The 56793-nt window shown below is 70.3% G+C and carries 51 protein-coding genes and 6 pseudogenes (2 of these 57 only partly in view); 20 read left to right on the top strand and 37 right to left on the bottom strand.

Annotation, left to right across the window (positions count from 1 at the left end):
• From ACQEVU_RS51815 to ACQEVU_RS51735, 17 genes and pseudogenes are all read right to left on the bottom strand, one after another.
• Positions 1-561 carry the 5' portion of an IclR family transcriptional regulator gene (locus tag ACQEVU_RS51815; RefSeq protein ID WP_433338046.1) on the bottom strand. 216 nt of this gene lie to the left of the window's left edge, so only the first 561 of its 777 coding nucleotides appear in the window; the start codon lies at positions 559-561; its stop codon lies off the left edge, out of view.
• 448 nt (positions 562-1009) lie between these two features.
• Positions 1010-2032 (bottom strand): polyprenyl synthetase family protein, encoded by a 1023-nt coding sequence (locus ACQEVU_RS51810; RefSeq protein WP_433338044.1) that lies wholly within the window; start codon positions 2030-2032, stop codon positions 1010-1012.
• A gap of 111 nt (positions 2033-2143) precedes the next feature.
• Positions 2144-3679, bottom strand: coding sequence for an NADH-quinone oxidoreductase subunit NuoN (gene nuoN / locus ACQEVU_RS51805; RefSeq protein WP_433338042.1), 1536 nt, complete (start codon positions 3677-3679; stop codon positions 2144-2146).
• Positions 3676-5205, bottom strand: a complete 1530-nt coding sequence (locus tag ACQEVU_RS51800; RefSeq protein WP_433338040.1) for an NADH-quinone oxidoreductase subunit M — start codon at positions 5203-5205, stop codon at positions 3676-3678. Before ACQEVU_RS51800 ends, nuoN begins: the two co-directional genes overlap by 4 nt.
• Positions 5202-7115 (bottom strand): NADH-quinone oxidoreductase subunit L, encoded by a 1914-nt coding sequence (gene nuoL, locus ACQEVU_RS51795; protein WP_433338038.1) that lies wholly within the window; start codon positions 7113-7115, stop codon positions 5202-5204. Before nuoL ends, ACQEVU_RS51800 begins: the two co-directional genes overlap by 4 nt.
• A gap of 8 nt (positions 7116-7123) precedes the next feature.
• Entirely contained in the window at positions 7124-7369 is a 246-nt protein-coding gene (gene nuoK / locus ACQEVU_RS51790; protein WP_433339737.1) for an NADH-quinone oxidoreductase subunit NuoK, read from the bottom strand.
• 50 nt (positions 7370-7419) lie between these two features.
• Positions 7420-8199, bottom strand: a complete 780-nt coding sequence (locus ACQEVU_RS51785; protein ID WP_433338036.1) for an NADH-quinone oxidoreductase subunit J — start codon at positions 8197-8199, stop codon at positions 7420-7422.
• Positions 8196-8744 carry an NADH-quinone oxidoreductase subunit NuoI gene (gene nuoI, locus ACQEVU_RS51780; protein ID WP_433338034.1) on the bottom strand — a complete coding sequence of 183 codons (549 nt, stop codon included), beginning with the start codon at positions 8742-8744 and terminating at the stop codon, positions 8196-8198. Before nuoI ends, ACQEVU_RS51785 begins: the two co-directional genes overlap by 4 nt.
• Position 8745: 1 nt before the next feature.
• Positions 8746-10101, bottom strand: coding sequence for an NADH-quinone oxidoreductase subunit NuoH (nuoH, locus tag ACQEVU_RS51775; RefSeq protein ID WP_433338032.1), 1356 nt, complete (start codon positions 10099-10101; stop codon positions 8746-8748).
• Position 10102: 1 nt separating this feature from the next.
• The gene (locus ACQEVU_RS51770; protein WP_433338030.1) at positions 10103-12583 is read right to left on the bottom strand and encodes an NADH-quinone oxidoreductase subunit G; all 2481 of its coding nucleotides are present in this window, start codon (positions 12581-12583) and stop codon (positions 10103-10105) included.
• Positions 12583-13899 carry an NADH-quinone oxidoreductase subunit NuoF gene (gene nuoF / locus ACQEVU_RS51765; protein ID WP_433338028.1) on the bottom strand — a complete coding sequence of 439 codons (1317 nt, stop codon included), beginning with the start codon at positions 13897-13899 and terminating at the stop codon, positions 12583-12585. The genes ACQEVU_RS51770 and nuoF overlap by 1 nt, the downstream gene beginning before the upstream one ends.
• A 5-nt stretch (positions 13900-13904) precedes the next feature.
• A pseudogene (nuoE, locus tag ACQEVU_RS51760) lies at positions 13905-14594 on the bottom strand (NADH-quinone oxidoreductase subunit NuoE); the annotation flags it as partial.
• A complete protein-coding gene (locus ACQEVU_RS51755) occupies positions 14594-15910 on the bottom strand; it encodes an NADH-quinone oxidoreductase subunit D (RefSeq protein WP_433338026.1) in 1317 nt (438 codons plus the stop codon). The pseudogene nuoE and the gene ACQEVU_RS51755, both read right to left, overlap by 1 nt.
• Positions 15907-16605, bottom strand: coding sequence for an NADH-quinone oxidoreductase subunit C (locus tag ACQEVU_RS51750; RefSeq protein ID WP_433338024.1), 699 nt, complete (start codon positions 16603-16605; stop codon positions 15907-15909). Before ACQEVU_RS51750 ends, ACQEVU_RS51755 begins: the two co-directional genes overlap by 4 nt.
• A complete protein-coding gene (locus ACQEVU_RS51745) occupies positions 16602-17273 on the bottom strand; it encodes a NuoB/complex I 20 kDa subunit family protein (RefSeq protein ID WP_433338022.1) in 672 nt (223 codons plus the stop codon). The genes ACQEVU_RS51750 and ACQEVU_RS51745 overlap by 4 nt, the downstream gene beginning before the upstream one ends.
• A gap of 25 nt (positions 17274-17298) precedes the next feature.
• Positions 17299-17664, bottom strand: coding sequence for an NADH-quinone oxidoreductase subunit A (locus ACQEVU_RS51740; protein ID WP_433338020.1), 366 nt, complete (start codon positions 17662-17664; stop codon positions 17299-17301).
• 143 nt (positions 17665-17807) lie between these two features.
• Positions 17808-19088, bottom strand: coding sequence for a geranylgeranyl reductase family protein (locus tag ACQEVU_RS51735; RefSeq protein WP_433338018.1), 1281 nt, complete (start codon positions 19086-19088; stop codon positions 17808-17810).
• 241 nt (positions 19089-19329) lie between these two features.
• On the opposite strand from ACQEVU_RS51735, the gene ACQEVU_RS51730 reads away from it, so the two are divergent.
• Positions 19330-19650 carry a hypothetical protein gene (locus ACQEVU_RS51730; protein WP_433338016.1) on the top strand — a complete coding sequence of 107 codons (321 nt, stop codon included), beginning with the start codon at positions 19330-19332 and terminating at the stop codon, positions 19648-19650.
• 453 nt (positions 19651-20103) lie between these two features.
• On the opposite strand, the gene ACQEVU_RS51725 is transcribed toward ACQEVU_RS51730, so the two are convergent.
• Positions 20104-20796, bottom strand: coding sequence for a demethylmenaquinone methyltransferase (locus tag ACQEVU_RS51725; RefSeq protein WP_433338014.1), 693 nt, complete (start codon positions 20794-20796; stop codon positions 20104-20106).
• The gene (mqnC, locus tag ACQEVU_RS51720) at positions 20793-22028 is read right to left on the bottom strand and encodes a cyclic dehypoxanthinyl futalosine synthase (protein ID WP_433338012.1); all 1236 of its coding nucleotides are present in this window, start codon (positions 22026-22028) and stop codon (positions 20793-20795) included. Before mqnC ends, ACQEVU_RS51725 begins: the two co-directional genes overlap by 4 nt.
• 49 nt (positions 22029-22077) lie before the next feature.
• On the opposite strand from mqnC, the gene ACQEVU_RS51715 reads away from it, so the two are divergent.
• On the top strand, positions 22078-23034 hold the full coding sequence (locus ACQEVU_RS51715; protein WP_433339736.1) for an aldo/keto reductase: 957 nt from the start codon (positions 22078-22080) through the stop codon (positions 23032-23034).
• Here the strand turns inward: ACQEVU_RS51715 and ACQEVU_RS51710 are convergent.
• Genes ACQEVU_RS51710 through paaA form a run of 7 tightly spaced genes read right to left on the bottom strand, consistent with a single transcriptional unit; the run spans position 23020 to position 27943 of the window.
• Positions 23020-23724, bottom strand: coding sequence for an anti-sigma factor (locus ACQEVU_RS51710; RefSeq protein ID WP_433338010.1), 705 nt, complete (start codon positions 23722-23724; stop codon positions 23020-23022). The two genes, ACQEVU_RS51715 and ACQEVU_RS51710, sit on opposite strands and share 15 nt — an antisense overlap.
• Positions 23721-24332, bottom strand: coding sequence for a sigma-70 family RNA polymerase sigma factor (locus ACQEVU_RS51705; RefSeq protein ID WP_433338008.1), 612 nt, complete (start codon positions 24330-24332; stop codon positions 23721-23723). The genes ACQEVU_RS51710 and ACQEVU_RS51705 overlap by 4 nt, the downstream gene beginning before the upstream one ends.
• 58 nt (positions 24333-24390) lie before the next feature.
• Positions 24391-25503 (bottom strand): 1,2-phenylacetyl-CoA epoxidase subunit PaaE, encoded by a 1113-nt coding sequence (gene paaE / locus ACQEVU_RS51700; RefSeq protein WP_433338006.1) that lies wholly within the window; start codon positions 25501-25503, stop codon positions 24391-24393.
• Positions 25500-25964: a 1,2-phenylacetyl-CoA epoxidase subunit PaaD gene (gene paaD, locus ACQEVU_RS51695; protein ID WP_433338004.1), complete on the bottom strand. Its 465-nt coding sequence runs from the start codon at positions 25962-25964 to the stop codon at positions 25500-25502. Before paaD ends, paaE begins: the two co-directional genes overlap by 4 nt.
• Positions 25958-26665 carry a 1,2-phenylacetyl-CoA epoxidase subunit PaaC gene (gene paaC / locus ACQEVU_RS51690; protein WP_433338002.1) on the bottom strand — a complete coding sequence of 236 codons (708 nt, stop codon included), beginning with the start codon at positions 26663-26665 and terminating at the stop codon, positions 25958-25960. The genes paaD and paaC overlap by 7 nt, the downstream gene beginning before the upstream one ends.
• The gene (gene paaB / locus ACQEVU_RS51685) at positions 26662-26940 is read right to left on the bottom strand and encodes a 1,2-phenylacetyl-CoA epoxidase subunit PaaB (RefSeq protein WP_433338000.1); all 279 of its coding nucleotides are present in this window, start codon (positions 26938-26940) and stop codon (positions 26662-26664) included. The genes paaC and paaB overlap by 4 nt, the downstream gene beginning before the upstream one ends.
• Positions 26933-27943: a 1,2-phenylacetyl-CoA epoxidase subunit PaaA gene (paaA, locus tag ACQEVU_RS51680; protein ID WP_433337998.1), complete on the bottom strand. Its 1011-nt coding sequence runs from the start codon at positions 27941-27943 to the stop codon at positions 26933-26935. The genes paaB and paaA overlap by 8 nt, the downstream gene beginning before the upstream one ends.
• Before the next feature lie 208 nt (positions 27944-28151).
• Here paaA and ACQEVU_RS51675 point away from each other — a divergent pair, with 208 nt between their 5' ends.
• Positions 28152-29039, top strand: a complete 888-nt coding sequence (locus ACQEVU_RS51675; RefSeq protein ID WP_433337996.1) for a serine hydrolase — start codon at positions 28152-28154, stop codon at positions 29037-29039.
• Between the two features lie 525 nt (positions 29040-29564).
• Here ACQEVU_RS51675 and ACQEVU_RS51670 read toward each other — a convergent pair.
• Positions 29565-30422 carry a menaquinone biosynthetic enzyme MqnA/MqnD family protein gene (locus ACQEVU_RS51670; protein WP_433337994.1) on the bottom strand — a complete coding sequence of 286 codons (858 nt, stop codon included), beginning with the start codon at positions 30420-30422 and terminating at the stop codon, positions 29565-29567.
• A gap of 65 nt (positions 30423-30487) precedes the next feature.
• Here ACQEVU_RS51670 and ACQEVU_RS51665 point away from each other — a divergent pair, with 65 nt between their 5' ends.
• The 3 genes from ACQEVU_RS51665 (at position 30488) to ACQEVU_RS51655 (ending at position 33585) form a co-directional block, all read left to right on the top strand.
• Positions 30488-31354: a hypothetical protein gene (locus ACQEVU_RS51665; protein WP_433337992.1), complete on the top strand. Its 867-nt coding sequence runs from the start codon at positions 30488-30490 to the stop codon at positions 31352-31354.
• A 46-nt stretch (positions 31355-31400) separates the two neighbouring features.
• On the top strand, positions 31401-32174 hold the full coding sequence (locus ACQEVU_RS51660) for a VOC family protein (protein WP_433337990.1): 774 nt from the start codon (positions 31401-31403) through the stop codon (positions 32172-32174).
• Between the two features lie 91 nt (positions 32175-32265).
• Positions 32266-33585 carry a hypothetical protein gene (locus ACQEVU_RS51655; protein ID WP_433337988.1) on the top strand — a complete coding sequence of 440 codons (1320 nt, stop codon included), beginning with the start codon at positions 32266-32268 and terminating at the stop codon, positions 33583-33585.
• A gap of 90 nt (positions 33586-33675) precedes the next feature.
• Here ACQEVU_RS51655 and ACQEVU_RS51650 read toward each other — a convergent pair.
• A pseudogene (locus ACQEVU_RS51650) lies at positions 33676-33810 on the bottom strand (TetR family transcriptional regulator C-terminal domain-containing protein); the annotation flags it as partial.
• 216 nt (positions 33811-34026) lie between these two features.
• Between ACQEVU_RS51650 and ACQEVU_RS51645 the strand changes: the two are divergent.
• Positions 34027-34635, top strand: a pseudogene (locus ACQEVU_RS51645) (AAA family ATPase); the annotation flags it as partial.
• Positions 34636-34666: 31 nt separating this feature from the next.
• Here the strand turns inward: ACQEVU_RS51645 and ACQEVU_RS51640 are convergent.
• Positions 34667-35224, bottom strand: a complete 558-nt coding sequence (locus tag ACQEVU_RS51640) for a Uma2 family endonuclease (RefSeq protein WP_433337986.1) — start codon at positions 35222-35224, stop codon at positions 34667-34669.
• 235 nt (positions 35225-35459) lie between these two features.
• On the opposite strand from ACQEVU_RS51640, the pseudogene ACQEVU_RS51635 reads away from it, so the two are divergent.
• The 5 genes and pseudogenes from ACQEVU_RS51635 to ACQEVU_RS51615 all read left to right on the top strand — a co-directional run.
• Positions 35460-36062: pseudogene (locus tag ACQEVU_RS51635) on the top strand (AAA family ATPase); the annotation flags it as partial.
• A gap of 90 nt (positions 36063-36152) precedes the next feature.
• The gene (locus tag ACQEVU_RS51630; protein WP_433337984.1) at positions 36153-37751 is read left to right on the top strand and encodes a TIGR02677 family protein; all 1599 of its coding nucleotides are present in this window, start codon (positions 36153-36155) and stop codon (positions 37749-37751) included.
• Entirely contained in the window at positions 37748-39085 is a 1338-nt protein-coding gene (locus tag ACQEVU_RS51625; protein ID WP_433337982.1) for a DUF2398 family protein, read from the top strand. The genes ACQEVU_RS51630 and ACQEVU_RS51625 overlap by 4 nt, the downstream gene beginning before the upstream one ends.
• A gap of 11 nt (positions 39086-39096) precedes the next feature.
• Positions 39097-43131 (top strand): TIGR02680 family protein, encoded by a 4035-nt coding sequence (locus ACQEVU_RS51620; RefSeq protein ID WP_433337980.1) that lies wholly within the window; start codon positions 39097-39099, stop codon positions 43129-43131.
• Positions 43106-44293: a TIGR02679 domain-containing protein gene (locus ACQEVU_RS51615; protein WP_433337978.1), complete on the top strand. Its 1188-nt coding sequence runs from the start codon at positions 43106-43108 to the stop codon at positions 44291-44293. Before ACQEVU_RS51620 ends, ACQEVU_RS51615 begins: the two co-directional genes overlap by 26 nt.
• A 104-nt stretch (positions 44294-44397) precedes the next feature.
• On the opposite strand, the gene ACQEVU_RS51610 is transcribed toward ACQEVU_RS51615, so the two are convergent.
• A complete protein-coding gene (locus ACQEVU_RS51610) occupies positions 44398-45807 on the bottom strand; it encodes a DUF2786 domain-containing protein (protein WP_433337976.1) in 1410 nt (469 codons plus the stop codon).
• A gap of 284 nt (positions 45808-46091) precedes the next feature.
• Between ACQEVU_RS51610 and ACQEVU_RS51605 the strand changes: the two are divergent.
• From ACQEVU_RS51605 to ACQEVU_RS51595, 3 genes and pseudogenes are all read left to right on the top strand, one after another.
• Positions 46092-46665: pseudogene (locus ACQEVU_RS51605) on the top strand (AAA family ATPase); the annotation flags it as partial.
• A gap of 90 nt (positions 46666-46755) precedes the next feature.
• On the top strand, positions 46756-46971 hold the full coding sequence (locus tag ACQEVU_RS51600) for a ribbon-helix-helix domain-containing protein (RefSeq protein ID WP_433337974.1): 216 nt from the start codon (positions 46756-46758) through the stop codon (positions 46969-46971).
• A gap of 11 nt (positions 46972-46982) precedes the next feature.
• Complete coding sequence (locus ACQEVU_RS51595) at positions 46983-47318, top strand: type II toxin-antitoxin system PemK/MazF family toxin (RefSeq protein ID WP_433337972.1); 336 nt, start codon at positions 46983-46985, stop codon at positions 47316-47318.
• Between the two features lie 258 nt (positions 47319-47576).
• Here ACQEVU_RS51595 and ACQEVU_RS51590 read toward each other — a convergent pair whose 3' ends face one another.
• Together ACQEVU_RS51590 and ACQEVU_RS51585 are read right to left on the bottom strand one after the other, a co-directional pair.
• On the bottom strand, positions 47577-48086 hold the full coding sequence (locus ACQEVU_RS51590; RefSeq protein ID WP_433337970.1) for a MarR family winged helix-turn-helix transcriptional regulator: 510 nt from the start codon (positions 48084-48086) through the stop codon (positions 47577-47579).
• A 42-nt stretch (positions 48087-48128) separates the two neighbouring features.
• A complete protein-coding gene (locus ACQEVU_RS51585; protein ID WP_433337968.1) occupies positions 48129-49253 on the bottom strand; it encodes a TIGR03619 family F420-dependent LLM class oxidoreductase in 1125 nt (374 codons plus the stop codon).
• Between ACQEVU_RS51585 and ACQEVU_RS51580 the strand changes: the two genes are divergently transcribed.
• On the top strand, positions 49134-49415 hold the full coding sequence (locus tag ACQEVU_RS51580; protein ID WP_433337966.1) for an NAD(P)-binding domain-containing protein: 282 nt from the start codon (positions 49134-49136) through the stop codon (positions 49413-49415). The genes ACQEVU_RS51585 and ACQEVU_RS51580 overlap by 120 nt on opposite strands.
• Positions 49348-49817, top strand: a pseudogene (locus ACQEVU_RS51575) (AAA family ATPase); the annotation flags it as partial. The gene ACQEVU_RS51580 and the pseudogene ACQEVU_RS51575, both read left to right, overlap by 68 nt.
• A gap of 25 nt (positions 49818-49842) precedes the next feature.
• On the opposite strand, the gene ACQEVU_RS51570 reads toward ACQEVU_RS51575, so the two are convergent.
• The gene (locus ACQEVU_RS51570; RefSeq protein ID WP_433337964.1) at positions 49843-50163 is read right to left on the bottom strand and encodes a helix-turn-helix domain-containing protein; all 321 of its coding nucleotides are present in this window, start codon (positions 50161-50163) and stop codon (positions 49843-49845) included.
• Entirely contained in the window at positions 50150-50533 is a 384-nt protein-coding gene (locus ACQEVU_RS51565; protein WP_433337962.1) for a type II toxin-antitoxin system RelE/ParE family toxin, read from the bottom strand. The genes ACQEVU_RS51570 and ACQEVU_RS51565 overlap by 14 nt, the downstream gene beginning before the upstream one ends.
• A gap of 200 nt (positions 50534-50733) precedes the next feature.
• Between ACQEVU_RS51565 and ACQEVU_RS51560 the strand changes: the two genes are divergently transcribed.
• Both ACQEVU_RS51560 and ACQEVU_RS51555 read left to right on the top strand, forming a co-directional pair.
• Complete coding sequence (locus ACQEVU_RS51560) at positions 50734-52734, top strand: HelD family protein (RefSeq protein ID WP_433339735.1); 2001 nt, start codon at positions 50734-50736, stop codon at positions 52732-52734.
• A 54-nt stretch (positions 52735-52788) separates the two neighbouring features.
• Entirely contained in the window at positions 52789-53535 is a 747-nt protein-coding gene (locus ACQEVU_RS51555) for a VOC family protein (protein WP_433337960.1), read from the top strand.
• Here the strand turns inward: ACQEVU_RS51555 and ACQEVU_RS51550 are convergent.
• From ACQEVU_RS51550 to mqnE, 3 genes are all read right to left on the bottom strand, one after another.
• Positions 53532-54671 carry a M14 family metallopeptidase gene (locus ACQEVU_RS51550; RefSeq protein ID WP_433337958.1) on the bottom strand — a complete coding sequence of 380 codons (1140 nt, stop codon included), beginning with the start codon at positions 54669-54671 and terminating at the stop codon, positions 53532-53534. The genes ACQEVU_RS51555 and ACQEVU_RS51550 overlap by 4 nt on opposite strands.
• 168 nt (positions 54672-54839) lie before the next feature.
• Complete coding sequence (locus ACQEVU_RS51545) at positions 54840-55109, bottom strand: DUF4229 domain-containing protein (RefSeq protein ID WP_433337956.1); 270 nt, start codon at positions 55107-55109, stop codon at positions 54840-54842.
• Positions 55110-55139: 30 nt separating this feature from the next.
• Positions 55140-56309: an aminofutalosine synthase MqnE gene (mqnE, locus tag ACQEVU_RS51540; protein ID WP_433337954.1), complete on the bottom strand. Its 1170-nt coding sequence runs from the start codon at positions 56307-56309 to the stop codon at positions 55140-55142.
• 261 nt (positions 56310-56570) lie between these two features.
• Between mqnE and ACQEVU_RS51535 the strand changes: the two genes are divergently transcribed.
• On the top strand, positions 56571-56793 hold the beginning of the coding sequence (locus tag ACQEVU_RS51535; protein WP_433337952.1) for an NlpC/P60 family protein. It continues 1319 nt past the right edge of the window; only the first 223 of its 1542 coding nucleotides appear in the window; the start codon lies at positions 56571-56573; its stop codon lies beyond the right edge, outside the window.

Below are 56793 nucleotides of genomic sequence, written 5' to 3'. Positions count from 1 at the left end.
GAGGTCGGAGTCGAGCGCCTCGGCCGACGTGAGCGTCGCCGTGGTGTAGGCGCGCATGCCGTACTCCTTGAGGAACCGCCACCGCTGATCCGGGCTCATCGTGGCCAGCAGCGCCTTGCCGAGCGCGGTCGCGTGCGCCGCCTCGTCGTAGCCGGGCACGAGGTCGTCGAGCGGGGGCGTGCGCGGGCCCTCGGCCATCGCGGTCACCGCCACCCGGCCGCCGACGAACCGGCCGAGGTAGTGGCTGTAACCGGTCTCGGCCGCGGCGCGGCGAAGCCGGTCGATGACGGCGCTCGGGCCGCGGAAGGCGAGCACGAGCTCCCGGTAGCGGTCGGCGATCTCGAGGCCGACCACGTAGGTGCCGTTCTCCCGGCGGATCACGTAGCCCTCATAGGCCAGCGTCCGCACGAGGTGGTACGTCGTGGCGACGGTGAAGTCGCATCGCCGGGCGATCTGCTTCACGGTCAGGCCGCGTGGCGACTGACCGACCGCCTCCAGCACTCGTAGGGCCCTCGAGACGCTCCGGATGAGATCCGAGGGTTCGGCTTGTGGATCGCGCACCGCCGCCCTCCCCAGCCGCAGCAGTAACTGGAGTAACACCATATGAAATCGGAGAGGGTGGAGGGAACATTCTGATCATTTGTGGCGCGAGGTGAGGGGATTTCAGCGGTCAGCACATAGAGATGAATGCACCATACTGGACACCCCGATCGTGACGAACCATGAGCGACACGCCGTTCCAGCTGAGTAATGGCCACATGTATGCGTCATTAGCTGAGTAGGTAATGACGCCTTAAGTGAGTAGTTGACGCCAAACTGTGCAATCGCCGCTCCGGCCCGTCATCGCGTCGTCGCGACTTGTCGTCGGCCCGGGTACCGCGCCAGGTGGCCTTGAGCAACGTGCAGCTCGGGCATCATGTCCGCACATGGCGTACTGAACCATGAAAAAACGGACCGACGCCGGGGGAACGGAACATTGACCGGCGTCGGTCCGAAGGGCCAGAAAGCGTCAGTTGGTCCGATCCGCGATGAAGTCGCAGAGCGACTCGAGCGCCCGGCGGGCCGGCACGTCCGGCAGCGCGGCCAGCGTGCCGCGGGCGGCGTCGGCGTAGCCGCGGACCGTCTCCCGGGCCTGCTTGAGGGCCGCGGAGTCGCGCAGCAGGCCGAGGGCCTCGGTGTGCAGGGCGTCGTCGGTGACGGGGCCGGCGGCGAGGATCTCGCGCAGGCGCACGGCCGCGGCGTCGTCGTCGGAGGAGGCCAGCGCGTAGAGCACCGGCAGGGTCGGCACGCCCTCGCGCAGGTCCGTGCCGGGCGTCTTGCCCGACTGGAGCTCATCACTCGCGATGTCGATGAGGTCGTCGGAGAGCTGGAACGCGATGCCGAACGTCTCGGCGAACGTCGCCAGCGCCTCGACCTGCTCCGGGCTGCAACCGCCGAACATCGCGCCGAAGCGGGCGCTGGTGGAGATCAGCGAGCCGGTCTTGTGCTGCAGGACGCGCAGGTAGTGCTGGATCGCGTCCTCGCCGTCGAGCGGGCCCGCGGTCTCGTCGATCTGGCCGTGGACCAGCCGCGAGAAGGTGGCCGCCTGGATGCGCACCGCATCGACGCCCAGCTCGGCGGCGAGGTCCGCCGCCCGGGAGAACAGGTAGTCGCCGACCAGGATGGCCAGCGCGTTGCCCCAGCGGGAGTTGGCGCTGGGCGCGCCCCGGCGCACCGGGGCCTCGTCCATGACGTCGTCGTGGTACAGGGTGGCGAGGTGGGTGAGCTCCACCACCGCGCCGGCGATGACCACCTCGCGGCCGGTCGGGTCGCCGAACTGGGCGGCCAGGCCGACCAGCATCGGGCGGATGCGCTTGCCGCCCGCGTCGACCAGATGCCGGGCCGCCTCGGTGACCAGCGGGTTGGCGCTGTGCACGGAGTCGATCAGCACCGCCTCGACGTCCCCGAGGATGGCGGCCACGCTGCTCTCCAGCTCCGGGTCGGCAAGGGTCAGCCCGACGGAGGCACTCGACTGCACGGTTCCCGTACTCACCACAGCTCCAACGATGCCATACGAACTTCCAACTCCTGATACAGGGACGTCCCCGCGTGGTATTCCCACGGGGGACGTCACTGTCGGTACGTGCAAAAACCGGCAGGCAGGCTAGCCGAGGAACTGGCCGGCCTTCTGTGTCACCTCGAGCAGCGCGCCCGGCGCCACGCCCAGCACCAGCGTCGCGACCGTGCCGATGACCAGCGCGGCCGCCGTCATGGCGCCCGGGATGGACACGGCCGGCGTGGTCTCGCCCGGCTCGGACAGCCACATCATGACGACGACCCGCAGGTAAGGGAAGGCGAGGATGGCGGAACTCACCACGCCGGCGATCACCAGCCAGGTCTGGTGGCCGTCGATGCCGGCCGCGAACACGCCCACCTTGGCGGTGAAACCGCTGGTCAGCGGGATGCCGGCGAAGGCCAGCAGGATGAAGGTGAACAGGGAGGCGTACAGCGGCGAGCGCCGCCCCAGCCCGGCCCACCGCGACAGGTGCGTCGCCTCGCCGTCCGCGTCGCGCACCAGCGTGACCACGCCGAACGCGGCGAGCACGGTGAAGCCGTACGCCACCAGGTAGAACAGCGAGCTCGACAGGCCCTTGTCGTTCAGCGAGATCACGCCGATGAGCAGGTAGCCCGCGTTCGCGATGGACGAGTAGGCCAGCAGGCGCTTGATGTCGGTCTGCGTGACCGCGAGGATCGCGCCGACGATCATCGTGAGCACCGCGATCGCGCCGAGGACCGGCTGGATCGTGGTCTTGGTGCCCTCGAAGCCGACGTAGGCCAGGCGCAGCAGCCCGCCGAACGCGGCCACCTTCGTGCAGGCCGCCATGAGCGCCGTGATCGGCGTCGGGGCGCCCTGGTACACGTCCGGCGTCCACACGTGGAACGGCACCGCGGCCGCCTTGAACAGCAGGCCGATCGCGAGCATCGCGAGGCCCACGTAGAGCAGGATGTCGTTCTGCTCGTGGGCGTGGATCGCCGTGGCGATCGCCTTGAAGTCGACCTGGCCCGCGTAGCCGTAGACCAGCGCGATGCCGAACAGGAAGAACGCCGAGGCGAACGAGCCGAGCAGGAAGTACTTCATCGCGGCCTCCTGCGACAGCAGTCGCCGGCGGCGAGCCAGCGCGCACAGCAGGTACAGCGGCAGCGAGAAGACCTCGAGCGCGACGAACATCGTCAGCAGGTCGTTGGCGGTGCTGAACAGCAGCATGCCGCCGAGGGCGAACATCGTCAGCGGGAACACCTCGGTCCCGCCGCCGATGCGGGCCGCCTGCTCGCGGTCCCGGTCGGTGTTGGCGGTGACCGCGGCCTGCGCGACGAACGCGCCGCCCGGCTCCAGCGTCCGCTCGCCGATCAGCAGCAGGGCCACGATGCCGAGCACGATGATCGCGCCCGACAGGAACAGCCCCGGCTTGTCGATCGCGACGGCGGTCGAGGCGGTGATCACCGGCTTGTCGCCCTGGCGGATCACCATGACCAGCGCGGCGACGAGGCCGGCGAGCGCCAGCGTGAGCTGGACGCTGTGCCGCACCCGCTTGGGCACGAAGCCCTCGACGAGGACCCCGACGCAGGCGATGCCGAACAGGATCAGCATCGGCGCGAGCGCCGCGTAGTCCAGGTGCGGCAGTTGGAGTGTGTCGTTCACTTGCCGGCCTCCACGGTACCCACGGTGGCTTTCGGGTCGGTCTTGCCGACGTCGTGCATGGTCGCCTGAACCGCCGGGTTGATCACGTCGGTCAGCGGCTTGGGGTAGAAGCCCAGCAGCAGGATCAGCGCGATCAGCGGGGCGACCACCACGGCCTCGCGCACCGACAGGTCGCGACCCATTGCCTTGATCTCGGCCAGCTTCGGGTTCGGGGTGCCCTGCGTCGTGCGCTGGATCATCCAGAGCACGTACCCGGCCGCCAGGATGATGCCGGCGGTGGCGATGATCGCGACCGTCTTGTTCACCGTGAACGTGCCGATGAGGACCAGGAACTCGGAGACGAAGGGCGACGTGCCCGGCAGCGCCAGCGACGCGAGGCCGGCGATGAAGAAGACGCCGGCGAGCACCGGCATGAGCTTGCCCGCGCCGCCGAAGTCGGTCACCAGCGCGCTGCCCCGGCGGGCCACCAGCATGCCGACGACCAGGAACAGCAGGCCGGTCGCGAGGCCGTGGTTGACCATGTAGAGCACCGCGCCGGTTCCCGCCTGGGTGGTGAAGGCGAAGATGCCGATGCCGATGAAGCCGAAGTGCGCGATCGAGGTGTACGACACCAGGCGCTTCAGGTCCTTCTGCCCGATCGCCACCAGCGCGCCGTAGATGATGCCGATGAGCGCGAGCGTGAGCCCGAGCCAGGCGAACTGCTTGGACGCGTTGGGGAAGAGCGGGAGGCAGTACCGCAGGATCCCGAAGGTGCCGACCTTGTCCAGGACGCCGACGAGCAACGCGGCGGCCCCGGCCGGGGCGGCCCCACCGGCGTCGGGCAGCCAGGTGTGGAACGGGAAGAACGGCGCCTTGATCGCGAACGCGAGGAAGAACCCGAGGAACAGCCACCGCTCGGTGTTGGCCGAGAAGTCGGCGTTGACCAGGGTCTGCCAGTCGAACGTCTGGCCGCCCAGCACCCACAGCCCGATCAGCGCGGCCAGCATGAACAGGCCGCCGAGCAGCGAGTAGAGGAAGAACTTCACCGCCGCGTACTGCTTGTGCTGCCCGCCGTAGGAGCCGATCAGGAAGTACATCGGCACGAGCATGACCTCGAAGAACACGTAGAACAGGAACACGTCCTGCGCGGCGAAGACGCCGATCATCGTGCATTCGAGGGCCAGCAGCAGCGAGAAGTACGCCGGGACCGACCGCTTGCTGTGCTCCGCGTCGTGCCAGGAGGCCAGGATGACCAGGGGCACCAGCAGGGCGATCAGCGCGATCATGACGAGCGCTATGCCGTCGACGGCGAAGGTGAACTTGGCGCCCCACTGCGGGATCCAGGTCCAGGAATCGCGCAGCTGGAACCGGTCGCCGTTGGGCTTGAACTGGGTCCAGAGGCCGACGCCGAGCGCCAGGACGAGCACCGACCAGGCCAGCGCGGCGCGCTTGGCGAGTTCGGGCTTGTCCTTCGGCAGCAGCGCGACCCCCACCGCGCCGACGAGCGGCGCGGCCGTGAGGACGGTCAGGTAGGGGAAGTGGCTCATCCGAACTTCACCGCCAGCGTCGCGGCCACCACAAGCACCGCACCTCCGAGGATGGACAGGGCGTACGAACGCACGAACCCGGTCTGGGCCCGGCGCATCCGGCTCGACCCGCCGCCGACGCCCGCGGCCAGGCCGTTGACCAGCCCGTCGATGCCGCGGTTGTCGAGGTAGACCAGGGCGCGGGTCAGGTACCGGCCGGGCGCCTCGAACACGACCTCGTTGAACGCGTCCGTGTAGAGGTTGGCCCGGGCGGCCGTGACGACCGGCCCGGCCGGCTCCTCCTGCAGGGCGGTGCCCTTGTTGAACAGCGCGATCGCGAGGCCCGCGCCGGCGAACGTCAGCACGATCGACAGCACGGTGATCAGCCAGTGGGCGATGACCGGCTCGTGCGCGGCGTGCTCGGGGCCGTACACCGGCGTCAGCCAGTCCGGCACCGAGGTCGACAGCAGCCAGCCGGCGAAGACCGACCCGACCGCCAGCAGGATGAGCGGGATCGTCATCACCGCGGGCGACTCGTGCGGGTGCTTGATGTCGTCCGTCCACCGCTCCGGGCCGTGGAAGGTCAGCCAGAACAGCCGCGTCATGTAGAACGCGGTCAGGCCGGCGCCGAGCAGGGCGGCGCCGCCGAAGAGCCACGCCGTCCAGCCCTCGCGCTCGAAGGCCGCGGCGATGATCGGCTCCTTGGAGAAGAAGCCGGACAGGCCGGGGAAGCCGATGATCGCGAGCCAGCCGAGGCCGAACGTGACCCAGGTGATCGGCATGTACTTGCGCAGGTTGCCGAAGCGGCGGATGTCGGTCTGGTCGTGCATGCCGTGCATGACCGAGCCGGCGCCGAGGAACATGCCGGCCTTGAAGAAGCCGTGCGCGAGCAGGTGGATCAGGGCGAGCGCGTAGGCCGCGCCGCCGAGCCCGACGCCCAGGAACATGTACCCGATCTGGCTCACCGTCGACCAGGCGAGCACCCGCTTGATGTCGTCCTTCGCGCAGCCGATGATGCAGCCGATCAGCAGCGTCAGCGCGCCGACGGCGACCACCACGGTCTGCGCGTCCGGCGAGGCGTCGAAGATCGGGTGGGAGCGGGCGATGAGGTACACGCCCGCGGTCACCATCGTGGCCGCGTGGATGAGGGCGGAGACCGGGGTCGGGCCCTCCATCGCGTCGGGGAGCCACGCCTGCAGCGGGAACTGGCCGGACTTGCCGGCCGCGCCGAGCAGCAGCAGGAGGGCGATGGCCAGCACCGCACCCTTGCCCAGCCCGTGCACGCTGTTGAAGACGTCGGCGTAGTCGACCGTGCCGAAGTACGCGAACATCAGGAAGATCGCGATCGCGAAGCCCGCGTCACCGACGCGGTTCATCAGGAACGCCTTCTTACCGGCGGTCGCCGCGCTCGGGCGCAGGTACCAGAAGGAGATCAGCAGGTAGGAGGCGAGACCGACGCCCTCCCAGCCGAAGTACAGCATCACGTAGTTGTTGCCGAGGACCAGCAACAGCATCGCCGCGATGAAGAGGTTGAAGTACCCGAAGAACCGCCGGCGGCCCGGGTCGTGCTCCATGTAACCCACCGCGTAGAGGTGGATCAGGGAGCCGACGCCGGTAATGAGCAGGACGAACATCGCCGACAGCGGGTCGAACAGCAGGCCCAGGTCGACGTGGAAGCTCCCGACGCCGATGTAGTCCCAGAGCTTGAGCTCCACACCGTTGCGGTTCTCGAGGCCGCGCAGCGTGAAGAAGTACGTCAGCCCGAGCACGAACGACGCGGCGACGCTCAGCACGCCGAGCCAGTGACCCCAGCGGTCGGCCCGCTTGCCGAGCAGCAGCAGCACCGCCGCGCTGGCCAGCGGGATGGTCGGGAGCAGCCAGAAGGAGCCCAGCCAGCCGGTCGCCGTTGAGTAGGCGATTGTTTCCACCACCCGCTCCTTTAGTACTTCAGCAGGTTCGCGTCGTCGACGCTGGCCGAGCGCCGAGTCCGGAAGATCGACATGATGATCGCCAGGCCGACGACGACCTCGGCCGCCGCCACGACCATGACGAAGAACGCCATGATCTGCCCGTCGAGCGTGCCGTTGATCCGGCTGAACGTGACCAGCGCGAGGTTGGCCGAGTTCAGCATCAACTCGATGCACATGAACAGCACGATCGCGTTGCGGCGGATGAGCACGCCCATCGCCCCGATCGTGAAGAGGATCGCCGCGAGGACGATGTAGTACGTCGGAGTCACTTCTCGGTCCCCTTCGGTGCGACGTCCGCGGACGTCAACTCCCGGGTCGGCAGAATCTTGGAGATGCTGCGGTCGGACGGCGTGCCGTCGGGCAGGCGGGCCGGGGTCGCCACCGAGTCGGAGCCGGCGAAGACGCCGGGGCCCGGCTTCGGCGCCGGGTAGTTGCCCGGGCGGAACCGCGCCAGCATGCGCTGCGGCTGGCTGATCTTCTCTTCCTTGCGCTTCTCGACGTGCGCCAGGACCATCGCGCCGACGGCCGCCGTGATCAGCAGCGCCGAGGTGATTTCGAAGACCCAGACGTACTTGGTGAAGAGCAGGCGCGACAGGCCGATGACGTTGCCGGCCGAGTTGGCCTCCGTCAGACCCCTCGGGCTGACGTCGCCGAGCGCCCGGTACAGCCCGATGCCCAGCAGCAGCGCCAGCCCGAGCCCGAGCACGCTGGCCGCCATCCGCTGCCCGCGCAAAGTCTCGATCAGCGAGTCCGAGGAGTCGCGGCCGACCAGCATGAGCACGAACAGGAACAGCATCATGATCGCGCCGGTGTAGACGATGATCTGCACCATGCCGATGAACGGGCCGGCCTGCAGGACGTAGAAGACGCCCAGGCTGAGCATCGTGACGATCAGCGACAGCGCGGAGTGCACGGCGTTGCGGGCCCAGACCATGCCGATGGCGCCGAGCACGGCGAGCGGGCCGAGGATCCAGAAGGTGACGGCCTCGCCGCCCTTCACGTCACCGGCCCCGGCCAGCGTCTGCAGCGCGAGGGTGCTGCTCACGAGTGGCCTCCCTTGTAGCGCTCGGCACCCACCGAGGTGCCGGGGTTCTCCAGCGCGCCCACGTAGTAGTCCTTCTCGGAGTCGCCCAGGCGCATGTCGTGCGGCGGGCGCTCCATCCCGGGCAGCAGCGGCGCGAGCAGCTGCTCCTTGGTGAAGATCAGGTCGCGGCGGTTGTCGCGGGCCAGCTCGTACTCGTTGCTCATCGTCAGCGAGCGGGTCGGGCAGGCCTCGATGCACAGCCCGCAGAAGATGCAGCGGGCGTAGTTGATCTGATAGGTCTGCGCGTAGCGCTCGCCGGGCGAGAACCGCGCGTCCTCGGTGTTGTCCGCGCCCTCGACGTAGATCGCGTCGGCCGGGCAGGCCCAGGCGCACAGCTCACAGCCGATGCACTTCTCGAGCCCGTCCGGCCAGCGGTTGAGAATGTGCCGGCCGTGGTACCGCGGAGCCGGCGGCTTGCGCTGCTCCGGGTACTCCTCGGTGACCACCTTCTTGAACATGTGCGAGAAGGTGACCCCGAACCCCTTGAGGGTTCCACCAATAGACACGTCAGCTCTCCTTGCCGGTCGGGACGGTTTCCCGCTCGACGATCACGCGCTTGGCCCGCGGGCTGGGCGGCACCTCGAGGTTCATCGGCGGCAGCGGGAAGCCCTGCTCGCCGCCGACGCGGCCGCCCGGGTCCACCGGCGTCGCCTCGGCCAGCGGCGCCTTGCGCGCCCGCTGCAGGCCGACCAGCGCCAGGACCAGCACGACCAGGACCACGATGCCCACGATCACCCCGGTGCGCGCGCCCGTGCTCAGCTCGCCGTGCGTCTGGACCAGGCGGATGCCGGACAGCGCGAGGATCCAGACCAGGTTGGCCGGGATCAGCACCTTCCAGCCGAAGCGCATGAACTGGTCGTAGCGCATCCGGGGCAGCGTGCCGCGGAGCCAGACGAAGACGAAGAGCAGCAGCAGCACCTTGATGGTGAACCACAGCACCGGCCACCACCCGTGGTTGGCGCCGTCCCAGAGCGAGATCGGCCACGGGGCGCGCCAGCCGCCCAGGAACAGCGTGGTGCACAGGCCCGAGACGGTGACCATGTTGACGTACTCGGCGAGGAAGAACAGCGCGAACTTCAGCGACGAGTACTCGGTGTGGAAGCCGCCGACGAGCTCGGACTCGGCCTCGGGCAGGTCGAACGGCGCGCGGTTGGTCTCGCCGACCGCCGCCGTGAAGTAGATCAGGAAGCTCGGGATGAGCAGGATGCCGTACCACGCGGGCAGGTGCCAGGTCATGCCGAAGACGTTCGCGGTGCCGTTGCCGGCCTGCGCCTGCACGATCTGCGAGGTCGACATCGTGCCCGACACCAGGAAGACCGAGACGATCGACAGGCCCATCGCGACCTCGTAGGAGATCATCTGGGCGCTCGAGCGCAGGCCGCCGAGCAGCGGGTACGTCGACCCGGAGGCCCAGCCGCCCAGCACCACGCCGTAGATGCCCATCGAGGAGCAGGCGAGCACCAGCAGTACCGCCACCGGGATGTCGGTGAGCTGCAGCGGGGTGTGGGTCCCGAAGATCGACACGCTCGGGCCGAAGGGGATGACCGAGAACGCGGTGAACGCGGTGACGGTCGAGACGACCGGCGCGAAGAAGAACACCACCTTGTCCGCCAGCCGCGGCATGATGTCTTCCTTGAAGGCGAGCTTCAGGCCGTCGGCCAGCGACTGCAGCAGGCCGAACGGGCCGTTGCGGTTCGGGCCGGGGCGGACCTGCATCCGGGCCACGACCCGGCGCTCGTACCAGATGGCGAAGAGCGTCATGACGACCAGGAACGCGAAGATCACGATGACCTTCGCGAGCACCAGCCACCAGGGGTCCTTGCCGAACTGGTCCAGGTTGCCGTACGCGGCGAGAGGCGTCATTTCACTGCTCTCCTCTATTACCGATACCCCTGGTCCCGATCTCAACCAGCGCGCCCTCGGTGACACCGAGCGTGCGGCGCAGGGTCGAGCCCGGTGAGTTCGTCGGGATCCACACGACCCCGTCGACCATGTCGGTGACGAGCGCCGGCAGGGTGATCGCGCCCCGCTCGGTGCCGACCGTCACCGCGTCCCCGTCCACCACGCCCAGGTCGGCCGCGGTGCTCTTGGAGATCCGGACCACGGCGGGGCGGGCGGTGCCGGCCAGGTGGCCGTCGCCGTCCTGCAGCGAGCCGCTGTCGATCAGGTGGTGCCAGGAGGCGAGGATCGCCTGGCCGCCGGCCGGAGCCGCGGCCGTGCCCGGCGCGACGTCCGGCGCCGTGCCCCGCACGATGCTCGGGTTGCCGGCGCCGACGATGCCGGTCGACGCCGTGCCCGGCAGCGGCAGCTGGGCGAGCGCCGCGAGCTGCCGGCGAGCCCCGTCGACGTCGGCCACGCCGAGCTGGACGCCCAGCTCGCGGGCCAGCGTGTCGAGCACGCGGCCGTCGCTCATCGCCTGCGTCTTGAGCACCGTGCCGAACGGGCGGACCCGGCCCTCCCAGTTGACGTACGAGCCGGACTTCTCCGCCGCCGGGGCGATCGGGAAGACCACGTCGGCGCGCTTGGCCACCGCGCTCATCCGCAGCTCGAGGCTGACCAGGAAGCCGACCTTGTCCAGCGCCTCCTCGGCGGCGATCGGGTCGGCCAGGTCGGACGGGTCGACGCCGCCGACGACCAGCGCGCCGAGCCGGCCCTCGCGGGCGGCGGCGATGATGCCGTCGGTGTCGCGGCCCGAGGCGCTGGGCAGCACGCCCGCGTCCAGGCCCCAGGCGACCGCGACCTCGCTGCGCGCGGCCGGGTCGAAGACCTGGCGGCCGCCGGGGAGCAGGGTCGGCACGACGCCGGCCTCGACCGCGCCGCGGTCGCCGGCCCGGCGCGGCACCCAGGCCAGCCGGGCGCCGGTGGACTCGGCCAGGCGGGCCGCGGCGGACAGGCCGCCGGGCACGCTGGCCAGCCGCTCGCCGACGAAGAGGATCGCGCCCTCGCCCGACAGCGCCTCGCGCAGCTGCTCGGACTCGCCGAGCACCTCCGCCTCGGCGCCGGGGGCGGTGAGCAGGACCGTGGCGCCGAGCTTGGAGTACCCGCGGCTCACGAACGGGGCGACCGCGAAGCTGGGCAGGGCCCGCTTGAGGTACGCCTTGCGCGCCCGCAGGAAGATGATCGGGCACTCCTCCTCGGGCTCGAGCCCGACGAAGACGACCGCGGAGGCCCGCTCGATGTCGGCGTACGTGACCTCGGCCCGGCCGACGACGTGGGAGCCGAGGAACTCGGTCTCCTCCGCCGACAGGGGCCGGGCGCGGAAGTCGATGTCGTTGGTGCCGAGCGCCACGCGGGCGAACTTGCTGTACGCGTAGGCGTCCTCGACGGTCAACCGGCCGCCGGCCAGCACGCCGACGCCGCCGTTGTCCTTCGCCGCGGCCAGGCCCGCCGCCGCCACCGTCAGCGCCTCCGGCCAGCTGGCCGTGCGCAGCTCACCGGTCTTCTTGTCGCGCACCAGCGGCGTGGTGAGGCGGTCGGTCGCGGTGACGTACTGGAAGGCGAAGCGACCCTTGTCGCAGTTCCACTCCTCGTTCACCGCCGGGTCGTCGCCGGCGAGGCGGCGCATGACCTTGCCCCGGCGGTGGTCGGCCCGCTGGTCGCAGCCGGCCGCGCAGTGCTCGCAGGCGTTGGGCGTGGACACCAGGTCGAAGGGGCGGGCCCGGAACCGGTACTGCGAGCTGGTCAGCGCGCCGACCGGGCAGATCTGGATCGTGTTGCCGGAGAAGTAGCTGTTGAACGGCGCGTCGCTCTCGGGCGAGTCGGGGTCGCCGCGGAACACGCCGATCTGCTCGTTGGACGAGCGCTCCATCAGGTCGATGAACTTGTCGCCGGCGATCTCGTCGGAGAAGCGGGTGCAGCGCTGGCAGAGCACGCAGCGCTCGCGGTCGAGCAGCACCTGGGTGCTGATCGGCAGCGGCTTGGGGTACTCCCGCTTGTGCTCCACGAACCGGGACTCGGCCTGGCCGTTGCTCATCGCCTGGTTCTGCAGGGGGCACTCGCCGCCCTTGTCGCAGACCGGGCAGTCGAGGGGGTGGTTGATCAGGAGGAACTCCATGATTCCCTCCTGGGCCTTCTTGGCCACGTCGGAGGTCATCTGGGTCCGTACGACCATGCCCTCGGCCACCGGCTGGGTGCACGAGGCGACCGGCTTGCGCTGGCCCTCGATGTCCACCAGGCACTGCCGGCAGGCGCCGGCCGGGGCCAGCAGCGGGTGGTCGCAGAAGCGCGGGATCGAGATGCCGATCTGCTCGGCGGCCCGGATGACCAGCGCCCCCTTGGGCGCCTCCACCTCGATGCCGTCGATCGTCAGCTTCACAGTCTCGGCCTTGGGAACCACGTCAGTCATCAGTGAGCTCCTACCAGCTCGCCGTGGAACATCGGCGCCTTGCGGCCCTCGATGTAGTCCAGGTAGTCCTGCTTGAAGTACTTGATCGAGGACGTCACCGGGCTGGTCGCGCCGTCGCCGAGCGCGCAGAACGAGCGGCCCAGCAGGTTGTCGCAGGCGTCCAGCAGGGTGTCGAGGTCCTGGTGGGTGCCCTGGCCGGCCAGGATGCGGTGCAGGATGCGGACCATCCAGTAGTTGCCCTCGCGGCACGGGGTGCACTTGCCGCAGGACTCGTGGTGGTAGAACGCGATCCAGCGGTAGGTGGCGTAGACGACGTCGTCCTGGTTGGAGAAGACCTGCACCGCCGTGGTGCCGAGCATCGTGCCGGCGCCGGCCATGCCCTCGAAGTCCATCGGCGTGTCGAGGTGCTCGTCGGTGAGCAGCGGCGTCGAGGAGCCGCCCGGCGTCCAGAACTTCAGCTCGTGGCCGGGCAGCATGCCGCCCGCGAGGTCGATGAGCTGGCGCAGCGTGACGCCCAGGCCGCACTCGTACTGCCCGGGGTGGTTCACCCGGCCGGAGATCGAGTAGATCTTCGGGCCCGGCGACTTCTCCGTGCCCATGCTGCGGAACCAGCCGGCGCCGCCGAGCACGATGTACGGGACGCTGGCGATCGTCTCGACGTTGTTGACGACCGTGGGCGAGGCGTAGAGGCCGTGGGTCGCCGGGAACGGCGGGCGCAGCCGGGGCTGGCCGCGGAAGCCCTCCAGCGAGTCCAGCAGCGCGGTCTCCTCGCCGCAGATGTACGCGCCGGCACCGCTGTGCACGACCAGGTCCAGGGAGAAGCCGCTGCCGAGGATGTTCTCGCCGAGGTACCCCTTGGCGTACGCCTGCTGGACCGCCGCCCGCAGCCGCCGGGCCGCGTGCACCGCCTCACCGCGGATGTAGATCGCGGCGAAGTTGGCGCGGATGGCGTACGACGCGATGATGACGCCCTCGACCAGCGCGTGCGGGTCGGCCATCATCAGCGGCAGGTCCTTGCAGGTGCCAGGCTCGCCCTCGTCGGCGTTGACCACCAGGTAGTGGGGCTTGCCGTCGTTCTGCGGGATGAAGCCCCACTTCATGCCCGTCGGGAAGCCGGCGCCGCCGCGCCCGCGCAGGCCCGAGTCCTTGACCAGCTGGATCAGGTCGTCCGGGTGGGCCTTGAACGCCTTGCGCAGGGCCGTGTAGCCGTCGAGCCGCTCGTACACGTCGATCTTCCACGCGTCCGGCGACAGCCAGCGCTTGGTGAGCACCGGCGTGAGCTTCGACAGCGACTCCTGCGAGGGCTGGTACGTCATGACTTCGCCTCGTCCTTCTTGGCGATGGGCGTCTCCGGGTCGAAGCCCGGCACCGCGATCCCGAAGCGCTCCGCGAGCCGGTTGCCGGCGAGCGTCGACTCCCCGGCCGGACCGTCGGCGATGACCTCGTCGCCCCGGTCGTCGGCGAAGCCCGCGAGCTGGACCGCCATCTCCTTGAGCGTGCAGAGCCGGGTGCCGCGGCTGGGCTGCGGGCGCTCGCCGTTCTGCAGCTGCTTGACCAGGTTCAGCGCGGTGTCGGCCTGCACCTGGTCGAAGAACTCGTAATTGACGGTCATGACCGGCGCGTAGTCGCAGGCGGCGAGGCACTCGGCGTGCTCGAGGGTGATCTTGCCGTCGGTCGTCGTCTCGTCGTGGCCAACCCCAAGGTACTCGCTCAGGGCCTGGTACGCCTGGTCGCCGCCGAGCACGCCGCACATGGTGTTGGTGCAGACGCTCACCAGCCAGTCGCCGGTCGGCTTGCGCTTGTACATGGTGTAGAACGTCGCGACCGCGCCCACCTGGGCCTTCGTGATCCCCAGGACCTCGGCGCAGAACGCGATGCCGTCCGGGGAGACGTAGCCCTCCTCCGACTGCACGAGGTGCAGCAGGGGCAGGAGCGCGGAGCGCGAGCGGCCCTCGGGGTAGCGCGCGATGATCTGACGCGCGCGCTCGCGCGTGACCTCACTGAACACCATTAACGATCACACCCACCCATGACGGGGTCGAGCGAGGCGCCGCCCACGATGACGTCGGCGAGCAGGCCGCCCTCCGCCATCGCCGGGATCGCCTGCAGGTTGACGAAGCTGGGCTCGCGGTAGTGCACCCGGAACGGGCGCGTGCCACCGTCGGAGACCGCGTGCACGCCGAGTTCGCCGCGAGGCGCCTCGATCGGCACGTACACCTGGCCGGGCGGGACCCGGAAGCCCTCGGTCACCAGCTTGAAGTGATGGATCAGGGCCTCCATGGACTGGCCCATGATCTTCGCGACGTGTTCGAGCGAGTTGCCCAGGCCGTCGCCGCCCACGGCGAGCTGCGCGGGCCACGCGATCTTCTTGTCGGCGATCATGATCGGGCCCGGCTCCAGCCGGTCCATCGCCTGCTGGACGATCCGCAGCGACTGGCGCATCTCGTTGAGCCGGACCTTGTAGCGGCCCCACGCGTCGCCGGTCGGCTCGGTCGGGACCTCGAAGTCGTAGGTCTCGTAGCCGCCGTACGGCTGCTGCTTGCGGATGTCCCAGCCGAGCCCGGCCGAGCGCAGCACCGGCCCGGTGATGCCCAGGGCCAGGCAGCCGGTCACGTCGAGCACGGCGACGCCCTGCGTGCGCTCGCGCCAGATCGTGTTGCCGGACAGCAGGTCCTCGTACATGTCGATGCGCTCGGGCATCCAGCCGAGGAGCTCGCGGATCTTGGCCAGCGCCTCCTCGGGCACGTCCTGCGAGACGCCGCCCGGGCGTACGTAGGCCATGTTCATCCGCAGGCCGGAGACCATCTCGAAGATGTCGAGGATGTACTCGCGCTCGCGGAACCCGTAGATCATCATCGACAGGGCGCCGAGCTCCATGCCGGTCGTGGCGAGCCAGACCAGGTGGGAGGCGATCCGGTTGAGCTCCATCATGAGGATGCGGATCGTCTTGGCCCGCGGGGTGATCTGGTCCTCGATGCCGAGGAGCTTCTCGACCGCCATGCAGTAGCCGGTCTCGTTGAAGATCGGCGCCAGGTAGTCCATGCGGGTCACGAACGTGGTGCCCTGGGTCCAGTTGCGGAACTCCAGGTTCTTCTCGATGCCCGTGTGGAGGTACCCGATGACGGTCCTCGCCTCGGTGACGGTCTCGCCCTCGAGCTCAAGGACCAGCCGGAGCACCCCGTGCGTGGACGGGTGCTGCGGGCCCATGTTGACGACGATGCGCTCTTCCGAGCCGGCCTCGTTGACGACCGTGTCCCAGTCCCCGCCGGTGACGGTGAAGACCTTGCCCTCGGTCGTCTCGCGGGCGGCGGCGTAATCGGTGGTCACAGGTAACTCCTCCGCTGGTCCGGCGGCGGGATCTCCGCACCCTTGTACTCGACCGGCACGCCGCCGAGCGGGTAGTCCTTCCGCTGCGGGAAGCCCTCCCAGTCGTCCGGCATGAGGATTCGGGTCAGGTTCGGGTGGCCGTCGAAGACGATGCCGAACATGTCGTAGGTCTCCCGCTCCTGCCAGTCGGCGGTCGGGTAGACCTGGGTGACGCTCGGCAGGTGCGGGTCCTCGGCGGTGACCGCGGCCTCGAGGCGGATCCGGCGGCGGTACGTCAGGGACGTCAGGTGATACACCGCGTGCAGCCGGCGGCCGTCGGAGCCGAGGTAGTCCACGCCCGACACCGAGGAGCACAGCTCGAAGCGCAGCGCCGGGTCGTCCCGCATCGCCTGGCAGACCTCGGCGATGCGCTCCGGCACGATGTACAGCGTGAGCTCGCCGCGGTCGACCACGATCCGCTCGATCGCGTCGTCGAAGCCCGGGTAGGCCTCCTCCAGCGCGTCGACGACCTCGTCGAAGTCGCCGCCGAAGGGCCGCGGCGAGTCGAGCTCGACCGCGCGCCGGCGGCGCAGGCCGCCGAACCCGGAGGTGTCACCGCTGCCCTGGACGCCGAACATGCCGCGCCCGGCCGCCGTGGACGGCGGGGTCTGCGCGACGGCGCCGAGCTCGGCGCCGACTGGTTCTGCGTTGGTCACTTTGAACCTCCGGACAGTTGCGCCCGCTCTTCCATCCACTTCTGGATGCGCAGCTGCTCTTCGCGACCCGACTCGGCGGCCTTGATCCACTCGGCCCGCTTGGCCTTGTCGAAGCGGTAGCTCGACGGCATTGCGCCGGGTGCCACCACCGGCGCGCCCTCGCGCTCGACCTTGGCCTCGATCGCGCGGCGGCGCCGGTCACCGAGGGGCTCGGCCATCACCTTGTCGTGCAGGCGCAGGATGGCGTCGATGAGCATCTCCGGCCGCGGCGGACAGCCCGGCAGGTACATGTCCACGGGCACGATGTGGTCCACGCCCTGGACGATCGCGTAGTTGTTGAACATGCCGCCGCTGGAGGCGCAGACGCCCATCGAGAGCACCCACTTGGGCTCCGGCATCTGGTCGTAGATCTGGCGCAGGACCGGGGCCATCTTCTGGCTCACCCGGCCGGCGACGATCATCAGGTCGGCCTGGCGGGGGCTCGCCCGGAAGACCTCCATGCCGAAGCGCGCCAGGTCGTAGCGGGCGGCGCCGGTCGCCATCATCTCGATGGCGCAGCAGGCCAGGCCGAAGGTGGCCGGCCAGAAGCTCGCCTTGCGCGACCAGTTGACCAGTTTCTCGACGGTCGTCAGCAGGACGCCGGTCGGTACCTTTTCCTCGATGCCCACGGTTCAGCCCTCGTTGTCCATTAGCTCAGTCCCAATCCAGCCCACCGCGCCGCCACACATAGGCGAACGCGACGAACACGGTGACGATGAACAGCACCATCTCCACGAACCCGAAGAGGCCGAGCGCGTCGAAGTTCACGGCCCAGGGGTACAGGAAGATGATCTCGATGTCGAAGACGATGAACAGCATCGCGGTCAGGTAGAACTTGACCGGGAAGCGACCGCCACCGACGGGCTGCGGCGTGGGCTCGATACCGCACTCGTAGGCGTCGAGCTTCGCCCTGTTGAAGCGCCGGGGGCCCACGAACGGGGCGACCGCGACCGAGAACAGTGCGAAGGCGGCGGCTAGGGCGAAGAGCCCGAGAATCGGTATGTACGGCGCGAGCGACATCGTGCTGCTCCGTCCTTTCGGCGGCCGGGGCCGCTCAAGTGCTGTAAGCGGTGCGTTTAAACACTATTCGGTGATGCCTGGACGGCTTCGTCCGGGGCACCCCAAATGCGGCTTTGGCCAGCCCCTTTGGGGGTCAACGTGGTCTAGGCGGCTGGCGCGAGCCGGGTCATGGCGTTGATCACGCGGTCCATCGCATCGCCACCTCGCGGATCGGTGAGATTGGCGAGCAGCTTGAGCACGAACCGCATGAGGGTCGGGTGGGGCATGCCGTGCTTGGTGGCGATCCGCATGACCTGCGGATTGCCGATGAGCTTGACGAACACGTTTCCGAGCCGGTAGTAGCCGCCGTAGCGGGCCTTGAGCTCGGTGGGGTAGTTGGCGAGCACCCGCTCGCGCGCGGTGCCCTGCGGGCGGGCCAGCGCCTGGATGGCGATCTCCGCCGCCAGCTCGCCGGACTCCATGGCGTAGGCGATCCCCTCACCGTTGAAGGGGTTGACCATGCCACCGCTGTCACCGACGAGCAGGACGCCCCGGGAGTAGTGCGGCACCCGGTTGAAGCCCATCGGCAGGGCCGCGCCCTGCGCCTTGCCGTCGGCGTTGGCCGGGTCGGACAGGCCCCAGTCGGCCGGGGTGTTGTCCAGCCAGTCGGCGAGCAGCGTCTTGTAGTTGGTCTTGCCGTAGGCGACGCTGCTGTTGAGCACGCCCAGGCCGACGTTGACCCGGCCGTCGCCGAGCCCGAAGATCCAGCCGTAGCCCGGCAGGAGCTTGTCGCCGGACTCCCGGCTGCGCAGCTCCAGCCACGACTCGAGGTAGTCGTCGTCGTGGCGGCTCTCGCTGCGGTAATACTGCCGGACGGCGACGCCCATCGGCCGGTCGTCGCGCTTGGCGATGCCCAGCGCGAGCGCGAACCGCCCGGAGACCCCGTCCGCGGAGATGGTCAGCGGCGCCCGGAACTCCAGCGGCTCCTTGTCGGGCCCGGTCGCGGTCACGCCGACGACCCGCCCGGTGCGGTCGAGGATCGGCCCGGTGACGTTCGTCCCGCTCCGCAGCACGGCGCCGGCGTCGGTCGCGGCGGTGGCGAGCATCTGGTCGAAGTCCATGCGGGTCCGGGTGAGCCCGTAATCCGGGAAGCTGGCGAGGTCGGGCCAGTCGAGCTCGAGGCGCACCCCGCCACCGATGACGCGCAGGCCGCGGTTGCGCAGCCAGCCCTTCTCCTCGGTGGTGTCGATGCCCATCGTGATCAACTGCTTGACCGCGCGCGGCGTGAGCCCGTCGCCGCACACCTTCTCGCGCGGGAACTCGGTCTTCTCCAGCAGCAGAACCCGAAGCCCGTGCCGGGCAAGGTGGAACGCCGTAGCGGATCCGCCCGGCCCGGCGCCGACGACGATGACGTCCGCGTCTTTCCCGGTGTCGGTCACAGCCATCACACCCCCTGCCCGTTCACTTGCCGCTCGTTTCGCGTCTCTTCCGGCGTTCGTGAAAGTCTTCACAAAGTCATCCGTGGAGCAGTCTAGAACCGTGAACAGCCCTCCTGTCGGTAAGGCGACCCTAATTTTTCACCCAGACGGTCACCACGCCGACCGCCTCACCCGACGCGCGCACGGTTGTCCACAGGCATAGCTTGTACGTCGACAGCGGGTGATCGGGCAACAATCCTGAGTAACCGTGGACGTCGCATTGCGCCACCTGGTGCTGGCTTCGCTGCGCCGCGCGGGCCTGTGGTCCTGGGCGGAGGCGGTCCCGATTGCGGACCGCTGGGGCCGGATCATGGTCGCGGACGTGGCGTTCGCCACGGCCCGGCTGGCGGTGGACCTCGGTTCGTCGACGTTCGCTCCGGGCGGGCCGGCTCGCACGCGGCTGCGACTGGCGGCGTCGGGGTGGACGTTGACCTCTTATACACGTGCGGACTTCGAGCATCGGGCGACGGAGATCACGCGGGAACTTCGCGCCCTGCTCGACCACCTCTCGCCGACCCGGTACCCGTGATCGCTGCGAAATGTCGGGCGCTCCGCGCCGCGACATTTCGGATTTATACCCTGACCGGCGAAAAATCCGACAAGTCGTGGCACGAAGTGCCCGACTTGTCGTTGTGCGTGCCCGCCGGGTGCGTCATAGCCCTCCGCCGCCTCGCCGCCGTCGATCGCCAGCCCGAGCATCCTCGTCGCCCTCGAACCGCCAAGCCGGGCGCTTGTCGCCGCCACTGGGGACAACCGGGAGAACCGCATCTCACGCCCCGCCGAGCGCCGGCCGGGGGCCCTCAACAGAGCAGGTGCGCCCGCCTCGTCGTGCCGCCGGAGCCACCTGCGCTCGCCAGGGAGAGAACCGCCCGGCCGGGGCTCCTCCAGGCGTCGAATCCGACTTATCGCCTGTCGGGGCATAAGTCCGATAAGTCGTGGCACGGAGTGCCCGACTTATCGTTTTCGCGGCGAGCGTGCTGGGTTAGATGCGGAAGCCGCGGTGCATAGCCACCACGCCGCCGGTCAGGTTGCGCCAGGCGACCTTGCGCCAGCCGTTGGCGCCGATGCGTGCGGCCAGGCCCGCCTGGTCCGGCCAGGCGCGGATCGACTCCGCCAGGTACTGGTACGCGTCCGGATTGCTCGACACGCGCTTCGCGACCTGGGGCAGGGCGCCGACCAGGTAGCCCTGGTACACCGCGCGGAACGGGCGCCACGTCGGGGTGCTGAACTCGCACACCACCAGGCGGCCGCCGGGCTTGGTGACGCGGGCCATCTCGGCCAGCGCGGCGTCCGTGTCGGCGATGTTGCGCAGGGCGAAGGAGATGGTGACGGCGTCGAAGGTCTCGTCGGCGAACGGCAGGTGCAGGGCGTCGGCGGCCAGGAGGGGGACCTCCGGGCGCTTCTCGCGACCGGCCTGGAGCATGCCGACCGAGATGTCGGCGCCGACCGCGAAGGCGCCCGAGCGGCCCAGCTCCAGGGTCGACACGCCGGTGCCGGCGCCCAGGTCCAGGACCTTCTCGCCGGGCTTGAGGCCCAGCGCCAGCCTGGTCTCGCGGCGCCACATGCGGTCGCGGCCGCCCGAGAGGACGGTGTTGGTCAGGTCATAACGGCGGGCCACGCCGTCGAACATCGCCGCAACCTCGTGCGGCTCCTTGTCCAGTGTCGCGCGCGTCATGAGTTCACCGGGGTCAGCGGGAGCGAGCGGCCCGTGCCGCCGCCGGGGATGGCGATCGACGAGAAGTGCGACTGCACGCGCTCGTCGGTCGGGTCGTCGGCCTCGGTCAGGTGGACCTTGAGGTGACGGTACTGCGTGTCCCGCTGCGCCGGGATGCGGTCGGCGCTGCGGATCATCTGGACCAGCTCGGTCAGGCGGGAGCGGTGCCGGGCGCCGGCGGAGGAGATCACGTTCTCCTCCAGCATGATCGAGCCCAGGTCGTCCACGCCGAGGTGCAGCGACACCTGGCCGACGTCCTTGCCCGTGGTCAGCCAGGACGACTGCAGGTGGGCGATGTTGTCGAAGAACAGCCGGGCGACCGCGACCAGCCGCAGGTACTCCAGGCTGGTGGCCTGCGTGCGGCCCTTCAGGTGGTTGTTCTCCGGCTGGTAGGTCCACGGGATGAAGGAGCGGAACCCGCCGACCGTGCCGGCGAGGTCGGCCTCGACGGAGTAGCCGTTGGCCACCGCCAGGTCCTGCACGTCGCGGATGAGCCGCAGGTGCTCGATGCGCTCGGCGTTGGTCTCGCCGGTGCCCATCATCATCGTGGCCGTCGAGGAGACGCCCTGCCGGTGCGCGGCCGCCATGACCTCCAGCCAGCGGGCGCCGGACTCCTTGAGCGGGGCGATCGCCTGGCGCGGGCGGTCGGGCAGCATCTCGGCGCCGGCGCCGGCGATGGACGCCAGGCCGGCGGCCTTGATCCGGGTGATCGCCTCGTCGATCGAGACGCCGGAGACCTTGGCCATGTGCAGGACCTCGGACGGGCCGATCGAGTGGATGACCAGGTCGGGGAACTGGGCGTGGACGGCGGAGAAGAGCTCCTCGTAGTACTCCACGCCGTAGTCGGGGTGGTGCCCGCCCTGCAGCATCACCTGCGTGGCGCCGAGGTCGACCGCCTCCGCGCAGCGGCGCAGGATCTCCTCGGTGCCGTGCGTCCAGCCCTCGGCGTGCTTCGGCGCCCGGTAGAACGCGCAGAACTTGCACGCCGTCACGCAGACGTTGGTGTAGTTGATGTTGCGATCGATGATGTAGGTGACGATGTTGTCCGGGTAGCGACGCCGGCGGACGGAGTCGGCGGCCTCGCCGAGCTCGTGGAAGGGCGCGTCCGTGTAGAGCAGCAGCGCCTCGTCCGGGCCGATACGGCCGCCGTCGGCGGCACGCTGCAGAATCTCGCTGATCACCGGAGTCGTCACACCCAGAGCGTACCCAGAGCGGCCACGCGGTCGAGCGGGCGTGCCTAGGATCACGGAGGTGACTGACATGCGATACCAGCGTCTCGGGCGCTCGGGTCTCACTGTGTCGGCGGTCGGCATCGGCTGCAACAACTTCGGCGGGCGCATCGACGCGACCCGCGCGGCGGAGGTCGTCGACGCCGCCCTCGAGCACGGGATCACGCTCTTCGACACCGCCGACGTGTACGGCGCCACCGCCGGCGCGTCCGAGGAGGCCCTCGGTGCCGCCCTCGGCAAGCGCCGCGACGGGGCGATCGTGGCCACCAAGTTCGGCATGGACACCCGCGGCGCCTACGGGCCGGACTGGGGCGCGCGCGGCGGACGCCGCTACATCGTGCGCGCCGCCGAGGCCTCCCTGCGCCGGCTCGGCACCGACTACATCGACCTGTACCAGATGCACTGTCCCGACCCGCAGACCCCGCTGGAGGAGACGCTGGCCGCGCTCGACGACCTCGTGCGCTCGGGCAAGGTGCGGTACATCGGCCACTCGAACTTCTCCGGCTGGCAGGCCGCCGACGCCGCCTGGATCGCGCAGACGCGCCACCTGACCCCGTTCGTCAGCGCGCAGAACCGCTACTCGCTGCTGGACCGGACCGTGGAGGCCAATCTGGTACCGGCGCTGGAGCACTTCGGCCTCGGTCTGCTGCCCTTCTTCCCGCTGGAGCTCGGGCTGCTCACCGGCAAGTACCGCCGCGGCGACGCCCCGCCGCCCGGCTCCCGGCTGGCCCGGGAGGGCTTCGAGCGGGTGCTCGCGGACGCGCCCTGGGACCGCATCGAGCGCCTCGCCGCCTTTGCCGAGGAGCGCGGGCTGGACCTGCTGACCGTGGCCATTGGCGGGCTCGCCGCCAAGCCGGCCGTGGCCAGCGTCATCGCCGGCGCGACCACGGCCGAGCAGGTCGCGGCCAACGTCGCGGCGGCGGCCTGGCAGCCCACCGCCGAGGACATGGCGGCGCTAGCGGACATCTAGGCGGCCGACGATCTCGGTCGGCGCCTTGGAGCCCCCCTCCGGTTCGCGGCTGACCCCGAACTGGTCGGCCAGGCCCTTGATGTAGTAGCGCCCGGTACCGGACGAAAGCCCCACATCGCGAGCGGAGTCGCCGATCATCCACAGCTGGTAGGTCTTGCCGTCGCCCGGCGGTGCGAAGCCGTCGAGCACGGCCACGGCGGCGTCGCGCGACGGCGAGACCACCATCGTGACCTGCCCGCCCTGCATCCGGCCCTGGACCAGGCGGGCGTCGGCGGACGCCAGCACGGCGTCGATGCTCGCCTGGGTCGCGCGCTCGGCGGCGATCTCCCGCTCGGCGACGGCCCAGGTCGCGACGCTCGCGCCGGCCGCGAGCACCGCCGCGGCGACGCCGGAGACGGCCCAGCGCCGCAGCCGCCCGCGGTCCGCCCGGCCGGTGACGGCCGAGCCCGGTCGGCCTCGCTCCTGAGGTGTACCGCGAACCCGCGCCAGAACGGCCTCCCGCATCCGCGGCGGAGGCGCCTCGGCGACGGGCTCGGCCAGCCAGGCCGCCGTCTCGCGCAGCTCGGCGACCTCGGCCGCGCACGACGGGCAGTCGCGCAGGTGCCGGTCGAAGGCGGCGCGCTCGAGGTCGTCGACCGCGTCCAGCGCATAGGCGCCGGCCAGCGCATGGATGTCCACCATGCCGGTCATGACAGCGTCACCCCCAGGCAGTCGCGCATGCGGATCAGGCCGTCGCGCATGCGCGTCTTGATGGTCGGCAGCGCCGTACCGAGGAGATCCGCCACCTCGCGATAGCTGTTGCCGCCGTAGTACGCCAGCGTGATCGCCTCCCGCTGCAGCTCGGTGAGGCCGTCGAGGCAGCGGCGCACCTGCTGCTGCTCGATGCGGGCGGTCGCGGTCTCCACGACGTCGTCGTACGGCGTCTCGGCGCTGACGGCGGCGACCCGCCGGACCCGCTCGACCCCGGCCTGCTCGGCGCGGACCCGGTCGACGGCGCGGCGGTGGGCGATGGTGAAGACCCAGGCGGTGGCGGAGCCGCGGGCCGGGTCGTAGCGCCCGGCGGTGCGCCAGACCTCGACCATGACCTCCTGCGCGACCTCCTCGGACTGCGCCGGATCGCGCAGCACCCGGCGGATCAGCCCGTACACCCGGGCGGACACGAGGTCGTAGAGCTCGGCGAAGGCCCGCTCGTCGCCGCGCGCCACGCGGGCCAGCAGCTCGTCGGCGTCGGGCGGGCGCTGCCGCGGTGGCGGTACCGCGACGAGCCGCTGCGGCGGCAGCTCGGGTTCGGGTCTCATGTCGCTCATTCGGAGCCGCCGGCCGGGCGGATGGGTGCGATTCTGCGACTACCCGGGGTCATGCGTCGAAGTCGACCACGACCCGATCCGTGATCGGCATCGACTGACAGGTCAGGACATATCCGGCGGCGAGCTCGTCGGGCTCGAGCGCGAAGTTGCGCGCCATCTCGACCTGCCCTTCGACGACCTTGGCCCGGCAGGTCGAGCAGACGCCGCCCTTGCACGCGTACGGCAGCTCGGGCCGCGCCCGCAGCGCCGCGTCGAGGATCCGCTCGTCGTGGGCCATCGTGAAGGCGGTCTCGCGCCCGTCGAGCACGATGCTGACCTCGGCCCCCGGGTCGTCGGGCGCGGGCGCGGCGGCCCGGGCCAGCGGCGGGGTGTCGTCGACGTGGAAGAGCTCCGTGTGTACCGCGGCATCCTCGACGCCCCGCTCGCTGAGCGCCACCTTCGCGTCCAGCACCATGCCGTGCGGCCCGCAGAGGAACCACTCGTCGACGGAGCCGGCCGGCAGCAGCGCGTCGAGGATCGCGCCGATGCGCGCCTCATCCAGCCGCCCCGACAGCAGCGGCGACTCCTGGGCCTCGCGGGAGAGCACGTGCACCACGTGCAGCCGCTGCGGATAGCGGTCCTTGAGGTCGGCCAGCTCCTCGGCGAACATCACGGTGGCGGCGGCGCGGTTGCCGTACACCAGCGTGAATCGGCTCGTCGGCTCGGTGGCGAGCGCCGTCGCGGCCAGCGACAGCACCGGCGTGATCCCGGAGCCGGCCGCGACCGCCGCGTAATGCCGGGCCCGGGCCGGGTCGAACGCGCTCGTGAAGTGCCCGAGCGGCGGCAGCACGTCGACCTCGTCGCCGGGGGCGAGCTCCGACAGCGCGTACGTCGAGAACGCGCCCCCGTGGACCCGCTTGATGCCGACGCGCAGCACCCCTTCGTCGCGCAGCAGCGCCGGCGTCGAGCAGATGGAGTACGACCGGCGGATCTCCTCGGATTCGGTGTGCCGCCGGACCGTCAGGTGCTGCCCGGCCCGGAACGCGAAGTGCTCCCGCAGGTCGGCCGGCACGTCGAACGTCACCGCGACGGCGTCGTCGGTCAGCCGCTCCACGTCGAGCACGGCGAGGCGGTGGAACATCGGCCGGCGCTTCACCGGCCGGCGGATCTGCGAGACGGTCATATCGGCTTCACCCGCTCGAACGGCTCGCGGCAGGCCCGGCACCGCCACAGCGCCTTGCACGCGGTGGCGCCGAAGCGGGACAGCTCCTCGGTCTCCGGCGAGCCGCAGCGCGGGCAGCGCACGGTGAGCGCCAGGCGCACCGGGCCCCCGGCCGGCGCGGGCGGCGCGATCCCGGCGTTCGCCAGCTTCCGCCGGCCCGTCGGCGTGATCCAGTCGGTCGTCCACGGCTCGGCCAGCTCGGTGGCGACCGTCACGTCGGCGAAGCCGCCCGCGTCGAGGGCGGCCACGATGTCGGCGCGGATGAGGTCCATCGCGGGGCAGCCGGAGTACGTCGGGGTGATCGTGACCGTGACCCGCCCGTCCCGCTCGGCGACGTCGCGCAGGATGCCGAGCTCCTCGATGGTGACCAGCGGCAGCTCCGGGTCGCGCACCGCGGCGGCCAGCTCGCGCGCGCTCACCACGTCGCCCCGGGGTGCGCGCGGTGCAGGACCTGCATCTCGGCCAGGAGCTTGGACAGGGCCTCCGTGTGTACGCCGAGCCGCCCGCCCGTCGGCGCCCAGCCGTCGGCCGGTCGGGTCAGCGTCGCCTCGGCCAGCACCGCGTCGACCTCGGCCAGCCAGGCCGGGCGGAGGTCGGCGTGCGGTTCCTCGAAGAGCTCGTGGGTGTACGGCCACAGGGCCTCGACCGCCGCCTGCATCCGCCGGTGGGACTCCTCGGTGCCGTCGCCGAGCCTGACCGTCCACAGCGTCGCGTGCTCCGCGTGGTAGGCCGACTCCTTGCGCGCCTTCGCGGCGATGCCGGCCAGGCGCGGGTCGTCGCCGGCGCGCAACTGGTCGTACAGCAGGCGCTGGAAGATCGAAAGGAACAGCAGCTTGCCGATCGTCACCGCGAAGTCCCCGTTGTCGAGCTCGACCAGCAGCGCGTTGCGGAAGTCGCGATCCTCGCGCAGGAAGGCCAGGTCGTCCTCGTCGCGCCCGCGCCCCTCCAGCTCGCCGGCGTAGGTCAGCAGCAGCCGCGCGGCGCCGAGCTGGTCCAGCGCGATGTTGGCCAGCGCGATGTCCTCCTCCATCTCGGGCGCGCGGGAGCACCACTCGGCGAGCCGCTGCGCCGCGATCAGCGCGTCGTCGCCGAGGGCCAGCACCCGCTCCACGGTCGCCGTCATATGTGCTCGGCACCTTCCGGGACGGCGTAGAAGGTCGGGTGGCGGTACACCTTGTCGGCGGCCGGGTCGAAGAACGCGTCCTTCTCGTCCGGGCTGCTCGCGGTGATCGCCCCGGCCGGCACCACCCAGATCGACACGCCCTCCTGGCGGCGGGTGTACACGTCGCGGGCGTTGCGCAGCGCCATCTCGGCGTCGGGGGCGTGCAGGGACCCGACGTGCTGGTGGGCCAGCCCGCGGCGGGGTCGCACGAAGATCTCCCAGAGCGGCTCAGACATGCTTCTTCTCCGCATGCGCGCGGGCGGCCTCGCGCACCCACGCACCTTCTTCATGGGCACGGCGGCGGTGCGCCATGCGCTGGCGGTTGCAGGGACCCTCGCCCTTGATCACGCGCATGAGCTCGTCGTAGTCGGGCTGGGTGTAGTCGTGCGCGCCGCGCTCCTCGTTCCACTTGAGGTCCGGGTCGGGCAGCCGCAGCCCGAGCACGCCGGCCTGCTGGACGCACATGTCGACGAACCGCTGGCGCAGCTCGTCGTTGGTGAATCGCTTGATCTTCCAGGCCATCGAGCGCTCCGAGTGCGTGGAGTCGCCGTCCGGCGGGCCGAACATGGCCAGCGACGGGTACCACCACCGGTCGACGGCGTCCTGGGCCATCGCCCGCTGCTCGTCGGTGCCGTGGGCCAGGGTGTGAAGGATCTCGTACCCCTGCCGCTGGTGGAACGACTCCTCCTTGCAGATGCGGATCATGGCGCGCGCATACGGCCCGTAGGAGCAGCGGCACAGCGGCACCTGGTTGACGATCGCCGCGCCGTCGACGAGCCAGCCGATCGCGCCGATGTCCGCCCAGGTCAGGGTCGGATAGTTGAAGATCGAGCTGTACTTCTGGCGGCCCTCGATCAGCATCGACACGAGCTCGGCGCGGTCCACGCCGAGCGTCTCGGCCGCCGCGTAGAGATACAGCCCGTGCCCGGCCTCGTCCTGCACCTTCGCCAGCAGGATCGCCTTGCGCTTGAGCGTCGGCGCCCGCGAGATCCAGTTGCCCTCGGGCTGCATGCCGATGATCTCGGAGTGCGCGTGCTGCGCGATCTGCCGGATGAGGGTCTTGCGGTAGGCCTCGGGCATCCAGTCACGCGGCTCGATCTTCTGATCGGCCGCCACGATCGCATCGAAGTACTCCTGCAGCTCACCGCCGTTGTTGATCTTTTCACCGGCGGCCGCGTGCAGGTCCCGCTCGGCGCTGTCGACCTGCTCGAGCAGCGGGGCGAAGTCGTTGCCGTACACGAGCCAAGTGTTACAGCATCCGGCACTTCGTGCAACAAGGTGTCACACCACATCGAGCCATTTACCAGGGACTTTTGAGCGCATCCGAACTGCGGTCCGTTTGGTTGAAGGAGAGACTGATCGGGCAAATTCACTCACGTCGGGTGAGGCAGCGATCGCTTACGACGTGTTGAGCGCCGGCACCGCCACGGGAGGGACCACCGACCTCATGCGTAAGCGCGTCGGATTCACCGCCTTTGTACTGCTCGTCGCCGCCCTGCTCGTCGGCGTGCCGTTCATCTGGGGCAGCGACCTGCTCGACAGCTACTCCGACGCCGCCTCCCCCGCCTCGGCGGCCGAGGACGACGAGAGCCCGGCCGCCCCGAGCGAGGCCCCGAGCCGCAAGGCCGCCCCCGCCGCACCGACGGCCCCCACGCTGGCCCCCGCCCTGCTGCATCCGGCCCCCGTCACGATCAACGCGACCGGCTTCTGGTCCTGGACGGTGCTGGACCGCCGCACCGGCGCGATGGCCGGCTCGTCGAACGCCGGCACCGCCCAGCGCACCGCCTCGATGATCAAGGCCTGGCTCGCCGCGGACTACCTGCGCCGCAACGCCAGCCCGAGCAAGTCCAACCTGAGCCAGCTCACGGACATGATCCGCCACAGCGACAACACCGCGGCCTCGTACTTCTGGGACCTCGACGGCAGGTCGGCGAGCATCACGAGGCTGGTGCAGATGTGCGGCCTGACGGACTCGAAGGCGTACATCGACTGGGCCAGCACCCTGGTCTCGGCCCGCGACGCCGCCCGCATGGGCGCGTGCATCGGCGACGGCCGAGCGGCCGGCCCGAAGTGGACGGACTGGCTGCTCAACGAGATGCGCAACGTGGAGTCGGACCAGAAGTTCGGCATCGTGCCGGCCCTGCCGGCGTCGGAGCAGGCCAGTACGGCGGTGAAGAACGGGTGGATCAACCGCAGCGACGGCAAGTGGCACGTGAACTGCCTGGCGATCGGCACGGACTGGGTCCTGGGCGTGCTGACCGTGTACCCGCTGTCGAAGGGCGAGGAGTACGGCCACGACATCTGCGAGCAGGTAACGAAGCAACTCCAGGCCTGACGCTTTCTTCGCGGCCCCACGGGTTTTACGACAAGTCGGGCGCTCCGCGCCCGACTTGTCGGATTTATACCCTGACCGGAGATAAATCGGGTCAGATCGCTCGGACCTCGGCCTGCCGCGCACCACCCACCCGACCGCATTTGAGCGCCTCTCGCGCGCCGAGGCCACGCACCGCCAGCACGACCCGCCGCGCACCCGCACGGCCGCGCCGCACGCGCCCGCACGACCGCGCCCGACCAGTCGCGCCGCGCGTCCCGCGCCTTGCGCCCGCACACCGACGCACCGCATCTCGCGCCGGCCTCTAACACCGCCGACCTATCGCGGGCGGTCGTTTCAGCCGGGGGCGTCGCTGGTCACCGCTCATCTGACCGCCGCCCGCCGAGTCCAATGGCGTCGGCGACGATCGAACGCGCTAAGAGCAACCAAAACCGCCCGGAAACGGCATATCGGATTTATGCCCTGACGGGAGATAAATCCGATAAGTCGTGGCGCGGAGCGCCCGACTTATCGCAACAACGCCGGCGGTCAGCCGTGGAAGAACGCCGGGCCGTCCGCCGGGAGCGGGGGCACAGCACCGCGCTCGGCCGCGCGTCGCGCGAACTCCCGCACCCCCGCCACCTGGCGCTCGCCCAGCGAGAAGTCGAGCACGCGGAAGTACGTGGCCAGGGTCTCCGCGGAAAGCGTCTCCCAGCGCGCCGCCGCCGCGGCCACGTCGTCGAGCTCGGTCAGGCAGAGCTCGCGCGAGCGCAGGAACGCCTCGTGCACGTCCTTGACCAGGCCCGGATGGGCCTCGGCGAAGTCGCGGCGCACAGCCCACGCGGCGAAGACCATCGGCAGGCCGGTCCAGTCGCGCCAGGCCTGGCCCAGGTCGGTGACGCGCCAGCCGTGCTGCGGGGCGTCGTGCATCGCGCGCAGGGCGACGTCGCCGATGATCACGGCGGCGTCGGCCTCGTCGAGCATGCGGGCCAGGTCGGGCGGGCTGTTGAAGTACGTCGGGCGCACGCCGACGCGGGACTCGAGGTACATCTGCGCGAGCAGCACGCCGGTGCGCGACGTGGCGCCGAGGGCCACGCGGCGGCCGTCGAGCGACTCCAGCGGTACCGTCGAAACGGCGTTCACCGACAGCACCGGGCCGTCGCTGCCCACCGCGAGGTCGGGCAGGAGCAGCAGGTCGTCGGCGTTTCGCAGGTACTCCACCAGCGAGATCGGGCCGATATCCAGGTCACCGGCGACGAGGGCCGCGTTGAGGCGCTCCGGCGAGTCCTTGTGCAGGTCCACGTCGATCAGCGCGCCCGAACGCATCAGGCCCCAGTAGATAGGCAGGCAGTTCAGGAACTGGATGTGGCCGACGCGGGGCCGCTGCAATGCAGGCACACAGCCCATGGTGCCCCAACCGGACCGGCTCAAGCGGGCGGGGCGGCCATTGTCACAGCGGCTACCCTCATGGGATGCGACGCCCCCTCGCTGTCGCGGCCGTGGTACTGCTCCTGGCGGCCGGGTGCACCAAGAAGGCGCCCGACGGCCACGCGCCCGCCGCGGCGAACGCCACCGACGAGGCCGCCGGCCCGGCGCCCAGCGGCGGCGTGACCCCGAGCGCGGTCGTCTCGCCGTCGGTCAGCGGACCGCTGTTCACGCCCACCCAGCCGGTGACGATGAACGTGAAGGGCTTCTGGTCGTGGGCGTACTACGACCACAAGACCGACCAGATGTACGGCTCCACGCCGTACACGACGAGCGACACCGCCTCGATGGCGAAGGCCTGGGTGGCCGCGGACTGGCTGCGCCGGCAGGCCGAGGCGAAGAAGCAGCCCAGCAGCACCGCGCTCGCCGAGCTGAGCCGGATGATCCGCGACTCGGAGACCGAGAACACGTTCAAGTACCACGTCGAGAACGGCAACTTGAACTCCATCAAGCGCATGATCACGCTCTGCGGGCTCACCGAGACCAAGGGCACCCAGAACTCCTGGAGCCTGACGCAGATGTCGGCGCGGGACGTGGCGCGGCTGGCCAAGTGCATCGGCGACGGACGCGCGGCCGGGCCGAAGTGGACCGACTGGCTGCTCAACGAGATGCGCAACGTGCGCGGGCCGGGGCGGTTCGGGCCGATCGAGGTGCTCCCGGCCGACGTGCAGAAGACCACGGCGATCAAGAACGGCTGGCTGGCCCGCGACGACGGGCAGTGGCACATCGCGTGCATGGCCCTCGGCGACGGCTGGAGCCTCGCGATCATGGCCCACTACCCGAGCTCGCTCGGCAAGGACTATGGCGTGAAGACCTGCCGCGAGGTGACCAAACAGCTGCTGACCAAGCAGTGATCACTGCCTTAGCCTGTGCTTCCCCGCCGCGGAGAGGAATGCCAGGTTGCGAGTTCGAGGGTACGCCCCGGCCACCCCGTGCTGGTCGGTGCTGAGCAGCGGCGACCCGGCCGCGGCGGCAGAGTTCTACTGCGGGCTGTTCGGCTGGACCACCGAGCCCACCGAGGACGGCGCCACCACGTTCCTGCTGCACGGCCTCGCCGTGGCCGGCCTGGCCGCGTCGCCGAGCGGGCGGTCGGCCTGGCTGACGTACATCTCGACGGCCGACGCCGACGCCACGACGGCCACGGTCGCCGAGGCCGGCGGCACGGTCCTGCAGCCGCCGGTCGACCTCGCCGGCCGCGGCCGCGCGGCGCTCTTCTCCGACCCGGCCGGCGGCGTCTTCGGCGTCTGGCAGCGCGGCCGCTTCGCCGGCGCCCAGGTCACCAACGAGCCCTCGTCGATCTGCTGGAGCGAGACGGTGACCCGCGACGTCCCCGCCGCGGCCGCGTTCTACGGCAAGGTCTTCGGCTGGACCGAGCAGGAGGGCACCGCGGTCGTCGAGCACGAGTACCACGAGTGGATCTCCGCCAACCGCGTCGTCGGCGGCCTGAGCCCAATGGGCGAGCAGTACCCGCCGGAGACCCCGCAGCACTGGCGCACGATCTTCACCATCGACGACTGCGCCGGCTTCGTGGAGCGCGCCAAGGCCCTCGGCGGCCGCGTCCTGGCCGGCCCGATCGACGCCGGCATCGGCTTCGCCGCGCAGGTGATGGACCCCACAGGTGGGTCGTTCCTCGCCATCGACCTGGTCCCCGAGCTTCGCGAGCTGCTGGGCTGATTTCGGCGGTACACCCCGGAGCCCGCGGCTGCGTTACGCTCCGCGCGGCGGGCGTCCGCCCGCCATCGGCTGCACCTCACGGGGAGGAAACGTGCGGCGATTCGGCATGGCCCTGGCCGCTGCCACGGCCACGGCGATCACCGGCGCGATGCTGGCGCCGGCTCCGGCCTACGCGGCGGACCCGCCGACGGTCAACTGGGCGCACAGCGTCAACGACGATCTCGGGCGGCTCGAGGTCGCCGCGAGCGCGGAGAGCGGCGTCGCATCGATCAAGGCCCACATCATCTCGTACGCGACGCAGCAGGAGGTCGCGGCGACCGACCAGTTCAACCTGTCCTCGGGCACCGAGCAGGACGGCGTCTGGGTCACCGCCGAGCGGTTCCAGATCCCGCAGCTCGGCGGCTACCGGGTCGACGTCGAGGTCACCGACCGCGACGGCCAGCACGTGCTGCAGCCCTACGCCGGGGATCTGGCGTACGGCGTGGCGACGTTCATCGACCAGGTCAAGGTCCAGCCCGCGGCGATGACGTACTACAAGCGCGACGTCACCCTGTCCGGCCGCCTCAACGGCCGGTGGCCGGGCGACGGCCACGTGGAGGCGCTGTCCGGCTTCCCGATGCAGCTTTCGTCGTACCCCGGCGACTTCACCGAGGTGACGACGGGCGCCGGCGGGAAGTTCTCCGGCGTGCTGCACCTGCAGCAGGCGGGCACCGTCTACGCCTACTACTCCTACGACAACGACCACCTCAACTACTACAGCAGCAACACCGACCAGCTCCCGGTCGCCCTCAACCCGGCCGCCTCGCGGGCCACCGTCAAGCTCAGCAAGGCCCGGATCAACGCCGGCGACACCATCACGGTCAGCGGCCAGTTCCAGTGGCACTCGAAGGACGGCTGGCAGCCGCTGGCGAACAAGCAGTTCGGCCTGCTGTTCTGCCCCTTCTACCAGCCCGACAACTGCAACCCGGTCAGCTTCGACTACCCCACGACGGACGCCGATGGCCGCTTCTCCATCCAGGTCACGCCGTACTCGTCGGGCCACTACCAGGTCGGCCTGAACCCCAACGACCCCTTCATCGCCACGGTGATCAAGCCGAGCGCCGACCTGGTGGTCCTCCAGCCGTCGTCGTTCAGCGAGTTCAACGCCGCCCGCAACCCCGACGGCACGGTGAGCGTCAGCGGCAAGCTCAAGTTCGGCAACTTCTCCCCCGGCGTGACGCCGGTGCAGATCCAGTACTCGCCGACGGGCCGGTCCACCGACTGGACGACCGTGAGCACCATCCAGGCCGACGGCGGCTACAACTTCAACACCACCATCGAGTCCGCCCAGCCCGGCTACTGGCGCGCGTACTACCCCGGCCAGACGGACCTCTTCCGCCCGGCCACCAGCCCCAAGATCCAAGTAGCCTGACCATCGGTTCCCCGCCTTCGCCGGCCCCACCGGCCGGCGAAGGGTGACAGACCCGGACTGGAGCAGGCCCAGGCAGTTTTGCCACAGGCGGTCGAGCTGGGACGGGTCGTTCAGGAGCTTCGCCAGCAGGACCAGGCCCTCGATCTGGGCGACGATCGAGCGGGCCGTCTCGCGGGCGTCCAGCCCCGCGGCGGCCTGGCCCGACGCCTGCGCCTCCACGACCACCGTCTCGATCAGGTCAATCTGGGGCTGGGCGGGTTGCCGGTCGAGGAGTACCGGCGCCGGAACCGCGCATAAATCGGTGGAGCGGTGGACACACCGCGGCGTAATGTGGATGGCCGCTTGACGGCCGCGGTGAGGTAGGCACCGCAGCGGACGTCTCCACGCGCCACGGTGTGTCACCGCTGGATACGCGAGCGAGCCAACCGATCTCGACAGAGGATCACCGTGCCCGCACTCGAAGCCGAGCTCGCCGCGGAGCGAGCCCACCTCGACGCATCACGACAGGCGCTCAAACGCATGCGCGAGCGCGCTGAGGACCTGTTCGCCACCGGGGACCAGGTCGCCGGTGACGCCTATGCCGCCGAGACCCTCGGGCGGACGCTCGCCCGGCGCATCGCCGACCTCGCCGACAACCCCGACACGCCGCTGTTCTTCGGGCGGCTCGACCTCGACGACCACGAGTACCACGTCGGGCGCCGGCACGTGACCGACACCGCCGGCGAGCCGATGGTGCTCGACTGGCGCGCGCCCCTGTCGCGCAAGTTCTACCAGGCCAGCGCCCGTGACCCGCAGGGCGTCGACGTGCGCCGGCGCTTCGGGTTCGTCAAGGGCGAGCTCACCAGCTTCGAGGACGAGCACCTGACGATGGGCGAGGAGCAGGGCACCAGCCGCATCCTGCTCGAGGAGATCGAGCGGCCCCGCGTCGGGCCGATGCGCGACATCGTCGCCACGATCCAGCCCGAGCAGGACGAGCTGGTGCGCGCCGAGCTCGACGAGTCGATCTGCGTGCAGGGCGCGCCCGGGACGGGCAACCCCAACCCCGGAATTTGGCACACTTTCGAGGCTCAGATACTCGTCACTATCGGCGACGTAGCAGGGCGCGAGTGTCGATTTCGATCGCGAACGGACCGTCGGCCGTCAGCGTCTCGCCGTCCTTCGCAACCGCATGCTCCACGTAGTGCTGACCGTCAAGGCGCAGCAGCCGCAACGTCACCGAATCCGGCTGCTCAGGCTCGACGAGCAGGTACCACTCGATCCGCGCAGCGGCATACAGCTGCATCTTCAACAGGCGGTCAGCACCCGCGTTTCCGGGTGAGACAACCTCGCCCACCAGCGCAACATCTGGCGCGTCGATCATCGTGACGTTCTCGACGGGCGTCACCACGAGATCGGGAATGAAGATCCGTCCACTCGCCAGGCGGACGTTGACCGCTTCGTAGACCCAAAGACCAGCCGCGTCGGCCGGCGTATCGATCAAGTTGGCCAGTCGCCTGGAGATGTGCTGATGGCGCGTGGTCGGTGCCGGGCTCACCAGCAGACTCCCGTCGAACAACTCGATCCGATTCGTGGTCTCGCCGAGTGCGAAGTATTCGTCCTCGCTCCACGGACCGACATGCTCAAGCACGGCCACGCTCATCGGCGACTCACCTCCTGACGAATCCTGCCACAAGGGTGCCACGCCGGCCGCCCAGAAGGGAGCAGTACCGGTTCCGCCGGGCGGCCGGGTAAATCAGTGGGGCCCACGAGCGCCAACGCGTAGCGTGGTGGTCCGCTTGACGGCCGCGGTGAGGTCGACACCGCAGCGGACGTCCCACGCGCCAGGCGTGACCTGGATACGCGAGCGAGCAGCCGATGACCCGATAGACATCACCGTGCCCGCATCCGAGACGGAACTTCACCAGGAGCGAGATTATCTGGCCGCATCGCGGCTCGCGCTGCGGCGCATGCGGGAGCATGCCGAGGATCTCTTCGCGACCGGCGACCAGGTGGCCGGGGACGCGTTCGCGGCGGAGACGCTCGGGCGGCACCTGTCGCGGCGGATCGCAGAGCTGGCCGACAACCCCGACACGCCGCCGTTCTTCGGCAAGCTCAACATCGAGGACGACCGCTTCCACATCGGGCGGCGGCACGTCACCGACGCGAAGGGCGAGCCGATGGTGCTCGACTGGCGGGCGCCGGTGTCGCGCAAGTTCTACCAGGCCAGCGTCAAGGAGCCGCAGGGCGTGGCGGTCCGGCGGCGGTACGGGTTCGTCGAGGGGGACCTGACCTCGTTCGAGGACGAGCATCTGACGGCCGGCGAGGACATCGGGACCAGCCGAATCCTGCTCGAGGAGATCGAGCGGCCCCGCGTCGGGCCGATGCGCGACATCGTCGCCACGATCCAGCCCGAGCAGGACGAGCTGGTGCGCGCCGAGCTCGACGAGTCGATCTGCGTGCAGGGCGCGCCGGGGACGGGCAACCCCGACCCAGGAATCTGACACATCTCAACGAACCTTACGAGTGGTCGAACTGGTCTCTCACGAGCGTCTCGACTAGGTTTAGTCGGTCGATTTCGAGGGGGCCCGATGGCGCAGCCGAATCCGCCGTCGTTCGGACTGGACGACTTCAGTCTGGACGACCGGATGCGCCTGTTCAGCTACGTCACGGCGGACAACCGGACGGCTTATCTGTGGGTCCTGCGGTCCCTCGACGCCGCCCGGTCCAGCTATCAGGTGGTTCTGCACACGTCCGAGGTGGCAGCCGCCATGGCCGGACTGGCAGCGGCCTACCCCGAGTGTCCGGATCCTGCCGGGCTGGAGCTCCCGCGACTGCTCGACGCCCTCGTCGATTGGGGTGTGCTGGATCGTGGGCAGGACGGCGCCCGCGCAGCGACGCTGGCGGAGTACCGCAACCGTCACTCGGTGTACCAGTTCACCGAGGCCGGTTATCGCGCGCATCGGGCGGTCGAGTCGGTGCTCGCCGCGGGTGTCGGTGACAGCGCCCTGTCTCGACTGGTCTTCGCCGATCTTCTCGCCGACCTCAAGTCCCTGGCCGCTGCGAACGCCGATGGCGACGCAGAAGAGGTCTACCGCAAGCTCAGCCGGCTGGACCGGGCGCTGGCGGACATCGCCGAACGCGCCGCCCGCTTCTACCACATGCTGGGCGACCTGAGCCGCACGCCGGACGTGCGGCCCGAGGCGTTCCTCGCGCACAAGGACGCGCTGCTGACGCACCTACGCGATTTCCACGACGAGCTCCAGCGGTACACGCCGCGGCTGCGCGAGGCGGTCCTCGAGGTAGAAACCACCGGGTTGGACCGCATGGTGGAGGCGGCCGCCGAGGCGGACGAGCGGCTCTTCGCCACCCCGGCCGAGCGACTGGACGACTGGCGGCGCCGCTGGGCCGGCCTCCGCTCGTGGCTCGCGCCCCCGGGCGACGGCGCCCTCAGCGAGGCGGACCGCCTCGCCGGTGCGACGATGGCGGCGATCGGTGACGTGCTGGCCTTGCTTCGGCGGGTCACCGAAGCGCGCCGGGGTGGGGTGAGCCGCGAGTCGCAGTTGCGTCATCTCGCCGCGTGGTTCACCTGCGTCGGCTCCGTCGACGTCGCGCACGCTGTCTTCGAGGTGGTCTTCGGACTCGGCGCGCCCCGCCACGTCGGCGTCGCTTACGCCGACCCGGAGCTCATCCCGACCCGCGCGTCGTGGTGGGAGGCGCCGCCGGTCGAGCTGTCCCGCACACTCGTGCAGTTCGGCCGTACCCCCGGACAGGGCAACGGCCGACCGGCCAGGCTCGACCGTTCTCACGGGCAGCGTGACCGGCTGAGGGAACGCCAGCTCGCCGACGAACGCCGCAGCGTGGCCGCCGCGGCACGGCTCGTGGAGCAGCAGGCCGGCGAGGACCTCGCCGCCGATGCGCAGCCGCTCGACGAGGCGCAGACGGCGGTGTTGCGCCGGCTGCTGGATGTGGCTCTGGCCGCCCGGGTGGCCGGGCGCGCCGACGCGCCGCTGGCCGCGGCGGCCTACGGGGTGCGGCTCACGCTCACGCCTACCCCGGGCCGTTTCACCACCGCGGTGACAACGACGGGGCGGCTGCACCTGGACGGATACGCGCTGAGCGTGTCGCCCGCGGAGCACACGGTGGCCAAGCGGCCCGAACCGGCGGCCGAACTGGCGAGCGTGTCGTGAGGTTCGCGGCGGACGTGTCCGAACTGGACCTGGCCGATTACCAGCGAGCGGTACGGCTCGTCCTGCGCCACCCGCTGATCACCGCGACGTATCCGGATGAGCGAGCGCTCATCCGGGTCCGGCGGTTCGCCGCGGAGTTGCGCCGTGACCTCGCGGAGGCGTTCGGGTACCAGCTGGAGCTGCACGGGTCTACCGCCCGGCTGGTGCGGGCCGCCGACCAGCTCACCCCTGACCGGCCGGCGACAACTCGCAACGGCCGCCCGTTCGACCGGCAGCGCTATGCGTACCTCGCCTTGTGCCTTGCGGCGCTTGGCCGGGCCGGCGTCCAAACCACGGTGAGCGAACTCGCCGACGCCGTGTCCGCCGATGCGAACCGGATCGGCGGCCTCGGGCTCGACCCGGACTCGGGCGCCGACCGGCGCGCGTTCGTCGACGCGGTGACCTGGCTGGAGGAGCGCGGAGTGCTCCGGGTGGCCGACGGGTCGAGCGCGTCGTGGGCCAGCGATCCCGCGGCCGGCGAGGCGCTGTACGACATCGCCCGCGACGCCCTGGTCGCCCTCTTCCACCCGCCGCGGGTGTTGCAGCACGTCGACACCGTCAGCGCGCTGTTGGAACGCTCGGCGGTCACGAGCGGCAACACCGAGCGACGGGCGGCGGCGCAGGCCGCGCGCCGCGCCGTCGCCGAGTCGCCGATCGTGTACTTCAGCGACGTCGACACCGCCGTCGCGAACCATCTGCGCGGCACAGCGCTGCCCGCAGACCTGCACCGGCTGACCGGGCTGCGAGTCGAGCGGCGCGCCGAGGGGGTGTTGCTCGTCGATACGGTCGGCTTCTCCATGGAGCGGTTCCCGGGCACCGGCTCTGTGGCGCAGGCCGCGGTACTGCTCGCGGTCGACCTGGCCGAGCGGGCAACGGACCCGGACGGCCGCCGGGTCCGGCGGATGCCGGCGCCGGATCCTCGTGAGCGTCAGGCCGCCCTCATTGCCGCCGCGGATGCCGCACTGCCCACGGCGGCCCGGGTACCCATAGGTGATCTTGAAACGACAGCTGACGCGGACGATGCGGGCGGCACCGATACCGAGACCGAGCTCGCACGGCTGCCGTTCGTCACCGACAGTTTTCTGCGCGAGGCTGTCGCCGCGATTCTCCAGCGGTACGGCTCGGCTTTCGGCGCCCCCTGGCACGCCGACCCCGACCGGCTCCGGGTCGAAGCGGTCGACCTGCTGACCAGGTTCGGTGCGGTGACGCCAGTGCCGGGCGGCGTGCTGGTCCGGGCGTTGATCGGGCGATACCGCGCAACGGTCGCCCATACGCGCCAACGGACTCTCTTCTAGGAAGACTCGATATGGCCCGATTCGCCCCGACCCGTGCCGGGATCATCAACCTATGGGACTACCGCGACGAGGAGTTCATCTTCGTCGACGGCTGGCTGGTGCTTCGTGGCCCGAACGGGTCCGGCAAGACCAAGGCCCTGGAGGTGCTGTTCCCGTTCGTGCTCGACGGGCGGATCGAGCCGCGCCGGCTCAACCCGTTCGCGGGCGAGGACCGCACGATGAAGTCGAACCTGCTGTACCGCGGACAGGAGAGTGCGCACGGGTACGTCTGGATGGAGTTCGGCGACGGCTCCTCATCCGTGACGATCGGCATCGGCCTGCGCGCGCACCGGCACAACGATCGGGTCACGCGATGGCACTTCGTCGCCGACGGCCGCGTCGGGGTGGATCTGTCGCTGCTGGACGCCGAAGACCGGCCGGTGTCCCGCAAGGACCTCATCGAGCAGCTCGGCACTGACGCGGTACGCGACTCGACCGAGGAGTATCGCCAGCTGGTCGACGCCAGGCTGTTCGGTCTCGGCTCGGCCCGCTACGAGCAGCTGCTCGACCTGGTGCTGACGCTGCGCAAGCCGCAGCTGGCGAAAGACCTGAACCCGGCGGAGCTGTCCCGCACCCTCCAGCGGGGCCTGCGGCCCGTCGAGGATCACCTGCTCACCGAGGCCGCCCGGTCGTTCGACGACATGGAGGCGGTGGCGCGCACGCTCGAGGGCCTTGTCGCGGCGGACGCAGCCACGTCGGCGTTCCTCGGCGTGTACGCCACCTACCTGCGCACCCATGCTCGCGCCGCCGCCGACGCGCTGAGCGCGCGACGCGCCGACGCCGACCGGCTCACCGAGGACCTGGCGGTCGCCTCTTCGGCATCGGCGGCGGCCGAGGAAGCGACGCTGACCGCGTTCCGGACGCTGCAGTCGGCCGAGGCCGAGCCAGGCAGATTGCGCGCCCACCTCGACCGGTTGAAGAACTCCGCCGCGTACCGGTCCCATGAGCAGCTTGCCGATCTCGAACGGCATGTCCACGACCTGGGCAAAGCGGCCCGCGACGCCCAGGCCACGGTGCGCGCCGAGGAAACTACCGAGCAGCGCCGGCGCGGCGAGCGGGAACAGGCCGCTGTCGCTGCCCGCGACGCCCGGGCGCAGGTGAGCCGGCTCGCCGACGAGGTCGCCTCCGATGCCCATCTCGCCGGCATCGACTGGGGCGATGGCGCTGCCGACGTCGACGGGTTGCAGGCCCGGCTCACGGCCCGGTCGACCGCGCGGCGAGACGACCTGCGCGCCGTACACGATCACATGGACCGGCTGGCCCAGGCCGACCGCGACCACGAGCGGGCCGCCGAAGCCGACCGCGGCGCGCGGGCGGCGTCGGACGACGCGGCGCTTGCCGAGACCCAGGCCGCCGAGGCCGCGCAGAGCGCTCACACGGCTCTGGTCGGCGACCTGCGTACGTGGGCTGCGCAGTGGGCTGCGCTCCTCGCGCAGATGACGACGCCGGATCTGATGGACGCGCTCATCGACGCCGTCGAGCGCGTGCCACTCAAGGACGTCTACGCGGACGCCGTGGCGGCAGCGCTCGCCAGCCGCCGGGACACACTGGCCGCGCTGGCCGTGGAGCGCGCGACCGTCGAGTCCGAGCATGCCGACGTCACCGCCGAGCGTGAACGGATCGCCGCCGAGCACGACGACGCCCCTGCACCATCCACGACACGACGGGCCCATCGCGACGGGCGTCCCGGCGCACCGCTGTGGCGCCTGGTCCGCTTCGCCGACCATGTGCCCGAGGCCGACGCGGCCGGCATCGAGGCGGCGCTGCACGCGGCCGGGCTTCTCGACGCCTGGTTGTACCCGTCGGCCGCCGAGACCGCCGACGCGCTCAGCACCGGCGTCGAGGACGCATACCTCAGCGCCGGCCCACCTGTCGACGGCGCCAGCCTGGCCGACGTACTCATCGCGGAGACCCAGGAGCACGTGGCGGCCGGACAGATCGAAGCAGTCCTGGCGTCGATCACGCTCGGCGACCTGTCCAGCCGTTCGGGCGTCGACACGGCCGGACGATGGGCCCAGGCACACGGCGCCGGCCGACTGACCAAGCAGCGGTGCGAGTACATCGGGGCCACCGCTCGTGCCGCACGCCGCTCCGCACGGCTCGCCGACTGCGACCGGCGGCTGCGCGCCCTCGATTCCGACCTGACCCGGCTCGACGAGGCGCGCGCCGCGCTGCTCGCGGTCATCGACGAGGCCGATCGCGCCGGGAAGGCGCTGCCGACCCTCGACCGGCTGCAGGCGACCAGGCGCGACCACGACCGGACGGCCGCGGTGCTCGCGGTGCGCCGGGAAGCGGCCGTAGAGGCGGCCGGGCGGCTCGACTCGGCTGTCGCGGTCAGAGCGGCGGCCGCGGCCACGCTGCAACGGGTGGTTGCCGAGCGTTCACTGCCCGTCGCCAAACTCGGCGCTGTCGCTGACGCCATCACCCGCTTCGAACGCGCCGGGCTGCGCCTGGAGAACGCCTACCAGGCAGCGGCCAATGCCGCCGACCGGTCCGCCGAGGCCGGCGACCGGCACGACGAGGCGGTCGACCGACTGGACACCGCACGAGCCGCGGCTACCGTCGCCACTCGCCGGCACCTGGAGAAGGACGAGGAGCTGCGGACCCTGCACGAGGCCATCGGCGCCGAGGCGAAGCAGATCCTGGCCGAGGTAGCCAAGGCCGGCGACGACATCGCCACCGCCGAAGCAACGCTGGTCGCGGCCCGCGACGCCTACACGGAGGCAGTCCAGCGGCGGTCCGCGGCGCGGACCAGGGTGGAACTCGGCCAGCAGGCCGTAACGACCGCGCTGCGCGAGGCCCAGCAAGATGCATTACGGCTGCGGCCGTACGCCCGGCCCGACCTCCTGGGGCTGATCCGTTGCCCGATCGATCTCCTGTGGCCCGCCGTCGACACCGCCGGACATGAGCTCGACCCGGCCGTCGTCGCCCTGCACAACGCGGTGCTCGCCGCCACTCGCGACCTGACCCCGACCGAGACCTCACTCAAGCAGAGCGCCACTCGTCTCACCACAGCGCTCGCCGACCTCCAGGCGCAGTTGCCGGCCGCCGGTCTCGACCATCGTCCGGAGTGGGACACGGACGACGGTGTCATCGTGGTGAGGGTCGCTGACGAGCAGGGCCTCAGCCCGGTTGCCCGGTTCGCCGAGCGGATCGCGGCGGATCGCCGTGACCAGGAGCAACTGCTCACCGACGCCGAGCAGCGGGTCTTTGAAGACGCCCTGCTCGGGCAGCTCGCCGGGCAGATCCACCGGCGCACCATTGAGGCGCGGGACCTCGTCGCCGCGATGGACACCCAGATGCGGGCCAGGCGCATGTCCTCCGGCCTCACCGTCGGCGTCGGCTGGCGGCTCTCCGACGACCTCGACACCGAGCAGCGCGAAGTCTGCAAGCTGCTGGAACGGGACCCGGCTCGGCTCGGCCCGGCGCAGCTCGCCTCGATGCGGCGGCACTTCGCCGGCCGGATCAAGAACGCCCGTTCCGCCGCCCCGGAGAAGCCCTACCGGGAGCTGCTGGCCGACGTCCTCGACTACCGGCAGTGGCGGGAGTTCGCGTTCGCCCTGCACCGGCCGGGCGGTACCGCGGAGCCGTTGACCCGCGCCCGGCACAGCCAACTCTCGGGCGGTGAGCAGTCGGTGTCGCTGCACCTGCCGCTGTTCGCCGCGGCGAACGCCCTCTTCGGCTCGGCCCGGCCCGACGCGCCCCGCCTGCTCGGCCTCGACGAGGCGTTCGCCGGCGTCGACGACAATGGACGCGGCGAGCTGATGTCGCTGGCAAAGCAGTTCGACCTGGACCTGTTCATGACCGGCTACGACCTGTGGGCCACCCATCCGGCAGTGACAGGTGCCGCGCACTACGATCTGTCCCACTCCGCGGTCGAGCACACGGTCTCCGCCGTACTGCTGGTGTGGGACGGCGCGATGAACGTCGCCGATTTCGACGGCACGCTGGCACGGGCGTTGGGTTCGCCGGAAACTCGACATGCATCCGCATTCGCCGACAACTGACCCGGCGGCCGACCCGGGCTGGCGGCGCCTGCTCGACGCGGCCCGCCGCAGCCTGGAGCGCACCGGCGGCAGGCTCGACGGCAGCGTGTCGATCGCCGCACCCACCGACGACGAACGGTTGGTTGTCATCGGCATCACCGGGGTGTACCGCCCGATCGGCGTATCGCGCCTCACCGTGCGCCTGGACGCCGTGGAGGCGCACCTGCGAGCCACGCGCGGCGTCGGACTCACAGACGTCCTCGGCCCGCTGCGTGACCGCCCCGGCGAGCGTCAGCGTGCCGCTGTCGAGCGTGACGCGCTGCTGACCGTGGCCGCCGGCAGCCGCCATGCCTCGTCGCCTTGGTACCAGGAATGGGTCGATGGGATACGACGGGACGGCACCCTCACCCGGATTTCCCGCAGCGGCGTCGACTTCCACGCGCTCATCGCCGTCCTCGACGCCCTGCCCGCCGCCGAGGAGCCCATGCCGGCGTTCGCCGAGCGGCTGCTCGGCGATACCAAGGCACTGGCCGACGGTCCCCTGCGGGGCCTGACGCTGCGCGCTCTCGCGGCCTGGCACCAGGTGCCCGTGCCGGCCGGCGCCGAGCAAGAGCGGGCCCTGTGGGATCTGGCCGGCGTCGTGCTCGACGACCTCGCAAGCCAAGTTCTCGTACTCAACGTCCCGGCAACTGGCGGACTGCTCGGCTCGTGGCTGACCGACTCGGCTGCCGCCAGGGTTCCCGTGCGGGTGACCCTGCACCAGCTGCGCCTCGCCCCGACCACGCTGACGTGTGCGGAAGTCTTCGTCTGCGAGAATCCGGCGGTACTGCGGGCGGCCGTCGCCGGCACGTCACGGCCGCTGATCTGCACCGAAGGCGTACCGTCGGCAGCCGTACACGCCCTGTTGCGGTCCGCCGGACCGGACACGGTGATCCGGTGGCGCAACGACCTCGACTGGACGGGCGTGCGGCTGACCGGTGCCGCACTCGCTCGCTACCCGAACGCCGTGCCGTGGCGCATGGACACGGCCACGTACCTGCCTCACGGGGCGAGCGGTGTCCCGTTGCTCGGCACACCGGCCGCAACGCCATGGGAGCCGGCGCTCGCCGAGACAATGACCCGCACCGGCCGTGCAGTGATGGAGGAGCGAATCCTCCCGCTGCTGCTGCGCGATCTGTGCTGACGCATCACGCGGACAGGCACACGTTTCGCGACATCGTCGCCACCATCCGGCCGGAGCAGGACGAGCTCGTGCGCGCCGAGTTCGACGAGTCGGTCTGGCCGTGGTCAAGCTTCGGCAACGAGCGACTCGCGGGCATTGAGACGGGCGCGGTCGGCTGCGGCCCGGCCCGATGCCCATCCGTCCCGATTCGTGACCGCTACCTGCTTGCCGACGAGATCGGGGAAGAGTTCGTCGGCGAACGCACCGACCTTCGCCTCCCGGGAGGCGAGCACCGGCAACAGCCGCTCCACCTCGGGCCCGGCAGCCATGTCCTTGGTCGCCTGCTCGGTCGCGTCCCTGGTCGCCGTCGTCAGCCGCTCGCCGATGCGCTGAGCGTATGCGGTCAGGAATGACTGCCGAAACGAGCGGGTACTCGAACGACCGTCGGCGCCCCGGTGCGACCCGGCCGCCATTATTGCCCCGGTGGCCTGCACCAACAGCGAGGTGAACAAGATCTCGACACCGTCCACGTCGGACGGGAAGCCGAGCACGGTAACAAAACCGAAGGAATTCGACCAAACCGTACGGCAGCGGTTCGCCCGAGCTACTGCGTCCAGGAGGAGCACCTTCGGCGCCTCGTACGGGTTGTCGACGCCGATCCGCTGGCCGACCGGCTCATCACTTGCACCCGCCCCCGCCGACAACAGCGCGTAGTCGATGCTGTACCGCGCCATGAGCTCTTGGGCCTTGGCGGTGTACGTCTCAGCTTCCTCGGGATAGCTGGTCGACTCTGCTTTGGCGAGCAGCGCCCGTACCCGGTCGAGCTGACGCGCGTGGACGGCCTGTTCCCGCGTCGCCATGCCCAACGAACCGCGGCGCGCCTGACCCGGCAGGGGGCAGAGTTTCTGGATCTGCGGGCAGGTGTTGAACACGTACAGCACCTCCAACGCGCAGCGGATCAACTCCGGCCGGGCCAGACCTTCACGCTCGCCCAACGCCGAAAGGTACTGATCGTCGCGCTCCCACCAGACCATTGCACCGAGGTCGCGCACCTGAGCTTCCCAACGCTCATCCACGTTGGCCGCCGCATAACTGCGCATCTCCGCGGCAATGACGTCAACGACGATCCGCCCGTGTCGGGAACCGTAGCGGCGCTGCGCAACCCGGAACACATCGACCGGCTGCCAACCCCGTCGCCACGCCTCGGTGAGATCGCGCTGCAGCGCCGCGATCAACGCCGTATCCACCGCACGCCGACCGCCCGTACCGCCAGACCCACTTACCAACACGTCGCAGCACCTCTGCGCGGTGTTCTCGTCCTTGGCATGCAGGGCTTGCATCGCCTCGTTGAGGAGATGGGCCATCACCCGAGCCGGGCGCGCACCACCATCAATCAGACCGAACGGATCAGCGAACGCTGGATCGGCCGGCGCGCCGTCGCCAAACTCAGCACCGGCCCGTTCACGACGGCCCTGCTGTTGCTGCTGACGCACCTTCTGCTTGGCCCGCCGGCGCTCACGATTCTTGATCCCCACCGTCGACCACCTATCTGCCGTCACCCGGTCTGGCGCACAATAACGACTCGAGGCCGCGCGTTCGCCTCTGCCACAGTGGATTTCACAGACCGTAATGCCCTCCAAACGGTCTGGTGCCGCCGAATCCTGAGGGGCGCTGCTTAGTCGGTGGTGGAGGTTCTAGGTGGCGCGTATGCTGATTGGCCGCTTGACGACCGCGGTGAGGTAGCCACCGCAGCGGACGTCCCCACGCGCCGGGCCACGAACCCGGATACGCGAGCGAGCCGACCGAGACCTCGCAGAGGATCACCGTGCCCGCACTGGAAACCGAGCTCGCCGCCGAGCGAGCCCACCTCGCCGCGTCACGAAAAGCGCTGCGGCGCATGCGCGAGCGCCGAGGACCTGTTCGCCACCGGGGACCAGGTCGCCGGCGACGCCTATGCCGCCGAGACCCTCGGACGCACGCTCGCCCGGCGCATCGCCGACAACCCCCGACACGCCCCTGTTCTTCGGACGGCTCGACCTCGACGACCACGAGTACCACGTCGGACGCCGACACGTGACCGACACCATCGGCGAGCCGATGGTGCTCGACTGGCGCGCCCCCTGTCGCGGAAGTTCTACCAGGCCAGCGCCCACGACCCACAGGGCGTCGACGTACGCCGGCGCTTCGGGTTCGTCAAGGGCGACCTGACCAGCTTCGAGGACGAGCATCTGACGGCCGGCGAGGACATCGGGACCAGCCGAATCCTGCTCGAGGAGATCGAGCGGCCCCGCGTCGGGCCCATGCGCGACATCGTCGCCACGATCCAGCCCGAGCAGGACGAGCTGGTGCGCGCCGAGCTCGACGAGTCGATCTGCGTGCAGGGCGCGCCGGGACGGGCAACCCCAACCCCGGATTTGGGCACACTTCGTCGAGCCGGATCACCGGGGTGGCAGCAATGGTAGGAAGACGGTAGGATATCAGGTATGAAGGTTAGCGTGAGCCTTCCCGACGATGACGTCGACTTCGTGGACCACTACGCCCGCGAGCGAGGCACAACCCGGTCAGCCGTCATGCACGAGGCCGTCCAGATGCTTCGCCGCCGCGACCTCGCGATGGACTACGAGGCGGCCAACGACGAATGGATGACCAGCGGGGAGGCCGACATCTGGAACGCCGTTGCCGGTGACGGCCTGCGGTGAGGCGGGGCGACGTGTTCCTCGTCGACCTCAGTCCGGTGATCGGATCGGAGGCAGCCAAGCGCCGGCCTGTGATTGTCGTAAGCAACAACGCAGCCAACCGCAGTGCCGTGTCGCGAGGACAGGGTGTCATCACCGTCGTTCCGGTTACCAGCAACACGGCACGCGTGTATCCCTTCCAGGTACGACTACCGGCAGATCCCGCGATCGGCTTGAGCGTCGAGTCGAAGGGCCAAGCCGAACAGGTCCGCTCGATCGACGTCGCGCGTGTCGGCCAACGGCTCGGCGCACTCCCGCCGGCGTTGATACGCCAACTGGACGAGGCGCTTCGGCTGCACCTGGAGCTATAACGCCGCACGCACGTCACGCGATACTCGGTGGAGCAGGCCGGAGCTGGGGCGTACCGTGGTTGGCCGCCTGACGGCCGCGGTGAGGTACGCACCGCAGCGGATGTCCCACGCGCCGGGGTTGTGCCACCCCTGGATACGCGAGCGAGCTGACCGCCGCGATCCACGCGGCGTGGTCCACCCGCCGCCAGCTCCCGACTCTCCGACCACGCTGGGGCCAGGCCAAGTCCACGGGCACCGGCGGATGCGCGGCGGTGCCCGTCAAAGCCGTCGCAGGGTCCGTCCTGTGGACAGCGTCCCGGTGTGCTCGCCTTCGACCTGGTTGGCGATCTGGCGGCCGATGTCGCGCAACCCGGTCACCTGGTCGGGCCTGAGCGCATCGAACACGTACCGCCGGACCGCCGCCACGTGGCCGGGTGCGGCCTGCTCGACCACCGCCATGCCCGCCTCAGTGAGGGTCGCCTCGATGTAGCGACCGTTCTCCGCGCTGGGCGCCCGTCTCATCCAGCCGCGCTGCTCCAAGCGTTTGGCCACATTGGACAGCCGCGACACCGAACCGTTCACGTGCTGGGCCAGGTCACTCATCCGCAGGCACCGTTCGGGAGACATGGACAGCGAGGTGAGCACCAGGTATTCGAAGAAGGAGATGCCGCTGTCGCGCTGCAGCTGAGCATCGATCTCGCCCGGCAGCTTGATCATCAGCCAGGCCAGGGACATCCAGGCGTCGCGCTCGTCCGGCGACAGCCACTGGGGTTCGCCCTGGCCCTCCACGCAAGCGATCTTACCCGTCCAAGCGCGCCGGACCACTCATGATCACCCGGCGGGCACCAGGGAGCGGAGTTCGTCGAGCATCTCGATCTGCGTGGGGATCTCGTCGGCCGGCGGGGACGCGAACAGAACCCCGTCGAATCCACGGTCCCGCAACTGCTCGATGTCGTCGGCGAGCTGCCGCGGGGAGCCGGCGAGGAACGGACGATCGCCGCTGATCGGCTTGGGCTGCATGACGTGGTTGGTCTGTGCCGTCACGGTGAGCGCGGCCGGGTTTCGCCCGAGGCGTTCGGCAGTCGTTCGAAAGCGCTCGGCCTGTGCGGTCACCGTGTCCAGGGCCCAGGCCAGCGGTGTGATCCCGTCGGCGATCCGGGCGGCCCGGTCGATGCCGCCGTCGGTGTTCGCGCCGATGACGATCGGGATGTCGCCGCGAACGGGCTTCGGGTTGATCTCAGAGGCTTCGATCGAGTAGAAGCGGCCCGCGTACTCCACGGGGTCGGCTCCCCAGCAGGCCCGTATCGCCGCGATGACGTCGTCAAAGCCGGCGCCGCGCCGCTTCATGGGCACGCCGGCGGTCGCGAACTCCTGGGGCATCCAGCCCTGCCCGAATCCGGCAATGGCGCGGCCGCCGCTGAACTGGTCGAGCGTGGCGTACCTGCGGGCCAGCACGACCGGCGCGTGGAACAGCGGGTTGACGATGTTGGTGCCCAGCGCGATGCGGCTGGTGAGCGCGGCCACGTGACTCAACGTCTCCAGCGGCTCGAAGGTGGTGTGGTAGATGTCGGGGATGCGTTCCAGGTTGCCGTCCGGGCCGGGGAGCAGCGGTGCCATCGGGCGCAACAGGCGTTCGTAGGTCCACAACGAGTCGTAGCCGAGTCTCTCGGCGGCCTGCGCGATGGTCGTGATGGTCGTCGGCGACGCGTGGACTCCGGACACGGGCAACATGATGCCGAGCTTCACAGACACTCTCCTGCAGTACGACGCGACGTGGGGTACCGAGCATAGGATCGTTTCAAGCATGAAATCAAGCTTGAAATGGGTGGTGGGAACATGGCGCGCGCGCGGGCGCGACGAAGGGAAGGCGATGATCGCTCCATGCCGACGATCGGACTTATCGGCAGTGGCAACATCGGCAGCACGGTGGCGCGGCTGGCGATCGCCGCCGGTCATGATGTGGTGCTGAGCAACTCGCGTGGCCCGGGGACCCTCCAGGACCTGGTGTCCGAGCGCGCACCTCGACGAGTCCCGCGCGGCGCTGAGGCGGATGCGCAAGCGAGCCGAGGGCCTCTTCGCCGTCGGCGACAAGGTCGCCGGAGACGCCTACACCGCTGAGACGCTCGGCCGGCACATGGCCCGCCGCATCGCCGAACTCGCCGGCAACCCCGACACGCCGCTCTTTTCGGACGCCTCGACATCGACCAGGACCGGTTCCACGTCGGGCGCCGCCACGTCACCGACACCACCGGCGAACCCATGGTCCTCGATTGCGCGCCCCACTGTCCCGCAAGTTCTACCAGGCCAGCGCCCGCGACCCACAGGACGTCAAGGCCCGGCGGCGAGGAGCACAAGACCAGCCAGATCCTGCTCGACGAGATCGAACGCCCCCGCGTCGGACCCATGCGCGACATCGTCGCCACCATCCAACCTGAACAGGACGAACTCGTCCGCGCCGAGCTCGACGAGTCGATCTGCGTGCAGGGCGCGCCGGGGACCGGGAACCCCAACCCCGGATTGTGACCTACTACCGCCGGGCTCAGGGTCAGGCGACCTTGAGCTGCTCGTCGCCGAAGTCGGCAATGAGTTTGAGCGTGCCGCCGAGCGCCTCGATGTACCGCGCGAGCACCTCCTGCGTGGAGACGCTGCCGGCCTCGATCTGCGACACTCGGGCCACCGAGACACCCATCCGGGACGCGACCTGCTCCTGCGTCATCTCACGCCGCTTCCGCAACTCGGCCAGCCGCCAGCCGCGAGCCTCGTCGAGCATCGCACCGACCGCGGCGTCGAACGCCTCGCGGCCGCCTGCAGTTTCCACCGCGCGTGCCAGGTGATCGGTGTCCCGCCACCGCTTAACGCCGCTCATTACCGATCTCCTTCTCTCGCTCCTTCAAGTATGTGGCGTAGAGCTGCTCCGCTTCCGGTATGGCCAGCCGATACCACCGGTTCCACTGACCGGACTTGTCACCGGCGATGAGCAGGATCGCGGATCGCCATGGATCGAAGACGAACAGAATCCTGATCTCGCTCCGCCCGGTCGAGGGCGGCCGCAGTTCCTTCATGTTGGTGATCGCCGAGGCGGTGATGCTGTCGACGAGTGGCCTGCCCTCGCTCGGCCCATTTCGCTCCAACACCAGGATGGCCTGATTGACCAGGCGATGTGTGTCCCGGTCGACGCTGTAGATCGCGTCGAGGAACTCCTCGACCTGCGCGGTCATCAGGATCTCCCACTCCACCGGACACCACCTCTAGGTTAATAATATTCTTAACCTTCGGCGGGGCGGGGAGCAACCGCAAATTCGGTGGAGTGGTGGACGCACCACGCGTAATGTGGTTGTCCGCTTGACGGCCGCGGTGAGGTAGCCACCGCAGCGGACGTCCCAACGCGCCAGGCACGCCTGGATACGCGAGCGAGCCGACCGAGACCTCGTAGAGGATCACCGTGCCCGCACTCGAAACCGACCTCGCCGCCGAGCGAGACCACCTCGACGCCTCCCGGTGGGCGCTCAGACGCATGCGCGAGCATGCCGAGGAGCTCTTCACCACCGGAGACAAGGTCGCCGGGGACGCGTACGCCGCCGAAACGCTCGGGCGCCACCTCGCCAGGCGCATCGCCGACCTCGCCGACAACCCCGACACACCGCTGTTCTTCGGGCGGCTCGACATCGAGCCCGACCGGTTCTACATCGGACGGCGGCATGTCACCGACGCCAAGGGCGAGCCGATGGTGCTCGACTGGCGGGCGCCCGTGTCGCGGAAGTTCTACCAGGCCAGCGTGGCCGACCCGCAGGGCGTGGCGGTCCGGCGGCGCTTCGGGTTCGTCAAGGGCGACCTGACCAGCTTCGAGGACGAGCATCTGACGGCCGGCGAGGACATCGGGACCAGCCGAATCCTGCTCGAGGAGATCGAGCGGCCCCGCGTCGGGCCGATGCGCGACATCGTCGCCACGATCCAGCCCGAGCAGGACGAGCTGGTGCGCGCCGAGCTCGACGAGTCGATCTGCGTGCAGGGCGCGCCCGGGACGGGCAAGACGGCGGTCGGGCTGCACCGGGCCGCGTACCTGCTGTATCTGCACCGCGAGCGGCTGCGCCGGGCCGGGGTGCTCATCGTCGGGCCCAACACGGCGTTCCTGCAGTACATCGCCAGCGTCCTGCCGACCCTGGGCGAGGTCGAGGTGCGGCAGTCCACGATCGACGGGCTGCTGACCACGCCCGTCCGGGCGGTCGACGACGAGCGGGCCGCCGAGGTGAAGAACCAGGCAAAGCTGGCGGCGGTACTGCAAAAGAGGCTCCTTTCCCGCATCCGGCGCCCCGAAGCGGCGCTGACCGTGTCCGACGGGTCGTACCGCTGGCGGATCTCCGCGGAGGCGCTGCGGCGGATCGTCGACGACGTGCGGCGCGAGGCCCCGCCGTACGGGATCGGCCGGGAGCGGGTGCGCGCCCGGATCGTGTCGCTGCTCATGCTGCAGTCCGAGGCCCGGCGGGGCGACTCGCCGAGCGAGGGCTGGCAGCGGCGGATGGGCAAGGCCGCGCCGGTGCTCGAGGTCCTCGACGCCGTCTGGCCGGCGACCACGCCCGAGCAGCTGGTGTTCGAGCTGCTCTGCGACCCCGACGACGAGGACCTCGACGAGGCCGAGCGCGCGGCCCTGCGCTGGGCGAAGCCGGCCAAGACCGCGAAGTCGGCGAAGTGGAGCGCGGCCGACGCGGTGCTCATCGACGAGGCGGCCGGGCTGATCGACCGGGTCGCCTCGTTCGGGCACGTCGTGGTCGACGAGGCGCAGGATCTCTCCCCGATGCAGGCCCGCGTGATCGCGCGGCGCAGCGAGCACGGCTCGATCACGCTGCTCGGCGACCTGGCGCAGGGCACGGCGCCGTGGGCCGCCCGCGACTGGGGCTCGCTGCTGGCGCACCTCGGCAAGCCCGGGGCCCGGGTCGTGCCGCTGACCACCGGCTTCCGGGTGCCGGCCGCCGTGGTCGCGCTCGCCAACCGGCTGCTGCCGGCGCTCGGCGTCGACGTGCCGGCCGCCCGCTCGCTGCGCACGGACGGCGCGCTGAGTATCGGTACCGTTGCCGAAGTCGACGGATCCGTGGTGGACGCGGTCCGCGCGGCGCTGGCCCACCCGGGCTCGGTCGGCGTCATCGCGGCCGACGCCGCCGTGGACGCGCTGGCCGGGGCGATCCGGGCGGCCGGCATCGCGACCGCCGGGGCCGCGGACACCGACGGCGAGGCCCGGGTGACGGTACTGCCGGCGAGCCTGGCCAAGGGCCTGGAGTACGACCACGTGATCGTGGTGGAGCCGGCCGACATCGTGGCGGCCGAGCCGCGGGGCCTCAACCGGCTCTTCGTCGTGCTGACCCGGGCCGTCTCGCGCCTCGATGTGATTCATGCGCGACCGCTTCCCGCTCCGCTGGACGGGCTGTCCTCCGCCGGGATCTGATGGCAGTATCTGCCTTCAACCCGAACATCCCGAGGGGTCGATCACAGTATGCGAGTGCGGGGTTACGCACCGGGCACGCCGTGCTGGACGGAGCTGGTCAGCGCCGATCCGGCGGTTTCGGCCGAGTTCTACGCCGGGCTCTTCGGCTGGGGCCGTAACGACGACGGGCACTTCACGCTGGGCGGGCGCGCCGCCGCCGGGCTGCGCGCGGGCCGGCCCGGCGGGCGATCGGCCTGGCTGGTCTCGATCTCCACGGACGACCCGGCCGGCAACGCCGCCACGGTCGAGCGGGCCGGCGGCGCCGTGCGCGTCCCACCGGCCAGCGTGCGCGACCTCGGGACCGCCGCCACCTTCACCGACCCCGGCGGGGCGCTGTTCGGCACGTGGCTGCGCAGCCGGTTCGTCGGCGCCCAGGTCTCCTTCGAGCCGGGCGCCATCTGCTGGTACGAGCTGGCCACCCACGACCTCGAGCGGACCGGCGCCTTCTACAAGGAGGTCTTCGGCTGGCACACGGTCGAGGCCGACAGCGAGGGCGAGCCGTACTTCGAGCTGCACCACCACAACGACACCGTCGGCGGCCTGGTCCCGATCGACCACCGCTTCCCGCCGGGCGTGCCCGACCACTGGACGGCGTGCTTCATGGTGGCCGACTGCGTCGCCGCGTGCGAGCGGGTCACCGAGCTCGGCGGCACGGTGGCCCGCCGCCCGCAGCCGGCCTCGGCCGGGTACTACGCGCGGGTGGCGGACCCCACGGGCGCGCACTTCGCGGTGATCGAGTTCACCGAGGACTGGATGCTTTAGCAGTACGCCGGCTGCTTGCCGATCACGCGGTAGGCGCAGTCGGCGTACTCCGCCAGCAGCAGGCTCGCCTCCTTGTTGCGGGCGGTCTGCGGCGCGATCGTGCTCGCCGGCGGGTAGAAGCCGCCCGCCTCCGGCGAGGCCGGGTACATCTCGAACGTGAACGCCCAGACGCCCTGCGTGGCCCAGAGCCAGTCGATGACCGAGCCGTCGGTGATGTACAGGCTGCTGGACTGCTCGGCCGTGTAGCCGTTGCTGCGGGCGAACATCTTGCCCAGGGCGGCGAACGTGCGCTGCTGGTCGGCGTTGAGGCCGGGCGCGGTGGTGGCGTTGGTGTACCCGTACGGCCAGAGCACCAGCTCGGAGTACGTGTGGAAATCGATGGCGGCCCTGATCTGCTGCTTGCCGCCGATGCGCCGGCTCAGCACGAAGTCGCGCAGCCGCTGGGTCTCCGGCGCCCAGAAGGCCTCCGGCCCGCGGTAGATCTCCGAAGACACCTGGTTCGAGGAGCCGAAGCAGCAGCCGAACTTGTAGCCCCAGTTGCGGTTGAGGTCCAGGCCGTAGTAGCCGGCCCCCAGGGGCTGCCGGTTCTTGCGCCAGTTGTGGTACGTACCGCCCTTGATGTCGTACTCGCCGCCGTCGGGGTTCATGTCCGGCACGATCCAGATCTCGCGGCTGTTGACGATCCTGGTGATCCGGGCGTCCTTGCCGTAGTTGTCCGTGTAGAGGTGGACCAGGTACAGCGCCATCTCGACCGTGAGGTGCTCGCGGGCGTGCTGGTGGGCGTCGTACAGGATCTCGGGCTCGTCCTCGTCCTTGGCGACGTTGTCCGAAATCTTGATCAGCGGCATGTCCCGGCCCTCGTACGACTTGCCGAGGCTCAGCTTCCGCATGATCGTCGGGTGGGCCCGCGCGGTCTTGTCGAGGTCCGCCATCATCTCGGCGTAGTCGTGGTAGCCGGCGTCGGCGGCCGGGAAGCCCTCGGTCCGGACCCGGGTGACCCGGTAGCCGAGGCGCTCGATGCGCTGCGCCTCGGCCGCGGTGGCGGTGATGTTGACGCGGTCGTTCTGGACGCTGTCGATGGCCGCGCCGGCCCCGGCGATGCGGCTGCGGTCGGCGCCGGTCCAGGCGCCGGACACGACGTAAGTAGCCGACTTTTGCTGATAAATCGGACTAGTCGGGCTCGCGTTCACCGAATCGGTTGCGACGAACGTCATCCCGACCACGGCAAGCGCCAGCACCGGAACAATCCTGCGAACCATCAAGCCCCCTTGGCGTGACAAGCACCATCCAAGGTTTAAGTGGCTTTAGTCCGCTTTGGTGGCGCTTTCACCCCCATCATCATCCCCGTTGAGCGCGGCCCGCAGGCGTTCGCGCTTTTCGGAGCGCCGCTGGGCCATACCAACGGCCTGCACGGAAGCCTCCTCGCGCATGCCCTTCAGCAGGAAGAAGGCCAGCACGGCGGAGACCAGCACCGCGATCATCAGCTTGAGCGGAACGCTGAGGTCGATCGGCACGACGAGCACGGCGCACGCCACCAGACCGAAGAGGCCGAGGCGCGCGAGCGAGTACTTCACAAACGGAGACATGGTGCACCCAGCGTAACGTCAGGCCCAGACCTGCTGCGGCACGGAGCGGCGCTCGGCCAGCGGCGTCGGCTTGTCGTACTCCCGGACGATCTCGTACTTCGTGTTGCGCTCGACCGGCTGGAAGCCCGCGTCCCAGATGAGGTGCAGCAGATCCTCGCGGTGCATGGTGTTGGGCGTGCCGTAGCTGTCGGCGTCGTGCGTGATCTTGTACTCCACGACCGAGCCGTCGAGGTCGTCGACGCCGAAGTTCAGCGAGAGCTGGGCGACCGACAGCCCGTGCATGACCCAGAAGCACTTCACGTGCGGCACGTTGTCGAAGAGCAGGCGGGAGACGGCGAACGTCTTGAGGCTCTCCGCCGGCGAGGCCATCTTGGTGCGGGCCTGCAGCCGGTTGCGGACCTTGCCGTCGGCCGAGTCAACGAAGTCGTGCTGGTAGCGCAGCGGGATGAAGACGGTGAAGCCGCCGGTCTCGTCCTGCAGCTCGCGCAGCCGCAGCACGTGGTCGACGCGGTGGCGGGGCTCCTCGATGTGGCCGTACAGCATCGTGGAGGGCGTCCGCAGGCCCTTGCTGTGTGCGAGGCGGTGGATGCGCGACCAGTCCTCCCAGTGGGTGGCGTGGTCGACGATGTGCTGGCGGACCTCCCAGTCGAAGATCTCCGCGCCGCCGCCGGTCAGCGACTCCAGGCCGGCGTCCATCAGCTCGTCGAGGATCTCGTCGGCGGGCAGGCCGGAGATCTTCTCGAACCACTGGATCTCGGTCGCGGTGAACGCCTTGAGGTTCACGCCCGGCAGGGCGCCCTTCAGCTCGCGCAGGACCTTCGGGTAGTACTTCCACGGCAGCGTCGGGTGAAGTCCGTTGACGATATGCAGCTCGGTGAGCTGCTCGCCCTCCATCTCCTTGGCCTTCGCGACGGCCTCGTGGATGCGCATCGTGTAGGCGTCCTTCTCGCCCGGCTTGCGCTGGAACGAGCAGTACGCGCAGCTCGCGGAGCAGACGTTGGTCAGGTTCAGGTGCCGGTTGACGTTGAACATCACCCGGTCGCCGTTCTTCTCGGTCCGCACCTGGTGCGCGAGTTTGCCCAGCCAGACGAGGTCATCGCACTCATAGAGAGCGATCCCGTCCTCCCGGCTCAGCCGCTCGCCGGCATTGACCTTGGCTTCCAGTTCGCGCTTCAGACCCGCATCCACGTGGCCAGCGTACCGTTCCCCTGGCATTCACCTCCCCACGGCGAAGCTGACATTGATCAACCCTCGACGCATGTGGCGCTCGTGCGGTAAACAAAAGTGGGCAGAAACACGGTCGGGCGGCAGACCGACTGATCGATCGGCAACGATCGATTTTTTGGCGTGGCTGACCGACTGGGGACGGTGGCGATGAGCGGGCTGGTGCTGAGGGCGGCATTTCCGGGCGACACAACCGTGGCGCCGGAGCCCCCTACCAGTGTTGACGTGCGGGAATTGGTTCGCAACCGGGCAGCCGAGCGGCGTCCGCGGGTGCGCATGCGCCGCAGCACGGTGGCGGCCGCCGCCGTCGTCTGCACGATGCTGTGCTCGCTGATCACACGGCCGGCCTACGCCGACCCGGCGGGCGACATCCCTGACACCGGCTCTCGGCCGATCGCCTCCGGCCAGCTGGTCATGCCCGGCACGGCCGGCACCGGCACCACGCCGG

It is taken from the genome of Dactylosporangium sp. CA-139066, assembly GCF_050936175.1.
Taxonomy (GTDB): Bacteria; Actinomycetota; Actinomycetes; order Mycobacteriales; family Micromonosporaceae; genus Dactylosporangium.
The sequence above is the reverse complement of the archived record's forward strand: the minus strand, read 5'-3'. Positions and strand labels throughout refer to the sequence as shown.

Bases quoted from the DNA above. Each gene is read 5' to 3' on its own strand.
- ACQEVU_RS51800 (WP_433338040.1), bottom strand. From the start codon at position 5,205: ATGAGCCACTTCCCCTACCTGACCGTCCTCACGGCCGCGCCGCTCGTC.
- nuoK (WP_433339737.1), bottom strand. From the start codon at position 7,369: ATGGGCGTGCTCATCCGCCGCAACGCGATCGTGCTGTTCATGTGCATC.
- nuoH (WP_433338032.1), bottom strand. From the start codon at position 10,101: ATGACGCCTCTCGCCGCGTACGGCAACCTGGACCAGTTCGGCAAGGAC.
- ACQEVU_RS51770 (WP_433338030.1), bottom strand. From the start codon at position 12,583: ATGACTGACGTGGTTCCCAAGGCCGAGACTGTGAAGCTGACGATCGAC.
- nuoF (WP_433338028.1), bottom strand. From the start codon at position 13,899: ATGACGTACCAGCCCTCGCAGGAGTCGCTGTCGAAGCTCACGCCGGTG.
- ACQEVU_RS51740 (WP_433338020.1), bottom strand. From the start codon at position 17,664: ATGTCGCTCGCGCCGTACATACCGATTCTCGGGCTCTTCGCCCTAGCC.
- ACQEVU_RS51735 (WP_433338018.1), bottom strand. From the start codon at position 19,088: ATGGCTGTGACCGACACCGGGAAAGACGCGGACGTCATCGTCGTCGGC.
- ACQEVU_RS51725 (WP_433338014.1), bottom strand. From the start codon at position 20,796: ATGACGCGCGCGACACTGGACAAGGAGCCGCACGAGGTTGCGGCGATG.
- ACQEVU_RS51710 (WP_433338010.1), bottom strand. From the start codon at position 23,724: ATGACCGGCATGGTGGACATCCATGCGCTGGCCGGCGCCTATGCGCTG.
- ACQEVU_RS51705 (WP_433338008.1), bottom strand. From the start codon at position 24,332: ATGAGACCCGAACCCGAGCTGCCGCCGCAGCGGCTCGTCGCGGTACCG.
- paaE (WP_433338006.1), bottom strand. From the start codon at position 25,503: ATGACCGTCTCGCAGATCCGCCGGCCGGTGAAGCGCCGGCCGATGTTC.
- paaC (WP_433338002.1), bottom strand. From the start codon at position 26,665: ATGACGGCGACCGTGGAGCGGGTGCTGGCCCTCGGCGACGACGCGCTG.
- paaB (WP_433338000.1), bottom strand. From the start codon at position 26,940: ATGTCTGAGCCGCTCTGGGAGATCTTCGTGCGACCCCGCCGCGGGCTG.
- ACQEVU_RS51675 (WP_433337996.1), top strand. From the start codon at position 28,152: ATGCGTAAGCGCGTCGGATTCACCGCCTTTGTACTGCTCGTCGCCGCC.
- ACQEVU_RS51670 (WP_433337994.1), bottom strand. From the start codon at position 30,422: ATGGGCTGTGTGCCTGCATTGCAGCGGCCCCGCGTCGGCCACATCCAG.
- ACQEVU_RS51665 (WP_433337992.1), top strand. From the start codon at position 30,488: ATGCGACGCCCCCTCGCTGTCGCGGCCGTGGTACTGCTCCTGGCGGCC.
- ACQEVU_RS51640 (WP_433337986.1), bottom strand. From the start codon at position 35,224: ATGAGCGTGGCCGTGCTTGAGCATGTCGGTCCGTGGAGCGAGGACGAA.
- ACQEVU_RS51630 (WP_433337984.1), top strand. From the start codon at position 36,153: ATGGCGCAGCCGAATCCGCCGTCGTTCGGACTGGACGACTTCAGTCTG.
- ACQEVU_RS51620 (WP_433337980.1), top strand. From the start codon at position 39,097: ATGGCCCGATTCGCCCCGACCCGTGCCGGGATCATCAACCTATGGGAC.
- ACQEVU_RS51615 (WP_433337978.1), top strand. From the start codon at position 43,106: ATGCATCCGCATTCGCCGACAACTGACCCGGCGGCCGACCCGGGCTGG.
- ACQEVU_RS51600 (WP_433337974.1), top strand. From the start codon at position 46,756: ATGAAGGTTAGCGTGAGCCTTCCCGACGATGACGTCGACTTCGTGGAC.
- ACQEVU_RS51580 (WP_433337966.1), top strand. From the start codon at position 49,134: ATGGCGCGCGCGCGGGCGCGACGAAGGGAAGGCGATGATCGCTCCATG.
- ACQEVU_RS51585 (WP_433337968.1), bottom strand. From the start codon at position 49,253: ATGACCGGCGGCGATCGCCAGCCGCGCCACCGTGCTGCCGATGTTGCC.
- ACQEVU_RS51570 (WP_433337964.1), bottom strand. From the start codon at position 50,163: ATGAGCGGCGTTAAGCGGTGGCGGGACACCGATCACCTGGCACGCGCG.